This is a genomic window from Streptomyces sp. NPDC031418, from assembly GCF_055581605.1.
In genome coordinates, this window is the sequence record NZ_JBVIJC010000003.1 from 1 (window position 1) to 57,538 (window position 57,538).

The window sequence follows — 57,538 nt, forward strand, 5'->3', positions numbered from 1 at the left end:
GCCGAGGGCGATGTGGTGCGGGTGACCGGTCTGGTGGAGAAGCCGGACCCGGCGGACGCGCCGTCGCACTACGCGGTCATCGGCCGCTATGTCCTCGACCCGAGCGTCTTCGGCATCCTGCGCACCACCGAGCCCGGCCGCGGCGGCGAGATCCAGCTCACCGACGCCCTCGAACGGCTCGCCCAGGACGAGAAGCTCGGCGGCCCGGTGCACGGCGTCGTCTTCAAGGGCCGCCGCTACGACACCGGCGACCGCGGCGACTACCTGCGCGCCATCGTCCGGCTCGCGTGCGAACGCGAGGACCTGGGCCCGGGCTTCCGGAGCTGGCTGCGTGAGTACGTCGGCCAGGAGCTCACCGGCGACGGCGACAACTGACATTCGGACACGCGAAAGGGCGGGCCGGAGGTTCTTCCTCCGGCCCGCCCTTTCGTCGTGCCTGCGCCGAGAACGGCTCGCCGCTGTCTAGAACGGCTCGAAGTCGTCGAACTCCTGGCTGGCCTCGTCCCGTTCGGCCTGCTTGTCCCGGCGGCGCTGGGTCGCGGGCCGCGGGGCGTCGAAGCGGTGGTCCTCGCCACGGCGGCCCAGCATCTCCGCACCGGCCATGACGGTCGGCTCCCAGTCGAAGACGACCGCGTTGTGCTCGGGGCCGATGGCGACCCCGTCGCCGGAGCGGGCGCCCGCCTTCATCAGCGCCTCTTCCACGCCGAGACGGTTGAGCCGGTCGGCGAGGTAGCCGACGGCCTCGTCGTTGTTGAAGTCGGTCTGCCGCACCCAGCGCTCCGGCTTCTCGCCCCGCACCCGGAACAGCGGCTCGCCGCCGACCTCCTCGCGGGTGACGGTGAAGCCGGCGTCGTCCACGGCCTTGGGCCGGATGACGATCCGGGTCGCCTCCTCCTTGGGCTTGGCGGCCCGTGCCTGGGCGACCAGCTCACCGAGGGCGAAGGACAGCTCGCGCAGCCCGATGTGGGCGACGGCCGAGACCTCGAAGACGCGGTAGCCGCGGGCCTCCAGGTCGGGGCGGACCATCTCGGCGAGGTCCTTGCCGTCGGGCACGTCCACCTTGTTCAGGACGACGATCCGGGGCCGGTTGTCCAGGCCGCCGTACTCCCGCAGCTCGGCCTCGATGATGTCGAGGTCGGAGACGGGGTCGCGGTCGGACTCCAGGGTCGCGGTGTCCAGCACATGCACCAGCACACTGCACCGCTCCACGTGCCGCAGGAACTCCAGGCCGAGGCCCTTGCCCTGGCTGGCGCCCGGGATCAGACCCGGCACATCGGCGATGGTGTAGACGGTCGAGCCGGCGGTGACGACACCGAGGTTCGGCACCAGGGTGGTGAAGGGGTAGTCGGCGATCTTCGGCTTGGCCGCGCTCAGCACCGAGATCAGCGAGGACTTGCCCGCGCTCGGATAGCCGACCAGCGCCACGTCGGCGACCGTCTTCAGCTCCAGGACGATGTCCTGGACGTCGCCCGGGACACCGAGCAGCGCGAAGCCGGGCGCCTTGCGGCGGGCCGAGGCCAGCGCCGCGTTGCCGAGGCCGCCCCGGCCGCCCTGCGCGGCGATGTACGACGTCCCGTGCCCGACCAGGTCGGCGAGGACATTGCCCGCCTTGTCCAGGACGACGGTGCCGTCCGGCACCGGCAGGATCAGGTCCTGGCCGTCCTTGCCGGAGCGGTTGCCGCCCTCACCGGGCTTGCCGTTGGTGGCCTTGCGGTGCGGGGAGTGGTGGTACTCGAGCAGCGTGGTCACGGACTGGTCGACGGTGAGGATGACATCCCCACCGCGGCCGCCGTTACCGCCGTCCGGGCCGCCGAGCGGCTTGAACTTCTCGCGGTGGACGGAGGCACAGCCGTGGCCTCCGTTACCCGCGGCGACGTGCAGCTCGACGCGGTCCACGAAGGTGGTCATGGTGCAGTGCCTCCAGAAATGTTCGGGTGTTTCTCTCTTAACACGCGAAAGGCGGACCCGCCTTCCCGACCGGGAAGTGAGGTCCGCCTCGCGAATCGAAACGTTCGGGCTACGCCTTGGTTCAGGCGACCGGAACGATGTTCACGACCTTGCGGCCACGGTGGGTACCGAACTCCACCGCACCGGCCTGGAGGGCGAACAGCGTGTCGTCGCCGCCACGGCCGACACCGGCGCCGGGGTGGAAGTGGGTACCGCGCTGGCGGACCAGGATCTCACCCGCGTTGACGACCTGACCGCCGAAGCGCTTCACGCCGAGCCGCTGGGCGTTGGAGTCGCGACCGTTCCGGGTGGACGATGCGCCCTTCTTGTGTGCCATTTCTCCTCAGTCCCTTACTTCGCAGCCGTGGGGATCGACGTGACCTTGATCGCCGTGTACTGCTGGCGGTGACCCTGCCGACGGCGGTAGCCGGTCTTGTTCTTGTAGCGCAGAATGTCGATCTTCTGCCCCTTGTGGTGGTCCACGACCTCGGCCTGGACCTTGATGCCGGCCAGCACCCACGGGTCGCTGGTCACAGCGTCGCCGTCGACAACGAGCAGGGTCGAGAGCTCGACCGTGTCGCCAACCTTGGCAGTGGAAATCTTGTCAACCTCGACGATGTCGCCGACAGCAACCTTGTGCTGGCGACCGCCGCTGCGCACGATGGCGTACACGCGGATCTCACTTTCGCTCGTAGAAACGGCACCCCCGCAGGCCAGCCGCCCGGGAAGACCACGGGCGACCTCTCCCGGCCCACCAGGTGTCCGGGAGGAAAAGGTTTACGGGGATGTAGGCATGTGCAAAGGACACGCCGACGGTCTAGGTTACGGGGCCCGACCATGAGGGTCAAACCGGGCCCCGCTCAGCCGGAGACCGCGGCCGCGTACTCCGCGTACGCCGTCCTGATCCGCTCCGGCGTGAGGGCGAGGTGCTCCAGGATCGTGTAGCGGCCGGGGCGGGTCTCCGGCGCGAACTCCACCGCCCGGGCGAACTCCTCGTCGCTGAAGCCCAGCTCCGCCGCCGTCACCGGCAGCCCGTGCCGGCGCAGGGTCTCGGCCATCAGCAGGCTGCCCTCCTCGTCGCCGCGCAGCCGCATGGCGAAGGCGGCCGCGAGGCCGACCTGCTCGCCGTGGCTCGCCGCCCGCCCGGGGTGGAGCAGATCCAGCGCGTGGCCGATCTCGTGGCAGGCGCCGGAGGAGGGGCGGGTGTGTCCGGCGATGGACATGGCGATGCCGGACAGCACGAGCCCCTCGGCCAGCACGGTCAGGAACGCGTCGTCGCCGCAGCCGCCCGGGTGCCGCAGCACGGCCTCGCCGGCCTGCCGGGCCATGGCGGCGGCCAGACCGTCGATCTTCTCGCCGTTGACCTGGTGGGACAGCTCCCAGTCCGCGACCGCGGAGATGTTGGACACGGCGTCGCCGATGCCGGAGCGCACGAACCGCAGCGGCGCCTCGCGGACCACGTCCAGGTCGATGAGGAGGGCGACGGGGGTCGGCACGCCGTAGGAGCCGCGGCCCGCGTCGTTGTCCAGGATGGACACGGGCGAGCAGATCCCGTCGTGGGCGAGGTTGGTGGCGACGGCGACCAGCGGCAGGCCCACCCGGGCCGCCGCGAACTTGGCGCAGTCGATGACCTTCCCGCCGCCCAGCGCGACCACCGCGTCGTAGTGGCCGGACTTCAGCTCGCCGGCCAGCCGGACCGCGTCGTCCAGGGTGCCGCCGCCCACCTCGTACCAGCTGGCGCCGGGCAGCGAGGGCGAGACCCGCTCGCGCAGCCGGGCGCCGGAGCCGTTGCTGACGGCGACCGCCAGCCGGCCGGACTGGGCGATCCGCTCGTCGGCGAGGACCGCCCCCAGGTCGGCCAGGGCACCCGGGCGGATGTCCACGACGACCGGCGAGGGGGTCAGCCGGGTCAGGAGCGGCATGCGATCTCCCGGCCGCGGGCGAGATCGTCGTGGTTGTCGATCTCCACCCAGTCGACGTCGCCGATCGGCGCGACGTCGATCCGGAAGCCGCGATGGACCAGCTCCTGGTAGCCGTGCTCGTAGAACTGCTGCGGGTCGGTCTCCCAGACCGTCTTGAGCGCGTCGGCCAGCTCGGCGGCGGCGTCGCCCTCGATGAGGGTGACGCCGATGTACTCGCCGGTCGCCTCGGCCGGGTCCATCAGCTTGGTGATCTTCGTCATCCCCTTGGCCGGGTCGACGACGACCTTCATCTCCTCGTCGGCCAGGGACTTCACCGTGTCCAGCGCGAGGATGATCTTCCTGCCCTCACCGCGGGCGGCCAGCAGCGTCTTCTCGACCGAGACCGGGTGCACGGTGTCGCCGTTGGCGAGGATCACGCCGTCCTTCAGGGCGTCCCGGCCGCACCACAGGGAGTAGGCGTTGTTCCACTCCTCGGCCTTGTCGTTGTCGATGAGGGTGAGCTTCAGGCCGTACTTCGCCTCCAGGGCCGCCTTGCGCTCGTACACGGCCTCCTTGCGGTAGCCGACGATGACCGCGACCTCGGTCAGACCGACCTCGGCGAAGTTGGCCAGGGTCAGGTCCAGGACCGTGGGCTCACCCTCGATGCCCGCGGGCCCCACCGGCACCAACGCCTTGGGCAGGGTGTCGGTGTAGGGGCGCAGACGCCGTCCGGCGCCGGCTGCCAGCACGAGGCCTATCATCGCGGTCTTTCTCCTTCGTTTCGCGCTTCCGCCGGTGTCCGACGGTGGATCGGGCCCCCCGGAAAAAACCGTGTGGCCCCGCCCTGACGACGGGGCCACACGGGATGGGACGAGTCGGGCGTCAGCCCTCGTCGGTGGTGGAGACGGTGGCGGTCTTCTTCGCCGTCGTCTTCGCGGCGGCGGTGGTGGCCGACTTGGCCGCCTTCTTCACCGTCGTCTTCTTCGCGGCCGTCTTCTTGGCCGCGGTCTTCTTGGCGGCCGTCTTCTTCGCCGCGGCCTTCTTCGCCGGTGCCTTCTTGGCCGCCTTGCGGGCGGTCTTCTTGGCCGGCGCGACCTCCTCGACGCCGGGCGCCTCGGCCTCCGCCGGGGCAGCCTCGGCCTCCGGGGCGGCCTCCGCCGCGGCCGACGGGACGACCACGACGGCCGCCTCCTCGGGCGCGGTCGGCGCGGTGGCCTTGCGCACCGCACGGCGGCGCGGACGGGCCGGCGCGGCGGCCTCGGCGGTCTCGGCGGGCTGCGCGGGCGCTTCCTCGGCAGCGGCCGGAGCCTCCTCCACCGGAGCCTTGGGCGCCGCAGCCTCGGCCGCGGGAGCCTCGGCGATGGTCACCACGGCGGCCTCGGCACCCGCGGGGGAACCGGCCGGCGCGGACACCTTCCGGGTCGCCCGACGGCGCGTACGGCCCTTCGGCGCGGCCTCCTCGGCGGCAGGAGCCTCGGCAACCTCGGCCTGCGGCTCCGCCGGAACCACCTGGTCCTCGGCGGCCACCGGCTCGGCCAGGGCCTCGGCGGCGGTCTCCGGCCGTACCGGACGCGCGGCCGCCTCCTCGGCGGTGACGTCCTGCGCGGTCGGCACCGCGGCGGCGGCCTCCTCGGCCTCGGCGGCCCGGGCGGCCCGCTCGGCGCGGTCGGCCCGCGGGGCCTTCTCCGCCCTCGGCGCACCCGCCGGAGCGGACGCCCGGCGGCTCGCCCGGCGCCGCGTACGGCCACGGCCGGCCGCCGCCTCCGCCTCGGCGACGCTGTTGTACAGCTCCTCGTCCGGCGCGAAGTCGGGGGCGGGCAGCGAGACCGGCTCGGCGATCTCGGCGGCCACCTCGGCGGCGGACTCGGCCTCCGGCTCGACGGCCTCACCGGTCTCCACGGCCACCGCAGCGGTCTCGTGCACATGCACGTGCTCCGGCTGCTCCGGCGCCTCGCCACGGCCACCGCGCTTCTTGCGCTTGCCGCCGCCGTTGGCGCTCGGCTGCTCCATGTGCACGATGACACCGCGGCCGTTGCAGTGGACGCAGGTCTCGGAGAAGGACTCCAGCAGACCCTGGCCGACCCGCTTGCGCGTCATCTGCACCAGGCCCAGCGAGGTCACCTCGGCCACCTGGTGCTTCGTACGGTCGCGGCCCAGGCACTCCAGCAGGCGGCGCAGCACCAGGTCGCGGTTGGACTCCAGGACCATGTCGATGAAGTCGATGACGACGATGCCGCCGAGGTCGCGCAGCCGCAGCTGGCGCACGATCTCCTCGGCCGCCTCCAGGTTGTTCCTGGTCACGGTCTCTTCGAGGTTGCCGCCCTGACCGGTGAACTTGCCGGTGTTGACGTCGATGACGACCATCGCCTCGGTCTTGTCGATCACCAGCGAACCGCCGCTGGGCAGCCAGACCTTGCGGTCCAGGGCCTTGGCCAGCTGCTCGTCGATCCGGTAGGTGGCGAAGACGTCGACCTCGGAGGTCCACTTCGACAGCCGGCCGGCCAGGTCGGGCGCGACGTGCGCGACATAGCCGTGGATGGTCTGCCAGGCCTCGTCACCGCTGACGATGACCTTGGAGAAGTCCTCGTTGAAGATGTCGCGCACGACCCGGACGGTCATGTCCGGCTCGCCGTACAGCAGCGTCGGAGCGTTGCCGCTCTTGGCCTTCTTCTGGATCTCCTCCCACTGCGCCTGGAGCCGCTCGACGTCGCGGCGCAGCTCGTCCTCGCTCGCGCCCTCGGCGGCGGTGCGCACGATGACGCCCGCGTCCTCGGGGACGATCTTCTTGAGGATGGACTTCAGCCGGGCCCGCTCGGTGTCGGGCAGCTTGCGGCTGATGCCGGTCATGGAGCCCTCGGGCACGTACACGAGGTAGCGGCCCGGCAGGGAGACCTGGCTGGTCAGACGGGCGCCCTTGTGGCCGATGGGGTCCTTGGTCACCTGCACGAGGACCGACTGGCCGGACTTCAGAGCGGCCTCGATGCGGCGCGGGCCGTTGGCCATGCCGAGCGCCTCGAAGTTGACCTCGCCGGCGTACAGGACGGCGTTGCGGCCCTTGCCGATGTCGATGAAGGCGGCCTCCATCGACGGCAGCACGTTCTGGACCTTGCCCAGGTACACGTTGCCGACGTACGAGGTCGACTGCTCCTTGTTGACGTAGTGCTCGACGAGCACCCCGTCCTCCAGGACGCCGATCTGGGTGCGGTCGCCGTACTGGCGTACCACCATCACCCGCTCGACGGCCTCGCGGCGGGCCAGGAACTCGGCCTCGGTGATGATCGGAACGCGTCGGCGGCCCTGCTCACGGCCTTCGCGGCGGCGCTGCTTCTTGGCCTCCAGACGGGTCGAGCCCTTGATGGACTGCACCTCGTCGGACGGCTCGGCGGGCTTGCGCGGCTCGCGGACCTTGACGACCGTACGCTCCGGGTCGCCCTCACCGGGCTCGGTGTCGACGGAGGTGTCACCGGCCCGGCGACGGCGCCGACGGCGACGACGGCTGCTGGCGCTGCCGGACCCGGCCTCGCCGAGGGCCTCCTCGGCGTCCTCTTCCTCCTGCTCGGCGGTGTCCTCGGCGTCCTGCTCGGCCTGCTCGACGGCGAGTTCCTCGGCCTCCGCGCCCTCGCCCTCGGCGAGGTCACCGCGGCGGCGGCGACGGCCGCCCCGGCGGCGCCGGCGGCGGGACCCGGACTCCTCGAAGCCCTCGGCCTCCTCGGAGTCCTCGCCGTCGGCCAGGTCCTCGGCCTCGGCCGGCTCCTCGGCGGACTCCTCCGCCTGCACCGGCTCCTCGGCCGGGGCGGCCTGCGTCTCCTCGGCCTGGGCGGCGCCCCGGCGGCGACGGCGACGGCGCGAGCCGGCCTCCAGGCGTTCCTCCACGCGCTGCTCCGAGTACTCCTCGGTCTCCTCGGGCTCCTCCACCTCGGCGGCCTCCGCGGCGGCCTCGACGGCGGCCCGCTCCGGGGTCTGGAACCGGGGCTCGGCGAACACCGGCGCCCGGAACACGGCGACGGCGGGGCGGGCGGGCCGGCGCGGGCCCTCGCCCTCGTCGGCCGCGGACGCGGACTTGGCGGGCTCGGAGAAGCCGAACGCGGGGCGTACGGCCCGGCGGCGGGCGCGGCGCGGGGCGGCGGCCTCGGCGGCGGGCTGCGCGGGCTCGGCGGCCGGGGCCGGCCGGGTGGCCGTGGCGGGCTCGGTGGTGGGCGTGGTGACGGGGACCTCCGGGGTCTGCGTGCCGGCCTCGGCGACGGGCTTCTCCTCCTCGGCCTCGGCCTCGGCGGCGGGAGCGCCCTCGGGCGCGGACACGCGTCGGGTGGCCCGGCGCCGGGTACGGCGCGGAGCGGCCTCCTCGGCAGCGGCGGCGACGGCGGGAGCCGCGGGCTCCTCGACCGGCTCCTGCGCGGCGGCAGCGGCGGCCGGGGCCTCCTCGGCGGCGGGCTCGGCGGCCTTCGGCGCACCGGCGGGGGCGGAGGCACGGCGGCTGGCGCGGCGACGCGGCCGGGCGGCAGGCGCGGCCTCCTCCTCGACGGCGGCAGCCTCCTGCTCAGCCACCTCGGGCTCAGCAGCGGCAGCAGCCGGCACGACGGTCTCGGCGGCCTCCTCGGCAGCCACCGGCGCACCGGCGGGAGCGGAGGCACGACGCGCGGCCCGACGACGCGGCCGGGCGGCAGGCGCGGCCTCCTCCTCGACAGCGGCAGCCTCCTGCTCAGCCACCTCGGGCTCAGCAGCGGCAGCGGTCGGGGCGGTGACGGTGCGGGTGGCGCGGCGCCGGGTGCGGCGCGGTGCGGCGTCCTCGCCCACGACGACCTCGCCGCCCTCGGCGACGGCGGCGGGCTGCGTCGCCTCGGCGGACGCGGCCGGTACGACCGTCTCGGCGGCGGCCTCCGCGGCCACCGGCGCACCGGCGGGCGCCGACGCACGGCGCGTGGCCCGGCGACGCGGCGGGGCGGCGGGCGCGGCCTCGGCGGCAGGGGCTGCCGCGGCGGTCTCGTCGGCCTCGGCGATCTCCTCGGTGTCCGCGGCCGGTATGGCCGGGAGGGTGACCTCCGGGGCGGCCGCCTCGGCCGCGCCGGCGGGCGGGCCCGCCGGGCGGGAGGCGGCACGGCGACGCCTGCGCGGCGGCAGGGTGTCGCTCGGAGTGTTCAGTTCGGAACCCTCAGTGGGTTCGGTCGGCTCGAGCATGCGGGCGTTTCTCCCGTCAGGCTCCCGGGCGCCGCGCCTGGTCCGGCGTCGGCCGGTGAAGGCCGTCCGCCGTTGACGTCCGCGGCCCGCGCGATGCGCGATGGCCGCCGTCCGGGGCGCGGGCGCCGCACGGGAGCACTCTGTGTCCTGTCTCGCCGGTTCCGTACGCCTTGTCGGTACGGCCTGGCGAAAGTCTTCTGGTCGGTGCGCTGCCCGACCCAGGTGGCTCCCGAGTACCAGGGCGGCGCTACGACATCCGTCCCTACGCGGAACCTTCCGGCATCGGCGCCGTCGCGGCGGCGGGCTGGGCCGTCAGGGCCCCGGCTGCCTCGCGGTCGGGCGCGAGCGGGTCGGTCACCGTGCCGGTCTCTTCATCGAGCAGCCCCTGCGCCAGCCTGGTCACCGCTGCGGGGACCGGCGGCGCCAGGTCGGCCACGGCGCGGAGACCGGACAGGACGTCGTCGGGTCGTACGGCAGGCGTCACGTGCCGAACAACCAGCCGCAGTATCGCACAGGGCTGGTCGGTCGGCCTATCAGCCGGTGAACCGTGCGTTTCTGTTGCTTCCAGGCTCACCACGGCCGGGCGGGCGTCGAAGGTGCGCAGACCGTTCTTGGTACGGCGCTGGACCTCGACGGTCTCGGCCTTGGTGAAGGCCTCGACCGCGTGCCGGGCGCCGGCCGGGTCGACGCCGTCCAGCCGCAGCTCCCAGACGGAGGCGGTCAGCCGGTCGGCGAGGCCCGAGGTGTGCGCCTCGACCGCCTCGATCACGTCGAGCCCGGCGGGCATCGACTCGTCGAGGAGGACGCGCAGCGTCTCCGGGTCACGCGTCTCGGTGAGCGCGATCTCCAGGTACTCCGCCTCACTGCCCGTGCCGGTGGGTGCGGCATTGGCGTAGGACACCTTCGGGTGCGGCGTGAACCCGGCCGAGTACGCCATGGGCACCTCGGCGCGACGCAGCGCCCGCTCGAAGGCGCGCTGGAAGTCTCGGTGGCTGGTGAACCTCAGGCGGCCGCGCTTGGTGTAGCGCAGTCGGATGCGCTGCACCGCGGGTGCGGGCGGCGGGCCTTCGGGCTGTCGCTTGCCCAGGGGAACTTCTCCTTGTGTCCGCGGTCCGTGCGCCACCCCCGCGTGCGCGGGGAGCACGTCGGGGCCGGCGCCTGCCCGGTGTCGCCCGGGTCAGTCCCGCGTCGGCGGGGACATGTCGCTCCCGGCCCTTTGCTCTAGAGTACGCGCTCCGCCGCCGCGGAGTTCCCGCCGGTCCACCGCGGCCGCCGGGCGGGGCTCGCCGAACAGGGTCCGCCGCGCGCCCCGGCGCTGCTCACCGCTTGCGTGCCGTGTTCCGTGCCCCGGTCTCACTCCACCTCGACGCCGTGGTCGCCCAGCAGCTCCGCCAGCCCCGCCCGGTAGCCCTTGCCGCCGAGCACGAAGTCCCAGTCGCCGCCCGCCCGGCGCCGGAAGGAGCCGAGCACCAGCGCCGTCTCCCCGGCGCGGCCGTCGGACACCTCCAGCCGGCCCAGCTCGGTCAGGGCCGGGTCCAGCAGCCGGATGCAGGCGTCGGTGAAGCCGGACAGATCGGCCGACGGGTTGGTCTCGGGGTCCACGGCGGCCACCAAGACCAGCCGGTCGGCCGCCGCGGGCAGCGCGTCGAACGCCACGTGCAGCGCCGCCCGGTCCGGCGCCGTCGCCGGCACCGCACGGACCGAACCGTCGGGGGTCCGCGGGTTGTTGTAGAAGACGAAGTGGTCGTCGCCGAGGACCCGGTTGCCGCGGCAGACGAGCGCGCAGACGTCCAGGGCGACGGCGCCGGACCAGGTCATGCCGAGCACGTTGTGGTCCGCGGCGGCCCCGGGGCGCTCCTCGCGCGAAGCCGGCCGCCGGTGTCCCCGCTCCCCCAGCCGGCCGCGCAGCCCGTGCCGGTGCAGCAGGTCGACGAGTTCGCCGCCGGAGACCAGCTCCAGCGGCTTGCCCCGGGCGAAGGTGTACGAGCCCGGGCCGAACCCCGAGGTGGTGACCAGCACCCCCTTGTTGGCGCCGACGTCCTGGACCGTGCCGTACAGATCGCGCACCGCCGTCGGCGGCACCGTGTTGCGGTACCGCTTCACCTGGACCACGATCTTGCCGCCCCGGATCGGCGTGGGGTCCGTGGCGTCGACGTCCACTCCGCCGTCGTTCGAGCGCTGGGTGGTGACCGCCCGCATGCCCATGGCCCGGAACAGCTCGGCGACCAGCTCCTCGAACTCGATCGGGTCCATGGCGTACAGGTCCGGCTCGCCGTCGGGCGCGGGACCGGTGCTGCCGGGGCCGGGGCCGGGCTCGCCGACCTCGTCGGGCCTGCGGTGCGGGCGGACCGGGGTGAGCTGGTCGGGCCGGGCCGCGAGCTGCCCGTGCAGGGCGTCGGTGAAGCAGCTGAGCGGGTCGACCTGGGCGAGGTGCAGTCCCGTGAAGCCGTCCCGGGGAGCCAGGACGGTCGCCAGGACGATACGGGCCGGGCGGCCGGTGGCCGGATCGGGTGCGTCCACGAAGCCGTTCAGGGCGATCGACCGAAGGACGCCGTGCTCGTCCGCCGCATACAGCTGGTGCAGGACCAGCAGCAGGGACTGGGCCAGCACCTCGCGGTAGAGCGCACGGCGCTGGGTGACGGGCCGGGCCGTCTCCTTCTCCAGGTCCTGGCCGGCTATGTAGCGCACGGACTTGGCCGCCGGGACCACGGCATATCCGGGCAGCTCCCAGTCCACGACCAGCTGTCCTGCCCCCGGGTCGAAGGCCAGCGCGGCCTGCCGGGGAAAGCCCTCGGGCCAGGGCGGCGCGGCGTGCAGGGCGGCCGTGAAATACCCGGCCACCGCACGGGCGTCGCCCCGGGCCGCCCCCTCGGTCAGCTCGCGGACGGAGGCGTTGTGCCGCCGGGTCTCCGCCAGCTGCTCCGCCACCCGCCGCTCGTGCTCCTGCTGTACGGCCGCGAGCTGCCGTTGCCGCTGTGCCTCGGTGGCCTGGGCGGCCTGCCAGTCGCGTTCGAAGCGGGCCCGCGCCTCGGCCTCCGCCTGGGCCCGCCGGCCGGCGGTCCAGCCGCCCTGCGCCCGGTACTGCTCCGGGTCCGGCATCCGCACCGGCCGGGCGAGCGGCCCCGGGTCGAAGGGCGGGACCTCCTCGGGCCGCAGCAGGGAGGAGGCCCGGAAGGCGGGTGCCCGGCACCCCGACACGAGCAGCTCCCGCAGAGCGGCGACCTGCTGTTCCAGCTCCTCGGTACGCCGTCGCGCCTGGCTCTGCCGGTACTCCCGGTATCCCTGCGCCACCTGCCGCTGATACGCCCCCGCCTGTCGGCTCATCCGCTTCAGGCCCTCCCCCGAACACCGCCGGCACCTTCTGGCCGCACCCCCACGACCAGCCATGAAATCCGACTTTATCCGCGACGCGGCCGCCCGGTGGCGACGCCCGGGCCATGGCCGTCCGCTCAGCCCGCGTCCGGCATGGCCCGCGCCGTTGCCGCCGCGCGGTCGGCCCGGGACAGCAGGGCGGCCCGGCGGCGGGGCCACCACACGAGGTCGGCGAGGAGGAGCGCGACCACCAGCCAGGAGGCGATCATCTCGCCGGGGGTGCTGCGCAGGGTGTCGTACACGGCGAGGACGACCGCGAGCACGGTGACGAGGAGAACGATCCGGTGGCCCAGCCGGTCGTTCTCGGCGCTCCGGCGCAGGGCACCGGCGTACGCGACGACCGCGGGCGCCAGCCGGGGGTCCGCGACGGCCTCGCCGCTCCGGGTGGCGCTCACCACGGCCGCGCGGTCGGCGCGGCTCATGCCCTTGGCCTCGGGCCAGATCCTGGCCATGCGGCGTGCCGCGCGGATGCCGTAGAACAGGCTCAGCACCACGAAGGCCGCCGCGGCGCCCAGCCACGCCTGCGCCTCGAGGAGCACGAAGGCCGCGGAGAAGGCGCCGACGGCGAGGCCGGCGCCCACACCCCGGGCCACCGGCCCCCGCTGCCACAGCCAGCCGGGAACAAGAATCACCCGTTCACGGTGGCCGCCGGCCCTCCGGAAAGCAACGACCGCCCCGGCACGTTGGCGTGGCGGGGCGGTCAGCTCAGGCGCGTCAGTGCGTGTGACCGCTCGAAGCGGGCGCCGGACCTGCGTTCTTGACCGTCAGAGGAAGCAGCTTCTTGCCGGTCGGGCCGATCTGGATGTGGGTGTCCATCTGGGGGCAGACGCCGCAGTCGAAGCAGGGCGTCCAGCGGCAGTCCTCGACCTCGGTCTCGTCGAGGGCGTCCTGCCAGTCCTCCCAGAGCCAGTCCTTGTCCAGGCCGGAGTCGAGGTGGTCCCAGGGCAGGACCTCCTCGTAGCCGCGCTCGCGGGTGGTGTACCAGTCGACGTCCACGCCGAAGGGGGCGAGCGCCTTGTCGGCGCAGCTCATCCAGCGGTCGTAGGAGAAGTGCTCGCGCCAGCCGTCGAAGCGGCCGCCGTCGTCGTAGACCGCGCGGATGACGGCGCCGATCCGGCGGTCGCCACGGGACAGCAGCCCCTCCACGATGCCCGGCTTGCCGTCGTGGTAGCGGAAGCCGATCGAACGGCCGTACTTCTTGTCGCCGCGGATCTTGTCGCGGAGCTTCTCCAGGCGCGCGTCCGTCTCCTCGGCGGAGAGCTGCGGCGCCCACTGGAAGGGGGTGTGCGGCTTCGGGACGAACCCGCCGATCGAGACCGTGCAGCGGATGTCGTTGGACCGCGACACCTCGCGGCCCTTCTGGATGACGCGGGTCGCCATGTCGGCGATCTGGAGGACGTCCTCGTCGGTCTCCGTGGGCAGGCCGCACATGAAGTACAGCTTCACCTGGCGCCAGCCGTTGCCGTAGGCGGTGGCCACGGTCCGGATCAGGTCCTCTTCCGAGACCATCTTGTTGATGACCTTGCGGATGCGTTCCGAGCCGCCTTCGGGGGCGAAGGTCAGACCGGAGCGGCGGCCGTTGCGGGTCAGCTCGTTGGCCAGGTCGATGTTGAAGGCGTCGACGCGGGTGGAGGGCAGCGAGAGGCCGATCTTGTCTTCCTCGTAGCGGTCCGCCAGCCCCTTGGCGATGTCACCGATCTCCGAGTGGTCCGCGGAGGAGAGGGAGAGCAGGCCGACCTCCTCGAAGCCGGTCGCCTTCAGACCCTTCTCGACCATCTCGCCGATACCGGTGATCGAGCGCTCGCGCACCGGGCGGGTGATCATGCCGGCCTGGCAGAAGCGGCAGCCGCGGGTGCAGCCGCGGAAGATCTCCACCGACATGCGCTCGTGCACCGTCTCGGCCAGCGGCACCAGCGGCTGCTTGGGGTACGGCCACTCGTCCAGGTCCATGACCGTGTGCTTGGAGACGCGCCACGGGACACCGGAGCGGTTGGGAACCACGCGGGCGATACGGCCGTCGGGGAGGTACTCGACGTCGTAGAACGCCGGGATGTACACCCCGCCGGTCTTCGCCAGCCGCAGCAGGACCTCCTCGCGGCCGCCGGGGCGGCCCTCCGCCTTCCACTCCCGGATGATCCGGGTCATGTCCAGCACGGCCTGCTCGCCGTCGCCGATGACCGCCGCGTCGATGAAGTCGGCGATCGGCTCCGGGTTGAACGCGGCATGTCCGCCGGCCAGCACGATCGGGTCGTCGATCGTGCGGTCCTTGGACTCCAGGGGGATGCCGGCCAGGTCCAGGGCGGTGAGCATGTTCGTGTAGCCCAGCTCCGTGGAGAAGCTGAGGCCGAACACGTCGAAGGCCTTCACCGGGCGGTGGCTGTCGACGGTGAACTGCGGGACACCGTGTTCCCGCATCAGCGCCTCCAGGTCCGGCCAGACGCTGTAGGTGCGCTCGGCCAGGACCCCCTGCTGCTCGTTGAGGACCTCGTAGAGAATCATGACGCCCTGGTTGGGCAGGCCGACCTCGTATGCGTCCGGGTACATGAGTGCCCAGCGGACATCGCAGGACTCCCACGGCTTGACCGTGGAGTTGAGCTCTCCGCCGACGTACTGGATCGGCTTCTGCACGTGCGGGAGCAGAGCTTCGAGCTGCGGGAACACCGACTCGGCGGCTTCGGCAGGCATCTCGCGAACCTTCGTGAGCTGACAGGGGGGACCATCAAGCCTAACCCGCCCGGCGGCTCCCCCCGTACGCTCGGTCCGCCGCCCCCGCGCCGATCTCCTCCCACCGCCGGGGCAGCTCGGCCTCCGCGGCCGCCGCCCGGGCCTCCTCCCTGCCGTACAGCACCCCGTAGGTGAACGGGTTCTCCCCCGCCGCGTGCGCCACCGCGGCCAGCTCCAGCAGGGTCCTGCGGGCCATGACGCTGTCCTGGTGGTCGCCGAGGAGCGTGGTGAGCGACTTCATGGACCGGGTGAGGGCGCGGGCGGGGGCGCCGAGTGCCGCGGTGGCCGCCTCGGCCGCGTACCGGGTGCGCTTGGCCTTCTTGCGGGCCTCGTGCAGGGCGAGGTCGCGGTCCTGGCCGGGCGGCAGCTCCAGAGCCTCTTTGACCAGCGCGGTCAGCTTCCCCAGATCCTTGTGTACGGCCTTCCCGAGCACCTTCTCCGGTTTCCGGCCGGCGTCCTTGCGCAGCGGAGGGTCGGCGAGGAGCGCGTCCAGGGTGTCCAGCAGGGTGAGGTAGCGGCGGGAGTCGAGGACGCCGGTCAGATGCGCGTGGGCGCCGCGTCGCCGGGCCTCGGCCCAGCCGGTGAGGCGTGCCCGGACGGGGCCGACGGCCAGGGCGGGCGGGAGCGCGTCCAGGGCGGTGGTCAGCCGCTCGGCCAGCACCTCCTGGTCGCGGTCGACGCCCAGCTCGCCCGCGAGCCACTTCAGCTCGGTGCCGAGCGGGTCGGTGACCGTGCGGTCGAGGACCGTGCGGAAGCTGCGCAGGGTGCTGCGGGCCCGGCGGGTGGCGACCCGCATCCGGTGCACGGCGTCCGGGATGTCCCGGCGCACCGCCGGGTCGAGCGCCACCAGTGCGTCCCGCTGGGCGCGGAGGTAGGCGAGGACATGGTCGCCGGCGGTCACCGGGTCCGGGCGGGGGCCCGGCCCGGCGGTGGTGGAGGTCTGCTCCAGCGCCCGCGCCAGCTTCGAGGCCGACCTCGACGGCCGGACGCCCGCCTTGCGCAGCCGCTTCTCCACCGTGTCGAGAAAGGCGGGATCACCGCCGTCGGCCAGCTCGACCTCGATCTCGGTCCACTGGGCGGCGCCCCGCGCCCCGGTGAGCCGTTCGGCGGTCACCGTGTCCACGCTCGCCTCGGCCAGCAGGCCGCCGTCGGCGTCGACCAGGTGGCGCACATCGCGGGCGGAGCGCAACCGGACCAGCGGGACCAGCTCGGCGTCCCGGACCCGGGAGCGGACCAGGGCGGCCAGCTCCTCGGGGACGGTGTCGGACAGCGGCGCCCGCAGCTCGTCACGGACGCCGGGAGCCACCGGGAACTTCAGATGCCAGCCGGCGTCCCCGCCCCCGGTACGACGGCGCAGGGTGAGGGAGTCGGCGGCCAGGCGCTCGTCGATCGTGTCGTAGTACACGGCGTCCAGCTCGACCAGGCCCTTGTCGAGGACGGCCGCCACCCCGCCCGCCCCGGTCAGATCGGGCAGCCCGCTGTCGTCGGATTCGTACTTGCGCTCGATCTCGCGTTTCGTATCCGCCATGGATCGAATCTAGTGGCCCCCGGACGGGTGCGGCAGAGGTCGTTCCGGATGAAGGGCGGAAACCTGCCGCCCTTCACCCGGTGCACCCGCTCAGGCCGACAGCGGCCGCTGCACCTTGATCGACTGGAGCAGGCCGATCGCTATCCACACGGCGAACATCGATGATCCGCCGTACGACACGAACGGCAGCGGCAGACCGGTGACCGGCATGATGCCGAGGGTCATGCCGATGTTCTCGAAGGACTGGAAGGCGAACCAGGCGACGATCCCGGCCGCCACCGTGGTGCCGTACAGCTCGGTGGAGTCGCGGGCGATCCGGCAGGCGCGCCACAGGATCACGCCGATCAGGAAGATGATGAAGCCGGCGCCGAGGAAGCCCAGCTCCTCCCCCGCGACCGTGAAGACGAAGTCCGTCTGCTGCTCGGGCACGAACTGGCCGGTGGTCTGCGAGCCGTGGAAGAGCCCGGCCCCGGTCAGACCGCCCGAGCCGATCGCGATCCGGGCCTGGTTGGTGTTGTAGCCGACGCCCGAGGGGTCCAGGTCCGGGTTGGCGAAGGCCGCGAAGCGGTTGATCTGGTACTCGTCCAGGATGTGCAGCTGCCAGATGGCGATGCAGCCGATCACCCCCGTCAGGAGCAGTCCGAAGACCCAGCGGTTGGAGGAACCCGAGGCGAGCAGCACGCCCAGGATGATCGCCACCATCGCGAGCACCGAGCCGAGGTCGGGCATGAGCAGCAGGATCAGACACGGGACGGCCGCCAGCCCCAGGGCCTGCGCCACGGTCCGGTGGTCCGGGTACGGCTTGTCTCCCGCGTCCACCCGGGTGGCCAGCAGCATCGCCATGCCCAGGATGATCGCGATCTTGAGGAACTCGGCCGGCTGGATGGAGAAGCCGCCGATCACGATCCAGTTGCGCTGGCCGTTGATCGTGGCGCCCAGCGGGGTGAGGACCACCAGGGCCAGCAGCACGGACAGGCCGTAGAGGACCGGCACGGCGTTGCGCAGGGCGCGGTGGCCCAGCCAGATCGTGACGATCATCAGGGCCAGTCCGATGCCGAGGTTCATCAGATGGCGGACCAGGAAGAAGTAGGGGTCGCCCTGGTTGATCTCGGTGCGGTTGCGGGTGGCCGAGTAGACCAGCAGCGAGCCCAGCAGGGACAGCCCGAGGGCGGCCAGCATGATCGGCCAGTCGAGCCGCCGGGCCAGGGAGTCGCGGGCGAAGATCCTGGTCCAGCCGGCCCGCTCGGGGCCGTACCCGGAGACGGAGAAGGTGTTCGCGCCGGTCATGAGGGCATCCTCCGGCTGCCCCGCCCGCGGTTCCCGCGGGGCCTTCTGCGGGTGTTGCGGTTGCCCGTGGTGGGCGAGGGGCTGGTGGCGGGCTGCTGGTCGCTGTTGTTGCTGGGGTTGTCCTGCTGGGAGGCCTCGGCGTCCTTGCCCGGGTCGCCGGTGACCTTCGGGGCGGCGATGGTGCCGTCGGGGCGGACCTTCGGCAGGCCCTTCTGCGGCTGAGGCAGCAGCGCCTTCTTCTTGTCGATGGAGCCGTCGCCCTGGACGCCGTAGAGCGCGCTGTAGATGTTGCGCACGGCCTCACCGGCGGAACCGGAACCGGTACCGGCCTGGGAGATCGTCATGATCACCGAGTAGTCCTTGGAGTACGTGGCCAGCCAGCCCGTGGTCTGCTTGCCGTAGACCTCCGCGGTACCCGTCTTGCCGTGCAGCGGGATCTTGTCCTGCGGCCAGCCGTTGAACTTCCAGGCGGCGGTACCGCGGGTGATGACGCCCGCGAAGGCGTCGTCCATGCCCTTGAGGGTGGCCTGGCTGACCGGCAGCCTGCCGTTGACCTTCGGCTTGATCGGGGTGACGGTCTTGCCGTCGGCGCTGATGACGGCCTTGCCGATGGTCGGCCGGTACATGGTGCCACCGTTGGCGACGGCGCCGTAGATCACGGCCTCCTGGATCGGCGTGACGAGGGTGTCGCCCTGGCCGATGGAGTAGTTGATCTCGTCACCCTCGCGCATCTTGTTGCCCTCGAGGCAGTTCTCGTAGGCGATCTTCTCGACGTAGCTGCCGTCCTTCTTGCCGGACTTGCACCAGGCGTCCTTGTTGGCCTTCCAGTAGTTCAGCTTCCACTGGCGGTCGGGGACCCGGCCGGTGACCTCGTTGGGCAGGTCGATGCCGGTCTCCTTGCCGAGGCCGAACTGGTGGGCCGTCCTGAAGAAGTAGTCCTTCGGCTGGCCCTTCTTGGGGTTGATCCCGCCGTCCCGCTTCCACTCCTTGTCGGCCAGGCCGTAGAAGACGGTGTCGCAGGAGACCTCCAGGGCGCGGCCGAGGGAGATGTCGCCGAAGTTCTCGCCCTCGAAGTTCTTGAAGACCTGGCCGCCGACGGAGTACGAGCTGGTGCACGGGTAGCCGCCGTCGAAGGGGTAGCCGGCGTTGACCGCGGCGGCCGTGGAGACCACCTTGAAGGTCGAGCCGGGTGCGGCCTGACCCTGTATGGCCCGGTTCAGCAGCGGGTAGTCGGAGTCCTTGCCGGTGAGGGCCTTGTAGTCCTTGGCGGAGATGCCGCCCACCCAGACGTTCGGGTCGTAGGTCGGCGCGGAGGCCATCGCGACGATCCGGCCGGTCTTGGCCTCCATCACCACCACGGCGCCCGAGTCGGCCTTGTAGTTCTCGCCGGTGATCTTGTCGAACTGTTCGCGGGCGGCCTTCATCGCCTTGTCCAGCTCGTACTCCGCGACGCGCTGCACCCGGGAGTCGATGCTGGTGACGAGGTTGGAACCGGCCTCGGCGGCGTCCGACTTGGCCTTGCCGATGACCCGGCCGAGGTTGTCCACCTCGTAGCGGGTGACGCCGGCCTTGCCGCGCAGCTCCTTGTCGTACTCCCGCTCCAGGCCGGAGCGGCCCACCATGTCGGAGCGCAGATACGGCGAGTCGGTGTTCTTCGCCTTCTGGATCTCGTCGTCGGTGACCGGCGAGAGGTAGCCGAGGACCTGGGCGCTGTTGGCCTTGCCGGGGGCCGGGTAGCGGCGCACGGCCTCGGGCTCGGCGGTGATGCCGGGGAAGTCCTCGGAGCGCTCACGGATCTGCAAGGCCTGCTTGGGGGTGGCCTTGTCGGTGATCGGGATCGGCTGGTACGGGGAGCCGTTCCAGCAGGGCTGGGGGGTCTTGGCGTCGCACAGCCGGACCTTCTGCCTGACCTCCTCGGGCTTCATGCCGAGCACGCCGGCCAGCTTGGCCAGCACCGCCTTGCCGCCGTCCCGCTGCTTGAGCAGGTCGGTGCGGGAGGCGGAGACGACCAGCCGGGTCTCGTTGTCCGCGAGGGGCACGCCCCGGGCGTCCAGGATGTCGCCGCGCACGGCGGGCTGGACGACCTGCTGGACGTGGTTGCCGGAGGCCTCCTTCTGGTACTCCGCGCCCTCCCGGATCTGGAGGTACCACAGGCGGCCGCCGAGCGTGCCGAGGAGGGACAGGACGAGGATCTGGATCACGACGAGCCGGGTCTGGACCCGTGGGGTCCGACCGGTCTCGGGAATGTTGGTCACTGCGGCTGTCTCCCCCTCTCAGTGCGCCCGGGCGACTGCGTGTACGAATGATGAACGACCGGCCGATGCGCCCGCGTTCCGCGAAAGCTGACCCGTTCGGGTGAACTCGCCCCTGTTCACAGCCGCTTGACCCCCTTGATCCGGCCGACCCGGGCCGAGCGGGTGCGCGCCTTGGCCTTCAGCGCGCCGAGGCCGCCGCGCTGGCTGCCGATGCGCAGGCCGGTGCCGGAGGACAGGAAGCCGGAGGAGATGTCGCTCGCCTTCGCGGTGGACGCGGACTCGGCCAGCGGGTCGTTGTCGCTGCGGCGGGCCAGCCACATCACCCCGGGCACCACGAACGGCGCCAGCAGCAGGTCGTACAGGGCGGCCGAGAACAGCAGGCCGGGCAGCCCGACATGGCGGGCGGCGGTGTCGCCGACCAGCGCGCCCACCCCGGCGTACAGCAGGGTGGAGCCGATCGCGGCGGCGACCACCACGGCCATCGGGCCGGTCGCCGACTTCAGCCGGCCGCTCTCCGGCTTGATGAGCCCGGCGAAGTAGCCGGTCACGCAGAGCACCAGGGCGTAGCGGCCGGCCGCGTGGTCGGCGGGCGGGGCCAGGTCGGCGAGCAGACCGGCGCCGAAGCCGACGAGGGCACCGCCGACATGGCCGTACACCATCGCCAGGCCGAGGACGGTGAGCAGCAGCAGGTCGGGCACGGCGCCCGGCAGATGCAGCCGGGCCAGCACGCTCACCTGGATCACCAGGGCCACGACGACCAGCGCGGAGGAGAGCAGGATCCGGTTGACACGCATGGGGATTCAGCTCCTACTGCTGCTGGTTGGCGTCGGCCGATGGAGTGACGGTGACGGTGACGGTCGGCGTCGGGACCGGCTTGGGCTTGGCCGGCAGCACCTCGTCCCGCGGGTCCTTCTTGGGCGCCTGCACGACCACACCGACGATGTCGAGCTTGGTGAAGCCGACGTACGGGGTGACGTAGACGGTGCGGGTGAGGCCGCCGTTGGAGGGGTCGACCCGGGAGACCACGCCGACCGGCACGCCCGGCACGAACGGCTTGTCGCCCTGCGAGCCGAAGGTGACCAGCCGGTCGCCCTTCTTGACCTCCGCCTTGGCGTCGAGCAGCTGCACCCGCAGCGGGCGGTCGCCCTGGCCGGAGGCGAAGCCGAGTTCGTCGCTGTTCTCCATCCGGGTGCCCACGGTGAAGTCGGGGTCGTTGGCGAGCAGCACGGTGGCGGTGTCCGGGCCGACGGTGGTGACCCGGCCGACCAGGCCGTCGCCGTTGAGGACCGTCATGTCCCGCCGGATGCCGTCGTTGGCGCCGGCGTCGATGGTGATGGTCCAGGAGAAGCCCTGCGCCGACCCTATGGCGATGACCTGGGCGCCCTTGATGCCGTACTGGCCCTCGCCGGCGATCTTGAGCATCTTGTCCAGCTGGTTCAGCCGGCTGCGGTTGCGGTCGTCGCTGCCGAGTTTCGCCTTGAGAGCCGCGTTCTCCTTCTCCAGTGCGGCCAGCCGGGTGTGCCGGCGGCCGGAGTCACGGATGGCGGATACGGCATTGCCCACCGGGTCGACCGCCGAGGACATTCCGTTCTCCACCGGGCCGAACACCGCGGCCGCGGCCTGCCGGGCACCCTCGACCGGTGAGTTCCGGCCTCCCCGGATGTCCACCGTGATCAGCGCGAACGCGATGGCGACCAACAGGACCAGGAGCAGCCGGCTCTCTTTCGTGTCCCTCACGTGCGGCGGCCGTGCCCTTCCTCGATAGGAATTCGGGAGCCCTCCCGGACGCTTGCGAAAAAAACGCAAACCCAGGGGGCCCATTCGGGAGCTTATGCCTCTATATCAACGATCCGCCGCACGAGAGGAGAACGTCTCGTACGGCGGAATCGAAGAGTTGCGTCATCTGCGCGGGGCGGCGTCCAACACCTGCTGGAGCGCCTCGAACTCCTCGACGCACTTGCCGGAGCCGAGCGCGACGCTGTCCAGCGGGTCCTCGGCGATGTGGATCGGCATCCCGGTCTCCCGGCGCAGCCGCTCGTCGAGTCCGCGCAGCAGGGCTCCGCCGCCGGTCAGAACGATTCCTCGGTCCATGATGTCGCCGGACAGCTCCGGCGGGCACTTGTCGAGGGTCGTCTTGACCGCGTCCACGATCGCGTTGACCGGCTCCTCGATCGCCTTGCGGACCTCGGCGGCCGAGATCACCACGGTCTTCGGCAGCCCGGAGACCAGGTCGCGGCCGCGGACCTCGGTGTGCTCGTCGGCGTCCAGCTCGTACGCCGAACCGATCGTGATCTTGATCTGCTCGGCCGTCCGCTCACCCAGCAGAAGGCTGTACTCCTTCTTGATGTACTGGATGATCGCGTTGTCCAGCTCGTCACCGGCGACCCGGATGGACTGGGCGGTGACGATGCCGCCGAGCGAGATGACCGCGACCTCCGTGGTGCCGCCGCCGATGTCCACCACCATGTTGCCGGTGGCCTCGTGGACCGGCAGACCGGAGCCGATGGCGGCGGCCATGGGCTCCTCGATGATGTGCACCTGGCGCGCGCCGGCCTGGGTGGACGCCTCGATCACGGCGCGGCGCTCGACGCCCGTGATGCCCGAGGGCACACAGACGACGACCCGCGGCCGGGCGAGATACCGCCGCTTGTGGATCTTCAGGATGAAGTAGCGGAGCATCCGCTCGGTGATCTCGAAGTCGGCGATCACGCCGTCCTTCAGCGGGCGGACGGCCACGATGTTGCCGGGCGTCCGGCCGATCATCTTCTTGGCTTCGGCACCGACCGCGAGGATGCCACCGGTGTTCGTGTTGATCGCGACCACGGACGGCTCGTTCAGCACGATCCCGCGACCCCTGACGTACACCAGCGTGTTGGCGGTCCCGAGGTCGACAGCCATGTCACGGCCGATGAACGACATTGAGTTCCCCATCCGGATTCATCTGGCCTTCCCGAGCTTTGAGGGCATGTCAGGACGGCGAGGCGGGTGCTGTGACGTGAAGGCTTCCATCGTAAACGCGCCTCCACGAACACTGCGCGAGGGTCCTGGCCATTGTCACCAGATGGCGGCTCACCTCGCTTCTGGAGACGGGCGTTCGGGGGCGCTCGTTCCCTCAAATGCCCGGACTATGCCAGAAAGGTCCGGGCTCGGGTGGCAGAAAGGTCCGGGACCGCGCCCGGACCTTTCCCTGCACTGCCGTCGACCGGCTCAGGCGCGGCCGGGGAAGAAGATCTTCACCTCGCGCTCGGCGGACTCCTCGGAGTCGGAAGCGTGGATCAGGTTCTCGCGGACGATCACACCGAAGTCCCCGCGGATCGAACCGGGCGCGGCGGCGATCGGGTCGGTCGGGCCGGCCAGCTGGCGGACGCCCTCGATGACCCGCTCGCCCTCGACGATCAGGGCGACGACCGGACCGGAGGACATGAACGCGACCAGCGGCTCGTAGAAGGGCTTGCCCTTGTGCTCGCCGTAGTGCTGCTCCAGCGTGTCCTGGTCCAGGGTGCGCAGCTCCAGCGCGGTGATCTGCCAGCCGGCCTTGCGCTCGATACGGCTGATGATCTCGCCGGTCAGGCCGCGACGGACGGCGTCGGGCTTGAGCAGGACGAGGGTGCGCTGGCTCACGGGGGGACTCCTTCTGACTGACGTGTGCGGTGGCACGAGGTTACAGGGCGTGTCGGGGCTCCGGTCACGCAGCGTCAGGTGTAGAGGAGGCGGCCTCCGCCTGCGCAGCGAAGCGGGCCTTCGCTTCGTCCACCTTTCTGCCGTAGTGCACCGAGGCCCACCACAGCGCCCCGAACACCACGCCCATGAAGTACATGGTCGGCACGTAGACACCGGAGGCGACCAGGGCGATCTGGAGGGCCCAGCCGAGGGCCACCCCGCCGCGCCGGGTGACCATGCCGCACAGCAGCAGGCACAGCAGCATGGCGATCCCGCTGACCAGCCATACCGTGGTGACGGACAGGCTGTCGTCCTTCATGGCGACGAGCCCGGCGAAACCGATGATGAAGAACTCGCCGATGAGAGTGGATGAGCACAGCGTACGCACGTCGGATCCCTCAGCCCTTCCCGAGCAGCAGCCGGGTCTCGCCGACCGTGATGACGGAACCGGTGACCAGCACACCGCCGCCCGCGAACTCGCCCTCCTCCTCGGCCAGCGTGATCGCGGCCTCCAGGGCGTCCGGCAGCCGCGGCTCGACCTGCACCCGCTCCTCGCCGAACACCTCGACGGCGATCGCGGCCAGCTCGTCCGCGTCCATGGCGCGGTGGCTGGAGTTCTGGGTGACGACGATCTCCGCGAAGATCGGCTCGAAGGCCTCCAGCAGCCCGCGCACGTTCTTGTCGCCGCTGGCGCCGACCACGCCGATCAGCCGGGTGAAGTCGAAGGCCTCCTGCACCGCCTCCGCGGTCACCCGCGCGCCCGCCGGGTTGTGCGCCGCGTCCAGGACGACGGTGGGTGAGCGCCGTACGACCTCCAGCCGGCCCGGGGAGGACACGGCCGCGAAGGCCTTGCGCACGGTGTCGGTGTCGAGCGGCTCCGGGCGCTGTGCGCCGACGCCGAAGAACGCCTCGACGGCGGCGAGCGCGACGGCCGCGTTGTGCGCCTGGTGGGCGCCGTGCAGCGGGAGGTACACCTCGGGGTACTCGCCGCCGAGGCCGCGCAGCGTCACCAGCTGCCCGCCGACGGCGACCTGCCGGGCCACCACGCCGAACTCCAGGCCCTCGCGGGCCACGGTGGCGTTGACCTCGACGGCCTTCTTCAGCAGCACCTGCGCCGCGTCCACCGGCTGCTGGGCCAGGATGACGGTCGCGTCCTGCTTGATGATGCCGCCCTTCTCGGCGGCGATCTCACCGGTGGTCCCGCCGAGGCGGTCGGTGTGGTCCAGGTCGATGGGGGTGATCACCGCGACGTCCGCGTCGATCACGTTGGTGGCGTCCCAGGAGCCGCCCATGCCGACCTCGACGACCGCCACGTCCACCGGGGCGTCGGCGAAGGCGGCGTACGCCATGCCGGTGAGCACCTCGAAGAAGGACAGCCGGAACTCCTGCCGGCCGTCCACCATCTCCACGTACGGCTTGATGTCCTGGTACGTCTCGATGAAGCGCTCGGCGGAGACCGGGGCGCCGTCCAGGCTGATCCGCTCGGTGATCGACTGCACGTGCGGGCTGGTGTAGCGGCCGGTGCGCAGCTCGAAGGCGCCGAGCAGGGCCTCGATCATGCGGGCGGTGGAGGTCTTGCCGTTGGTCCCCGTGATGTGGATGGAGGGGTACGACCGCTGCGGCTCGCCCAGCACGTCCATCAGCGCGGCGATCCGGCCGACCGAGGGCTCCAGCTTGGTCTCGCCCCAGCGGGTGGCCAGCTCCGTCTCGACCTCGCGCAGGGCCTTGTCGACCTCCGGGTCCTCGGGTCGCGTGGGGACGTCGGCCTGCGGCGGGCCGCCCTGGGTGCGCAGGGTGCGGCTGCCGGCCTCGATCACCGCGAGATCGGGGTCACGGGTGGTCTCGGCGTCGATGAGGTCGTCGAAGCGGTCGAGGGGGTCGGGCTGGTCGTCGGTGCCGGGGTTTTCGCTCACGGGGCCAGTCTACGAGCGGGGGGTGACAGAGAGGGACGAAGGCCCCCGGCGCCTGCGCGGCACCGGGGGCCTTCGTGGCCGTACGGACCGCTACGCCTGGGGCAGCCGGTCCAGCTGGGACTGGATGCGGGCGATGTCCTCGTCGGCCTTGGCCAGCCGCGTGCGGATCTTGTCCACCACGTTCTCCGGCGCCTTCGCCAGGAAGGCCTCGTTGCCGAGCTTGGCCGTGGCCTGCGCCTTCTCCTTCTCCGCGGCGGCCAGGTCCTTGGCCAGCCGCTTGCGCTCCGCCGCCACGTCGATCGTGCCGGAGAGGTCCAGCGCGACCTCGGCGCCGGCGACCGGCAGGGTGGCCGTGGCGGTGAAGGAGTCGCCCTCCGGCTGGAGGCGGAGCAGGCTGCGGATGGCCGCCTCGTGCGGGGCGAGCGCCGTGCCGTCGAGGGTCAGCCGGGCCGGGACCCGCTGGCCGGGCTGGAGGCCCTGGTCGGCGCGGAAGCGGCGGACCTCGGTGATGACCGACTGGAGGGACTCGATCTCCCGCTCGGCGTCGGCGTCACGGAAGCCGCTGTCCTTGGGCCAGTCGGCGATGACGACCGACTCGCCGCCGGTGAGGGTCGTCCACAGGGTCTCGGTGACGAACGGGACCACCGGGTGCAGCAGCTTGAGGGTGACGTCCAGGACCTCGCCCAGGACCCGCTTGCTGACCTCGGCCGGCTCGCCGCCCGCCTGGAAGACGGTCTTGGACAGCTCGACGTACCAGTCGAAGACCTCGTCCCACGCGAAGTGGAAGAGGGCGTCCGACAGCTTGGCGAACTGGAAGTCGTCGTAGTAGGCGTCGACCTCGGCGACGACCGAGTTCAGGCGGGAGAGGATCCAGCGGTCGGTCGCCGACATCTTCGACGCGTCCGGCAGCGGGCCCTCCACCGTCGCGCCGTTCATCAGCGCGAAGCGGGTGGCGTTCCAGATCTTGTTGGCGAAGTTGCGGGAGCCCTGGACCCAGTCCTCGCCGATCGGGACGTCGACACCGGGGTTCGCGCCGCGGGCCAGGGTGAACCTGAGCGCGTCGCTGCCGTACTTGTCCATCCAGTCCAGCGGGTTGACCGCGTTGCCGAAGGACTTCGACATCTTCTTGCCGAACTGGTCGCGGACCATGCCGTGCAGGGCGATGGTGTGGAACGGCGGGGTGCCGTCCATCGCGTACAGGCCGAACATCATCATCCGGGCGACCCAGAAGAAGAGGATGTCGTAGCCGGTGACCAGGACGGAGTTCGGGTAGAACTTCGCGAGCGACTCGGTCCGTTCGGGCCAGCCGAGCGTGGAGAACGGCCACAGGCCGGAGGAGAACCAGGTGTCGAGGACGTCGGTGTCCTGGTGCCAGCCCTCGCCGGTGGGCGCCTCGTCGTCGGGACCGACGCAGACGACCTCGCCGTTCGGGCCGTACCAGACCGGGATCCGGTGGCCCCACCACAGCTGGCGCGAGATGCACCAGTCGTGGAGGTTGTCGACCCAGTCGAAGTACCGCTTCTCCATCTCCTGCGGATGGATCTTGACCTTGCCCTCGCGGACGGCGTCGCCGGCGGCCTTCGCCAGCGGGCCGACCTTGACCCACCACTGCATCGACAGGCGCGGCTCGATGGTGGTCTTGCAGCGCGAGCAGTGGCCGACGGAGTGGACGTACGGCCGCTTCTCGGCGACGATCCGGCCCTCGGCGCGCAGCGCGGCGACGATCGCCGAGCGGGCCTCCAGACGGTCCATGCCCTGGAAGGGGCCGTGGACGGTGATGACGGCGTGCTCGTCCATCACGGTGAGGGACGGCAGCTCGTGCCGCTGGCCGATCTCGAAGTCGTTCGGGTCGTGGGCCGGGGTGACCTTGACCGCGCCGGTGCCGAACTCGGGGTCGACGTGGGTGTCGGCGACGACCGGGATGGAGCGGTCGGTCAGCGGGAGCCTGATGAGCTTGCCGACGAGGTGCTTGTACCGCTCGTCGTCCGGGTGGACGGCGACGGCGGTGTCGCCGAGCATCGTCTCGGCACGGGTGGTGGCGACGACGATGGAGTCCTCCCCGTCGCCGTAGCGCATGGAGACGAGCTCGCCGTCGTCGTCCTGGTACTCGACCTCGATGTCCGAGATGGCGGTCAGACAGCGCGGGCACCAGTTGATGATGCGCTCGGCGCGGTAGATCAGCTCGTCGTCGTACAGGCGCTTGAAGATGGTCTGGACGGCCTGGGACAGGCCCTCGTCCATGGTGAACCGCTCACGCGACCAGGCGACGCCGTCGCCCAGGCGCCTCATCTGCCCGCTGATCTGCCCGCCGGACTCGGCCTTCCACTGCCAGACACGCTCGACGAAGGCCTCACGGCCGAGGTCGTGCCGGGACTTGCCCTCCTTGCCCAGCTCGCGCTCGACGACGTTCTGCGTGGCGATACCGGCGTGGTCCATGCCGGGCTGCCACAGCGTCTCGTAGCCCTGCATGCGCTTGCGGCGGGTCAGGGCGTCGATGAGCGTGTGCTCGAAGGCGTGGCCCAGGTGCAGGCTGCCCGTGACGTTCGGCGGCGGGATGACGACGGTGTACGGCGGCTTGTCACTCTTGGCGTCCGCCTCGAAGTAACCCCGCTCTACCCAGCGCTCGTACAGCGGCCCCTCTACATCGGCCGGCGCGTACTGGGTCGGCAGTTCGGAGTCGGGCGCGGGTGGCTGCTGCTGAGCGTTCTCGGTCACGGGGGTCAGTTTAGAGGCCCCGTTGCGCTGTGCTGAAACCCGATTCCCGGCACGCAGAGCCCCTTGTCCAGACTCGCGGCTGACCAGAAACAGACTCCCGAGCTGCGCACACGTGTTTGATTGTCGTACTCACGTCACAAAGGCGTCGTCTAGGGGAGATTCATGAAGAGCCAGCGGATGGCAATGGCAGGAGGGCTGGCGGCGGCCGGTCTCATGGTCGCGACGCTCACCGCTCATCCCGCCGCAGCTGCATGGCAGGGCTGTTCAGTGCCCTGGCGGAAGGGGATCAACGTCCCGTACCTCGCCGCCACGGGAGGCGGCGACCAGACGTACACCGGGAAGAACTCCCTGGACGACGTCAGCCTCTACGTCAAGGACACGGCGGCGGACGGGCTCCACGTAGCGATCAGGCTGGTGACCAGGAGGTCGGACGGCAGCGACCACTACTGGAGCTGGCACCACCTCTACTCAGGCGGAGGCACAAGCCAGACCTGGAACACCAAGGCATCCGACACGGCCGGGATACGCAAGGTGTTCCGCGAGGTCGGCGTGTTCAAGGGGACAACGATGCTCTCCGCGTGTGCCACTCCGGGTGAAGCCAACCCTCAGTGGTAGCCCTCGCCCACTGCTCGTCGTCTGTCTGCTGATCCCCCCGGCTCCGGCATTCCGCCGAGCCGTGCCCGGCCGCATCGTTTGCATCTTTGGTAACGATGCGGCCCCCGGTGCCGTGCGTCCGACGCGTCTGAGCCAGGATGTCGGGAACACATAAGCATCTGGAGGGGAACCCAGGAATGAGCAACAACCAGCCGGGCCCGTACGGCGGGCCGCCCCAGCAGCCGGGTCCGTACGGCCAGCAGGGGCAGCCTGGTCCGTACGGCCAGCCGGGCCCGTACGGCCAGCAGCCGCAGGCTCCGCAGCCCGGCTACGGCTACCCCCAGCAGGCTCCGCCGGCCGCTCCCCAGCCCGGTTACGGCTATCCGCAGCAGGGTGTGCCGCCGCAGCCGAACCCGTACGGCCAGCAGCCGGGCGGATACCCGCAGCAGCCCTACGGCGGCATGCCGCAGGCTCCGCAGCCGGAGGGCGGCAAGAAGAAGACGGGCCTGATCATCGGCGCGGTGGCCGTGGTGGCGGCCGTGGCGGTGGGGGCGTACTTCGTGCTCGGCGGCGGGGGTGGCGGGGCTTCCGTCGCGGACGACGGTGCGCACAAGCTGATCACGCCGGCGACGGTGCTGTCCGAGTACAAGAAGAAGGACGGCCAGTCGGACACGATGACGTCCAAGGACCTCAAGGACGCGGAGAAGTGGGGGGTCCACAACCCCAAGGACGTCGACGCGGGGTACCAGTCGGGCGATGACAGCAATCCGCTGAGCATGAAGATGATCAAGTTCGGTGGCGTGTACGGCACGATCGACGACCCCGCGAAGACCGTCGACGCGATGTTCGCCTACATGAAGACCCAGAGCCTGAAGGACGACAGCAGCGACGGCCAGTACAGCCTGGTGGGCGAACCGAAGCAGTACAACCCCGCCTCGCTCAAGGACGCGGTCCTCAAGTGCCAGCAGGTGAAGGGCAAGAACACGGACAGCTCGTCCGGGGGCGGGCCCAAGGAGATGACCTTCGACATCTGCATCTGGGGCGACCACAGCACCCTCGGCATGGTCATGCCGATGGACGTCGCCACCCTGATGGCAGGCCGGTCCCCCGACCAGGCGCAGGACGCCGAGCTGGCGGCGAAGTTCCGCAACGAGGTCCGCGTCAAGGCCTGAGCACGCGGAGCGCTTGAAACGGCGACGGGCAGGCACCCCTTGCAGGGTGTCTGCCCGTCGTTCGTGTGGAGGGTCAGGCCGACTTCTGCTCGCCCGAGCCCCGGCCGCGGGAGTCGCGGGGGATCAGGGTCGGGTTGACGTTGGAGAGGACCACGTCGGCTGTGATGACGACTCGGGCGACGTCCTTGCGGGACGGGACCTCGTACATCACGCCCTGGAGGACCTCTTCCATGATGGCGCGCAGGCCGCGGGCGCCGGTCTGGCGGAGGATGGCCTGGTCGGCGATGGCCTCCAGGGCCTCGCGCTCGAAGTCCAGCTCCACCCCATCGAGTTCGAAGAGACGCTGGTACTGCTTGACGAGCGCGTTGCGGGGCTCGACCAGGATCTGGAGGAGCGCCTCGCGGTCCAGGTTGTGCACCGAGGTGATCACCGGGAGCCGGCCGATGAACTCGGGGATCATGCCGAACTTGACCAGGTCCTCCGGCATGACGTCCTCGAAGACGTCCTTGGCCTCCAGCTCGCGCTTGGAGAGGATCGTGGCCCCGAAGCCGATGCCCTTCGCGCCGGCCCGCGCCTCGATGATCTTCTCCAGGCCCGCGAAGGCACCGCCCACGATGAACAGGACGTTCGTCGTGTCGATCTGGATGAACTCCTGGTGCGGGTGCTTACGGCCGCCCTGGGGCGGGACCGAGGCCGTGGTGCCCTCGAGGATCTTCAGCAGGGCCTGCTGGACGCCCTCGCCCGAGACGTCCCGGGTGATCGACGGGTTCTCGCTCTTGCGGGCCACCTTGTCGATCTCGTCGATGTAGATGATCCCGGTCTCGGCCTTCTTGACGTCGTAGTCGGCCGCCTGGATCAGCTTCAGGAGGATGTTCTCGACGTCCTCGCCCACATAGCCCGCCTCCGTGAGCGCGGTCGCGTCGGCGATCGCGAACGGGACGTTCAGCATGCGGGCCAGGGTCTGGGCGAGAAGCGTCTTGCCGGAGCCCGTGGGGCCCAGCAGGAGGATGTTGGACTTCGCCAGCTCGATGGCGTCCTCACGGCCGCCGGGGCCGCCGTTCTCCCCCGCCTGGACGCGCTTGTAGTGGTTGTACACCGCGACCGAGAGAGCCTTCTTGGCGGCTTCCTGGCCGACCACGTAGCCCTCGAGGAACTCGTAGATCTCGCGGGGCTTCGGGAGCTCCTCCCAGCGCACCTCGCTCGTCTCGGCGAGCTCCTCCTCGATGATCTCGTTGCAGAGATCGATGCACTCGTCGCAGATGTACACACCGGGCCCTGCGATGAGCTTCTTGACCTGCTTCTGGCTCTTGCCGCAGAACGAGCACTTGAGCAGATCGCCGCCGTCACCGATGCGTGCCACGGTGTGCTTCCCCTTCGCCTGGGAGACGCCGGGACACTTTCGAGTCCAGCGGCTCCTGGTGCTGCCTTATGTCGACGGTACCTTGCCGGGCCCCGTGTTCGGGCCCCCCTTGGCAGGGTTCACTTTGACGTGAACCGCGCCAAAGGGGGCTCAGAGTGCGCCGTTCCGCGTCAGCGGACCGAGGCGTTGTTCAGCTTGCGGGTGGAGATGATCTGGTCGACGAGGCCGTACTCCAGAGCCTCCTCGGCCGTGAGGATCTTGTCGCGCTCGATGTCCTCACGGATCTGCTCGATCGGCCGGTTGGAGTGCTTGGCCAGCATGTTCTCCAGCTGCTCACGCATCCGGGTGAACTCGTTGGCGATGATCTCCAGGTCGGAGAGCTGACCGCGGCCGGTGGAGCCGGCGGGCTGGTGGATCAGCACCCGGGAGTTCGGCAGCGCCATGCGCTTGCCCGGGGTGCCGGCGGCGAGCAGGATGGCCGCGGCGGAGGCCGCCTGGCCCATGCAGACCGTCTGGATGTCGGGCTTCACGAACTGCATCGTGTCGTAGATCGCCGTCAGGGCGGTCATGTCGCCACCGGGGCTGTTGATGTAGATCGAGATGTCCCGGTCCGGGTCCATCGACTCCAGGCACAGCAGCTGCGCCATGACGTCGTTGGCGGAGGCGTCGTCGATCTGGACGCCCAGGAAGATCACGCGCTCCTCGAAGAGCTTCGCGTACGGGTCGTACTCGCGGATGCCCTGGGAGGTGCGCTCGACGAAGCGCGGAATGACGTAGCGGCTGTCGGGGCGGGGCCCTTCGTACATGCCGCTGGCGGCGCCGGAGAAGTTGTTCATGGGGTTCACCGTCCTGGTGGGCGTTCGGGGGCTGGTGTCTCGGCGGTGCGTGGCGTGGCCGGGCCGGTCAGGCGCCGGTGCCGCCGCCTCCCGGAACACCCGAGGCATGCATCATGATCTCGTCAATGAGACCGTACTCCTTGGCCTCTTCCGGCGTGAACCAGCGGTCGCGGTCGGCGTCGCGGAGGATCGTCTCGACCGACTGCCCGGAGTGGAGCGCGGTCAGCTCCGTCATGGTCTTCTTGGTCCGCAGCAGGTACTGGGCCTGGATCTTGATGTCCGAGACCGTACCGCCCAGGCCCGCGGAGCCCTGGTGCATCATGATGTCCGTGTGCGGCAGGGCGAAGCGCTTGCCGGCGGTGCCGCCGGTGAGCAGGAACTGGCCCATCGAGGCCGCCATGCCCATGCCGATCGTGACCACGTCGTTCGGGATGTACTGCATGGTGTCGTAGATCGCCATGCCGGCCGTCACCGAGCCGCCGGGGCTGTTGATGTAGAGGTAGATGTCCTTGTCGGGCTCGGCCGCGAGGAGCAGCAGCTGCGCGGTGATCTTGTTGGCGATGTCGTCGTCAACCTGCTGGCCGAGGAAGATGATCCGCTCGTTGAGCAGCCGGTTGTAGACCTGGTCGCCGAGGCCACCACCGATGGAAGGCTCGCCGGCGGCGGAGGGCATCAGATTCGTCACGTATCCACCTGCTCGTCTTACGACGGCGCCGGGCCGTCTCATTGTTCTGCCTTTCATGGACCCTAACGCGAGGGTCCCTTCGGGGAATCCCGGAGATGACAGTGTTCGCCGGGGGCGTAGCGGCTCCGCCGGGGGCCGGGAGCCTGCTCGCGGTGGGGCGTGCGGTGCGTGGGCGGCTGCGGGGAGTCCGTGGTCGCTCGCGCAGTTCCCCGCGCCCCTTCGGGTCGGCCGCCACCCCGCATACGACAAACGGGCCCCGGGGATGGTCCCCAGGGCCCGTCGTACACGCCTCAGCGGCGCCGTGGGGCCGCTCAGCCCTCGGTGTTCTCCTCGGAGGTCTCCGACGCCTCGGCGGCCTCGGTCTCCTCCTCCTCGTCGTCCAGGTTGACGATCTCGCCGTTGGTGTCCTTCACCGTGGCGGCCTCGACCACGACGGCCAGGGCCTTGCCGCGGGCGACCTCGCCGACCAGGAGCGGCACCTGGCCACCCTCGACGACGGCCTGGGCGAACTGGTCGGGGGACATGCCGGAGGAGGCCGCACGCCGCATGAGGTGCTCGGTGAGCTCCTCCTGGTTGACGTTCAGCTGCTCCTTCTTGACCAGCTCGTCCAGGACGAACTGGGTCTTGATGCCCTTGACCGCGGCCTCGCGGGTCTCGGTCTCGAACTCCTCGGCGGTCTTGCCCTGGATCTCCAGGTACTTGTCGAGGGTGAGGCCCATCTGGCCGAGCTGGTGGTGCTCCAGGTTGTGCTTGCGGGTGTTGACCTCGTCCTCGAGCAGCTTCTCGGGGACCGGGACCTCGACCAGCTCGAGGAGCTTCTCCAGGACGCGCTCCTGGGCCTGGGTGGCCTGGTCGAACTGCTTCATGTTCGCCAGGCGCTTGCGGCTGTCGGCCTTGAGCTCGTCCAGGGTGTCGAACTCGGAGGCGAGCTGCGCGAACTCGTCGTCCAGCTCGGGCAGTTCACGCTTGGCGACCTGGGTGACCTTGACGGTGACCTCGGCCTCCTTGCCCGCGGCGGAGCCGCCCTTCAGCTCGGAGGTGAAGGTGGCCTCCTCACCGGCGGACAGGCCCTTGACGGCGTCGTCGATGCCGTCCAGCAGCTCACCGGAGCCGATGGTGTAGGAGACGCCGTTGGCGATGCCGTCCTCCAGCACCTCGCCGTCGACCTTGGCCTCCAGGTCGATGGTGACGACGTCGCCGTCCTCGGCGGCGCGCTCGACCGGGGAGGTCGAGGCGAAGCGCTCGCGCAGCTGCTCGACCGACTTCTCGACGTCCTCGTCGGTGACCTCGATGGCGTCGACCTCGACCTCGATACCGGAGTAGTCCGGGATCTCGAGGGCCGGGCGGACGTCGACCTCGGCGGTGAAGTTCAGCGTCTCGCCGTCCTTCAGCTCGGTGATGTCGACGTCGGGCTGGCCCAGCGGGCTCAGCTCGGCCTCGTTGACCGCCTCGGTGTAGAACTTGGGCAGCGCGTCGTTGACGGCCTCCTCCAGCACCGCACCGCGGCCGAACCGCTGGTCGATGACGCGGGCCGGGATCTTGCCCTTACGGAAGCCCTTCACCGTGACCTGCTGGTTGATCTTCTTGTACGCCGCGTCGAGGCTGTCCTTGAGCTCCTCGAAGGGCACCTCGACAGTGAGCCGAACCCGGGTCGGGTTCAGGGTCTCCACGGCGCTCTTCACGGTTCGGTCTCCTTGTGGCTGACTGCTTGGGTTCTGCCGGAGCCAGACAGGTCCGGCGGATTCGCCGCCCGGAGGAGTACGTAGGCCGTTGGGGGCCGGGTCACACGGGCGCGCAGCTTGCATAGTAACCGCAGCCGGTCAGCGCCCCAAAAGGCGATCTTCACAGGGCGTTTTCACAACGCCTTCCGGTGGTCGGGGTGGCGGGATTTGAACCCACGGCCTTCCGCTCCCAAAGCGGACGCGCTACCAAGCTGCGCCACACCCCGTCTGGTGCGACACGTAGGGTACATGGCCCGGCCGGATCCGTCGGCCGTAATCGCAGGGAGCGGCGGGCCCGGTGCGCCGCGTACCGAACACGTTGGCCTCGACGGCGGACGACCCGCTACGATGCGTGCAGTGCCGCGGTCACCGACCTGCGGCGCGCGCTTGCGGGCGTAGCTCAATGGTAGAGCCCTAGTCTTCCAAACTAGCTACGCGGGTTCGATTCCCGTCGCCCGCTCTGTACGGCTCAGGGCCAGGTCGCAGGAGTGTTCCTCGGCCTGGCCCTGTTCGCTTGCTACAGGCCTGTGGCGGTTCGAGCGTCCAGGTCCGAGAAGAAGCGGTCCACGATCGCACTGTCGGCTTCGAGAGCCTCGCCGACCACCCGGCCGGCCAGCTCCGTGGCCAACGACACGACGTCTCCCCGCAGCTCCGTCTCCGCGATGACGCGGTCGGCCGCAAGCCGCGCCTGGGCCTCCTCGATCATCGCCGCGCGTTCCCGCAGGCCCTCGGCGCGCATCTCGGCGATCAGACGCGTGCCCTCTTCCAGAGCCTCCTGGCGCAGGCGGGCCGCCTGGTGCCGGGCCCCGGCCAGTTCCTCGCGATACCTGGCGAGGACTTCACCGGCTTCCACCGTCAGCTGTTCGGCCCGTTCCCTCTGGCCGTCGATGGCGACCGTCCGTTCGCCGAGGACCTTGTTGACGCGCGGCAGGAGGACCTTGGCCATGCAGGCGAAGATCACAGCGAAGCACACGACGCCGACCACCGTCGGCGCGAGCCCAGGTATCAGAATGCCCATGTCAAGACCATAGGGGGGTAAAGGCCGGGGCCACAGAGCGCGCCGGGTAAGAGTCCCTTCAGAGTTTGCGTGTGTCCACGGTGTAGACCGAGCGGACGCCGTAGGGGACGTACAGGGCGTCGCCGTGGGGCAGGGGGGTGGAGCCGGAGTAGACGAAGATCGGGTCGGTGCGGTCGTCGCGGCCGGGGATGTTGTGGAGTTCCCTGCCGGTGCGGCGGTCGAGGGCGGCGAGGCGGCCGCCCGGGGAGACGACGAAGACACGGGTGGCCGTGACGGCCGGGGGGCCGGGGCGTTCCACGGAGGAGTGGATGCGCCAGCGGGTGATCCCGGTGGTGGGGTCGACGGCGCGGACCTCGCCGCTGTTGAGGGTGAAGTACAGGGTGCCGCCGGCCAGGGTGGGGGTGGCGTCGGCGGGCACGGTGCTGGTCAGCGGGACGATGTGCGGGGCGTGGCGGGTGAGGTCGAGCAGGGTGAGGCGGCGGTAGGGGGAGGCCGTGTTGGCCTCCGGGTCGTCGGGGACGCCCGGGGCCTGGAGGAGGACCAGACGGTCGGCGCCCGCCTGGCCGGCCAGGGTCAGGCCGCCCTCCAGGGAGGTGGCCCAGCGGGGGTCGCCGGTGGCCGGGTCGAGCTGGGAGACGGTGGTGCGCCGGCCCTTGGAGCCGACGCAGAGCAGGTATCCGCGGCCCCGCGCGGCCTGGATCTCGCAGTTGCTGTCGGCGGACATGCTGTGCTGCGCGGGCATGGAGTGTTTCCAGCGGGGCTTGCCGGTGGCGGGGTCCAGCAGGGAGTAGCTCCTGCCGTCGGCGCCCACGACGAGCGGTCCGTCGGCCGTCATCGCGACGGTGCCGTCCCCCAGGGAGGGCTCGATGTCGCCGACGGGCCTGCTCCAGTGGACCTTGCCGGTGCGGGCGTCGACGGCCTGGAGGGCGTAGGAGGGGTCCTGGGCGCCCTTGGGCGAGCTGTCGGCCGTCGTGTAGACGTCGTGGCCGCGGGTGCCCAGCAGGCCGGCGGCGGGGAGCGTGCCGCCGCCGCTGTTCGGGTCGGGGTGGTCGGCGGCGACGCGGGTCCACTCGACCTTGCCGGTGGCGAGGGAGAAGCGGACGGCCTTCAGTCCGTCGCCGGCGCAGATCAGGCCGCCGTCGAGCGCCGCACAGGACGGGAAGGCCGCACCGGCGCTGGTCTGCTTGTCGGTCTCGTGGGCCTGCCAGGGCCGCCACCCCGGGGGCAGGTCGGCCCGGGCGCCCGCGGTCGCGTCCCCGGCCAGCCGCAGCGCGACCAGGGAGCCGGCCGCGGCGAGCACCAGCGCGGCCGCGGCGGAGACCAGCCAGACGGTGCGGCGCCGCCTGCGGGGGCGGGGCGGCTCGGCGTGCCGGGTGCCGGCGCCCGGTCCGGGGTCGGGCAGGCTGCCCTCGCGGAGCAGGTGCAGGAGTTCGCCGGGGGTCGGCCGGTCCTTGGGGTGCTTGGCCAGGCAGAGGCGGACGAAGGGGAGCAGGTCGGCGGGGACGCCGGTCAGGTCGGGGGTGCCCTCGACGACCTTCGTGGCCGTCTCCCAGGGGCTCGGGCTGTCGAAGGGGCCGCGGCGGGTCGCGGCGTGCACCAGGACCGCGCCCAGCGAGAAGATGTCGGTCGCCGGGCCGACCTCGTGCGGCGAGGTGAACTGCTCGGGAGACATGAAGGGCGGGGTGCCCATCACGCGTCCGGTCTGGGTGAGGGCGTCCGCGGCGGCGGACTCGGCGGCGCGGGAGATGCCGAAGTCGATGACCCGGGGGCCGTCCTCGGCGAGCATCACGTTGGCCGGTTTCAGGTCCCGGTGGACCACTCCGGCGCGGTGGATGTCGCGCAGCGCCTCGGCGAGCCCGGCGGCCAGCTCGCGCAGCCGGTCCGGGGGCAGCGGGCCGTGCCGGCGGACATGGGTGCCGAGGTCCTCGCCCGGGATGTAGAGGGTGGCCATCCAGGGGCGGGGCGCGTCGGCGTCGGCGTCCACCACGGGGGCCGTGAAGGCGCCGCTGACCTGGCGGGCCGCGGCGACCTCGCGTCGGAACCGGGTGCGGAACTCGTCGTCGTCGGCGTACTGGCCGTGGACGAGCTTCAGGGCGAGCCGGCGGCCGGAGGCGGACCGGGCGAGGTAGACCACGCCCATGCCGCCGCTGCCGAGGCGGTCCTCGATCCGGTAGCCGCCGACCTCCGCCGGGTCCGAGTCGCGCAGTGCCATCCCCGTACGTCCCCTGTGTGCTCGTGCTGCCCCGCTTCCGCGGCTCGCGGCCGGGTCAGAACCTGATCGAGTCGATGGACGCGGCTATCGAGTTCAGGAACCGGTTGATGGATGGTGCCATGCCGGTCGAGGCGAGGAAGAACCCGAAGAGGATCGCGACGATGGCCGGGCCGGGCTTGATGTTCCCCCCTCTGATCAGCACCACCAGGATGATCGCCAACAGCAGCACCACAGACAGTGAAATGGCCACAACTGATCACACCCTCGGTCGGTCCGCTCTGCCGGCCCAGGGGTACGGCCCGCACCCCCGCCAGAACCATCGTGCCACCAACCCGGCCGCCGTATGCGGCCCGTGACAGAACGTCGGCGGGAGGCTCGTGGGCGGAGATCGTTTGGCACAGCAATTCGGCAACATGTTCCCGGATAACTCCTGGGGAAATCAGGAGAGTTCGTTGCACTATCCACACAGGTAATTCGAATGACCGCCACAGGGCGGCGATATGCCCCCTTTAGTCGGGATGAATCGGTACATCATGGGCGAGCTGCGGCTATCTCGAGGCGATAACCGGTAATGACCGGGGGCGTTTTACGAAATCCAGAGACGGGGCTAGGGTGCTTTAGATGTTCGACGCCGACTCGTCCCCCGGCCAGTCCCGTACGCCTGCCCGCCAGACGACAACGGACAGACCCGGCAGACAGCGTGACGCCTTCTTCGACAACGCCAAGTACCTGGCGATCCTGCTCGTCGCCATCGGGCACTCCTGGGAACCGCTGAAGGCCGACAGCCGCATCCTGCAAGGCGTCTACGCGGTCGTGTACAGCTTCCACATGCCGGCGTTCGTCCTCATCTCCGGCTACTTCTCGCGCAGTTTCGACATGCGCCCGGACCGGCTGAAGCGGCTGGTCACCGGGGTCGTCGTGCCGTACGTCGTGTTCGAGACGGCGTACCCGCTGTTCAAGAACGCGGTCGCGGGCGGCCACGAGGACATCAGCCTCCAGGACCCCTGGTGGGCCACCTGGTTCCTGTGCGCGCTGTTCATCTGGCGGCTGACCACACCGCTGTGGAAGCTGGTCCGCCATCCGCTGCCGCTGGCCCTCGGCATCGCGATGCTGGCGAGCCTCACGCCGAGCATCGGCGACGACCTCGACCTCCAGCGGGTCTTCCAGTTCCTGCCGTACTTCGTGCTCGGGCTGTGCCTGAAGCCGGAGCACTTCCGGCTGGTGCGGCGCCGCTCGGTGCGGATCGCCGCGGTGCCGGTGGTCGCGGGGGCGCTGCTGTTCGGCTGGTGGGCGGTGCCGCGCATGAACCACGCCTGGCTCTACCACCGCGAGTCGGCGCAGGAGCTGGGTGCCCCGTGGTGGTGCGGCCCGGTGATGACGCTCGCGATGATGGGCTGCGCGCTGGTGCTGACGTCCTGCTTCTTCGCCTGGGTGCCGGGCCGGACGATGTGGTTCACCACGCTCGGCGCGGGCACGCTGTACGGCTATCTGCTGCACGGCTTCGTGGTGAAGTTCGCGGACTACCGCGGCTGGTACGACCACGCCTGGCTGCACCGGCCGCTCGGCCAGATCCTGGTGACGGTGCTCGCGGCCACGGTCATCACCCTGCTGTGCACCCGGCCCGTGCGGCGGGTCTTCCGGTGCGTGGTGGAGCCGAGGATGGAGTGGGCGTTCCGGCAGGACGCCGCCCGGCTGGCCCGGGAGCGGCAGAGCACGGACCGCGCCCCGGAGACGGCCGCAGCGGCCTGACCCCGGCCGTGTCAGTGGGGCTGTGGCAGGCCGAGGAGGCGGTGCATGCGGGCGTACTTGCCGGTCAGCCGGTCGCGGGTCGGTGCGGGCAGTGCCGCCAGCCGGCCGGGGTCGGCGTTGTGCGCGAGGTCGGCCTGCTTCACCAGCAGCGCGCCCGGGGTCGCGAGGATGCGGCGCGCGTACGCCTCCGGCTCCTCCCCCGGCCGTTTGGTGAGGGCGTCCACGATGGCCTTGGTGCGCGGGGTGAGGGCGGCCGCCGCCAGCCACGCGCGGCTGAGGGCGTCGTCCTCCACGGCGTCGTGCAGCCAGGCCGCGGCGATCTGCTCGGCGTCCCCGCCGCGGGCGCGCACGCCCTCGGCGACGGCCGCGAGATGCTCGGCGTACGGCCGTCCCGCCTTGTCGGTCTGGCCCGCGTGGGCGCTGCGCGCGAGGGCCGCCACCTCGTCCAGGGTGAGCGGCGGCCGCGCGCCCGTGTCTCCGGCTGTCATGGCCCCAGTGTCCCAGGGCCTCAGTGGGCCGCCGCCGTGGTGTCCCGGCAGATGAGCAGCAGGGCCCGGTCGTCGTTGACGTCCTTCGCGACGGCCTCGATGAGGTGCCAGGCCGCGCCGTGGAAGCCGCCGGCGACATAGCGGTCGGCCTCGCCGGTGAGCCGGTCGATGCCCTCCACGATGTCCCGGTCGGACGTCTCGACCAGGCCGTCCGTGAACAGCATCAGCACGTCACCGGGGCGCAGCGAGCCCTTCACGGGGTCGAACTGGGCGCCGTCGTACACACCGAGGAGCGGCCCTTCGGTGTCCTTCTCCTCCCAGCGTCCGCTGCCGGCGCTCAGGTGCAGCCCCGGCGGATGGCCGGCCGAGTACAGCTCGTAGTCGCCGGAGTCGAGGTCCAGCACCAGGTGGATGGAGGTGGCGAAGCCCTCCTCCCAGTCCTGGCGGAGCAGATAGCCGTTGGCGGCGGGGAGGAAGTCGTGCGGCGGCAGGGAGCCGAGGAGGCCGCCGAAGGCGCCGGACAGCAGCAGGGCGCGGGAGCCCGCGTCCATGCCCTTGCCGGAGACGTCCGTGAGGACGACCTCCAGGGTGCGGCCGCCGTTCGTGCGGGCCGCGACCACGAAGTCGCCGGAGAAGGACTGCCCGCCGGCCGGCCGCAGCGCCATCTCGCAGTGCCAGCCCTGCGGCAGCTTCGGCAGCTCGCTCTGCACGCGGATCCGCTCGCGCAGGTCGAACAGCATGGTGCCGCCGCGCCGCCAGGGCACCCCGACCCGGCTGCGGAACTGGGCCGTGAGCAGCCCGAAGAAACCGCAGGCGGCCACCACCAGGACCACGCCCGGGGTGACCCGGCTCGGCCCTTCCGTGTAGGGGCCGAGCCGCACCGACTCCACGATCAGCGCGGTGGCCGCCGCCGCGTACAGGCCGAGCAGGCTCGCCGGGCGCAGCAGCAGCCCGCCGGCGACGATCGGCAGCACCAGGGTGGCCGGGGAGCACCACACCGAGTCGGCCAGCGTCAGCGCGGCGAGGACGGGCACGGTGAGCAGCAGTCCGGCGAAGGCGATCCAGTCCGAGCCGTCGCCGCGGAAGTAGTCGACGGCGCTTCTGCGCAGGGCGATGCGGGCCCGGTGCCACTGCATCTTCCACCGGGCCGTGAACGTCTCGGCCTTTCCTCGCCGCTCTCGTCGTGCTGCCATTAGTTCGGGACCCTATCCATCGGACCGGTCGCTTGGCACGGGAGGTCCCACTTGTCCCCCCGTGCGAGGCCTGCCGCGCGGTTCGCCCTCACAGTGAACGGCACGCCCGCCCATCGCGCGCCCACCGAGCGGAAATTCGCTGGCTCGTCCGGAAACACCCTGATAGTCATGGTTCATGGGGACTGACGGGACAACCGAGTTGAAGGTGTTGCGGCCCGAGGACTGGGACACGTGGTACGACGGCCTGGTGCGGGCCTTCGGCGGGGTCTCCTCGCCCGAGGAGCGCGAACTGGACCGCTCGCTCACCGAGTTCGGCCGTTCGCTGGCCGCCTGGGACGGGGATGCGATCGTCGGCTCGGCCGGGGCGTTCAGTTTCCGGCTGACCGTGCCGGGCGGGGGCTCGGTGCCGGCGGCCGGCGTCACCATGGTGAGCGTGGCGGCCACCCACCGGCGGCGCGGGGTGCTGACCTCGATGATGCGCCGGCAGCTGGCGGAGGTGCGGGAGCGGGGCGAGCCGCTGGCGGTGCTGACCGCCTCCGAGCCCGCGATCTACGGCCGCTTCGGGTACGGCGCGGCGACCTTCAAGATGGCCGCCGAGATCGACACGGGCCGGGTCGCGCTGTCCGTGCCGGAGGGCACCGACGCGGTGCGGCTGCGGTACGCCGGGCCCGCCGACGCCCTCGACGCCTGCGAGGAGGTGTACACGGCGCTGGTGCCGGGCCGCCCCGGCATGCTGGCGCGGCAGCCCGGCTGGGCGCGGGCCCGGGTGAACGACCCGGAGAGCGAGCGCGACGGGGCGTCGGCGCTCCAGTGCGTGGTCGCCGAGGAGGGTGGCCGGGTCACCGGGTACGCCCGGTTCCGCACCCGGCTCGGCTGGGGGACGAGCGGGCACGACGGCACGGTCGAGCTGGCAGATCTGGCCGCGCTGGACCCGGCGACCGGCGCGGCGCTGTGGCGGTTCCTGTTCGGCATCGACCTGATGACCACGCTCGTCGTGCACTCGCGGCCGGTCGACGACGCCTGGCAGTACCTGGTGTCCGACATCCGCCGCTGCCGCCCGCGGGTGCGGGACGACGGGTACCTCCGGCTGGTCGAGGTCGGTACGGCGCTCGCGGCGCGCGGTTACCAGGCGCCGCTGGATGTGGTCCTGGCGGTCGAGGACGAGTTCTGTCCCTGGAACGCGGGGCGCTGGCGGCTGTCCGCGGACGAGAAGGGGGCGACCTGCGAGCGGACCACGGACACTCCCGATCTCGCCCTCACGGTACGGGAGTTGGCGTCCGCCTATCTCGGCGGGGTGAGCCTGCTGTCGCTGGCCGCGGCGGGGCGGGTGCGGGAGCTGCGGGCCGGGGCACTGGCCGAGGCGTCGGTGGCGTTCGGCTCCCCGGTCGCACCGTGGCTGCCGCACGGGTTCTAGGGCCTCTCTTTCGGATCTTGCCGGCGTCGAAAGAAAGGCTCTGGCGGGCGCTCACCTCTGCTGGCAGGTGGGGCACCAGAAGAGGTTGCGGGCGGCGAGGTCGGCGGTGCGGACGGGGGTGGCGCAGATGTGGCAGGGCAGGCCGGCACGGCGGTAGACGTACACCTCGCCGCCGTGGTCGTCCACGCGGGGCGGGCGGCCCATGGCCTCGGGCGTGTGCTCGGGCCGGACGGTGTCGATGCGGTTGTTCCGGACGCCCTCGCGCATCAGCGCGACGAGGTCGGCCCAGAGGGCGTCCCACTCGGCCGGGGTGATGTCCCGGCCCGCCCGGTAGGGGTCGATGCCGTGCCGGAAGAGCACCTCGGCGCGGTAGACGTTGCCCACCCCGGCGACGGTCTTCTGGTCCATGAGCAGCGCGGCGACGGCCGTACGGCTGCGGGAGATCCTGCGGTGGGCCGCGCCCGGGTCGGCGTCCGCGCGGAGCGGGTCCGGGCCGAGGCGGTCGTGCACGGCACGCTTCTCGGCGTCGGTGATCAGGGCGCAGGTGGTGGGGCCGCGGAGGTCGACGTACCCGGTCTCGTTGGCCAGCCGGAGCCGGACCGTGTCGGTGGGCGGGGGCGCCGGGGCGTCGCCGAAGCCGACCTTGCCGAAGAGGCCGAGGTGGATATGGACCCAGTCGGTGTCGCGGAAGCGCAGGAAGAGGTGCTTGCCGTGGGCTTCGGTGGCGGTGAGGACCGCGCCGTCGAGCAGGGCGGCGGCGTCGGAGAACTTGCCCTGCGGGCTGCTGACGCGGGCGGGCCGTCCCGAGAAGCGCTCGGCGTAGTCCTGGGCCAGCCGGTGGATGGTGTGCCCTTCCGGCACGGCGGGGGTGTCCTTTCCTGCCTGCTGCCGGCCCGCGCACCCGGGCCGGGTGCGCGGGCCGGTGCCGGTTACTGCTGGGGGTGGTGGGCCGGGATCGGGGGGAGGTCGCCGGTCGTCTCGTAGTCCGACAGCATGTCGATACGGCGGATGTGGCGCTCGTCACCGGAGAAGGGGGTGTTGAGGAACACCTCGACGAACTTCGTCGCCTCCTCCTCGCTGTGCATGCGCGCACCCACCGCCACGACGTTGGCGTTGTTGTGCTGGCGGCCGAGCGCGGCCGTCTCCTCGCTCCAGGCGAGCGCCGCGCGGACGCCCTTCACCTTGTTGGCGGCGATCTGCTCGCCGTTGCCCGAGCCGCCGATCACGACGCCGAGCGAGTCGGGGTCCGCGGCCGTACGCTCCGCCGCCCGGAGGCAGAAGGGCGGGTAGTCGTCCTGGGCGTCGTAGATGTGCGGCCCGCAGTCGACGGGCTCGTGACCCGCCGCCTTGAGCCAGTCGACGAGGTGGTTCTTGAGTTCGTAGCCCGCATGGTCGGAGCCGAGATACACGCGCATGCCCTTGAGTGTGACACGAGCGTTTCGGGGCAGCAGCCTCGGGTGGCGGTGCGGGCACCCGCTGTCACACGCCGGGGAAGCCTGCCGAAATACGCCGGAAAAATGTGAGCCGAACCATAGAACCTCAAGGGAACCTCAAGTAACGATACGGATTCAGAGGTTCCCGAATTCGTTCGCCTCGGATTCACTGGACCGACTCGTACACCGCTCATGCGAGAACCCCGTACTCCCGCCCCACCAAGGCACCCCCGCTCGTACGGGATCCGCTCCACCGGCGCAAAGGAACTCCGTCCATGACCCCTGGTTCCGGACTTCAAGCAGGCCTCAAGAACCGCCATCTGTCGATGATCGCCATCGGTGGTGTGATCGGTGCCGGACTCTTCGTCGGCTCCAGTTCGGGCATCGCCACGGCCGGCCCCGGAATTCTGCTGTCCTACGCCCTCGTCGGCACCCTGGTCGTCCTCGTGATGCGGATGCTCGGCGAGATGTCCGCGGCCAACCCGACCTCCGGCTCCTTCTCCGCGCACGCCGACCGTGCGCTCGGCCGCTGGGCCGGCTTCTCCATCGGCTGGCTGTACTGGTTCTTCTGGGTCGTCGTGCTCGCCGTCGAGGCGACCGCCGGCGCCAAGATCCTGGAGGGCTGGATACCCGCCGTACCGCAGTGGGGATGGGCGCTCATCGTGATGACCGTCCTGACGGCCACGAACCTGGTCTCCGTCGGCTCCTACGGCGAGTTCGAGTTCTGGTTCGCCGGTATCAAGGTCGTCGCGATCGGCGCGTTCATCGTCGTCGGTCTGCTCGCCGTGTTCGGCGTGCTGCCGGGTGTGCACTCCGACAAGGCAAGCTTCTCCAACCTGACCTCGCACGGCGGCTTCCTGCCGCACGGTCCGGGCGCGATCCTCACCGGTGTCCTGCTGGTCGTCTTCTCCTTCATGGGCAGCGAGATCGCGACCCTGGCGGCCGGCGAGTCGGAGGACCCGCAGGCGGCGGTCACCAAGTCGACCAACAGCATCATCTGGCGTATCGGCGTCTTCTACCTGGGTTCGATCCTGGTCGTGGTCTCGCTGCTGCCGTGGGACGACGCCTCCATCGCGAAGAACGGCTCGTACGTCGCCGCGCTGGACTCCCTCGGTATCGCGCACGCCGGTCAGATCATGAACTTCATCGTGCTGACCTCGGTGCTGTCCTGCCTCAACTCGGGCCTGTACACGGCCTCCCGTATGGCCTTCTCGCTGGGCCAGCGCGGTGACGCGCCGAAGGCGTTCGCCCGGACCACCTCCCGCGGTGTGCCGATGGCGGCGATCCTGGCCTCGGTCGTCTTCGGCTTCGTCGCGGTCTTCTTCAACTACGCCTACCCGAAGACGATCTTCCTCTTCCTGGTCAACTCCTCCGGCGCGGTCGCCCTCTTCGTCTGGCTGGTGATCTGCTTCTCGCAGCTGCGGATGCGCAAGATCATCCAGCGTGAGGCGCCGGAGAAGCTCGTCGTGAAGATGTGGCTGTACCCGTACCTGACCTGGGCGACGGCCGGTCTGATCGTGTTCGTGCTCGGTTACATGCTGACCGACACCAAGGGGGAGAGCAGCGGCCGTACCACCGTGCTGCTGTCCCTCGGCGTGGCCGCGATCGTGCTGGTGATCGCCCTGGTCAAGGAGCAGATCGCCAAGGGCCGGCGGGCCGAGGCGGTCGAGGCCCGGACGGACAAGGTGTCCGTGGGCTGATCCACCCCGCACATACGGCGACGGCCGCACGCTCCGACGGATTCCGTCGGACCGTGCGGCCGTCGCCGTGTACCGGGGGGTCAGCCCCGCTTGCCGGCCAGCTTCCAGGCGGCGGGCAGCGCGCCCATCGCCAGCGCCGCCTTGAGGGCGTCGCCGAGCAGGTACGGGGTGAGGCCGAGCGCGACGGCGCGGGACAGCGGCAGACCGGCGGCGACGGCCAGGTAGGGCACGCCGACGGCGTAGATGACGGCCTCGCCGAGGATCATCGCGCCCGCCATGCGCCACGGGGAGCGGTCGGCGCCGCGCCGGGCCAGGGCGCCGACGAGCGCCGAGGCGAGCAGCATGCCGACGATGTAGCCGAAGGTGACCGAGGACGCGCCGGCGGAGCCGCCCGCGAACCACGGCAGCCCGGCGACCCCGGCGAGCGTGTACACGGCGAGGGAGAGGAAGCCGCGGCGGGCGCCGAGCGCGGTGCCGACGAGCAGCGCGGCGAAGGTCTGCCCGGTCACCGGCACCGGGGAACCCGGGACCGGGACGGCCAGCTGGGCGGCGAGGCCGGTGAGCACGGCGCCGCCGAGGACGAGGGCCGCGTCGCGGACCCGGGAGGCGGGAAGCAGGTCGGCGAGGACTGCGCCGGGGCGCGCGAGGGCGGTGGCGGTGCTCATGGGGACTCCGCGGGGTGGTGTGGACATGTCGGGACTCCGTGACGCTATCCCAGCGCCCACCCGGCGATCACCGTCGGCGCTCGACAAAGGGGCGATCATCGCGTTCGTACGCTTCACACAAAACGTGCTGCTTACACCTGCACCGGCGTGACAACGGTCACTGAGGCAGAGCCGTTCCGCTCACTTCTCGGCCGGGCAGAAGGACTGTGGGGTTCCGCCAAAGCGCCGCCGCGCGAGCCGGCCCGGCGATCGCGTGACCGGGCCCTCACCCTGGGTACGGCGGCTGTCCGGATAGTGGGCAAGCTCTTCGCCTATACGGACAGGGGCCCGAGACTGTGGGCTCCTTTACCAGCCCATTGCCCCTCTGCATCGGGAGAGCCGCGCCCATGCCCAGCAGCACGACCACGGAGACACCGCCCCAGGAACAGGGTGCCTCCCTCTCGCATGGCCTCAAGCAGCGCCATCTGTCGATGATCGCCCTCGGCGGGGTCATCGGCGCGGGACTGTTCGTCGGTTCCGGTGCGGGCATCGCCGCCGCCGGTCCGTCGATCGTGATCGCCTACGCCCTCTCCGGCCTCCTGGTGATGCTGGTGATGCGGATGCTCGGTGAGATGTCCGCCGCGTACCCGTCGTCGGGCTCCTTCTCCGCGCACGCCGAGCGGGCCATCGGCCCCTGGGCCGGCTTCGCCGCCGGCTGGTCCTTCTGGGTGCTGCTGTGCACGGCCGTCGGCCTGGAGGGCATCGGCGCCGCGAAGATCGTCCAGGGCTGGGTGCCGGGCACCCCGCAGTGGATGTGGGTGGCCCTGTTCATGGCGGTGTTCTGCGGGTCGAACCTGGCCGCCGTGAAGAACTTCGGCGAGTTCGAGTTCTGGTTCGCCGCGCTGAAGGTCGGCGCGATCAGCCTCTTCCTGATCCTGGGCGCGCTGGCCATCGCGGGCGTGCTGCCCGGCACGGACTCCCCCGGCACCTCGCATCTGACCCACTTCCTCCCGCACGGCAGCGACGGCCTGATCATCGGCCTGCTCGCGTCCGTCTTCTCCTACGGAGGCATGGAGACGGTCACCATCGCCGCGGCGGAGTCGGAGAACCCGGTCAAGGGCGTGGCGTCCGCCGTCCGCACGGCCATGTGGCGCATCGCCCTGTTCTACATCGGCTCGATGGCGGTCGTCGTCACCCTGGTCCCGTGGAACTCCGCGGACGTGGTGACCAAGGGCCCGTACGTCGCCACGCTCGACCACCTCGGCATCCCCGGCGCGGGCCAGCTGATGAAGGTGGTCGTCTTCGCCGCCCTGCTGTCCGCGATGAACGCCAACATCTACGGCTCCTCGCGCATCGCCTTCTCGCTGGTCGAGCGCGGTCAGGGCCCGAAGGCGCTGGCGAAGCTGTCCGGCGGGGTGCCGCGGATCGCGGTCCTCACCTCCTGCGTCCTCGGCTTCGTCTGCGTGCTGCTCAGCTACTGGAGCCCCAACGGCGCCTTCAAGTGGCTGCTGAACATGATCGGCGCGGTCATCCTGGTGGTCTGGATGTTCATCGCCGTCTCCCAGCTGCTGCTGCGCCGCCGGATCGAGCGGGAGGCCCCGGAGAAGCTGGTGGTCCGCATGTGGGCGTTCCCGTGGCTGACCTGGGTGGCGCTGGCGGGCATGGTCGCGATCTTCGTGCTGATGGCCCGGGAGCCGGACACCCGGATCCAGCTGTACTCCACGGGCGGGATGACCCTGGCCCTGGCCGCCGTCGGCTACCTCCGGCAGCGGGCGCGCGCCAAGGGCTGAGCCCCCGCCGCACCGAGCAGGCCCCCGCGTCGAAGGACACGCGGGGGCCTTTCTGTTGGCCGGAGCTTGTTGTTGATAGCGTGCTCTTGCAACTTATTTGCAATAAGCTTCCCGAGGGGGTCACCCATGCCCGTCTACACGCTGCCCGACCTGCCGTACGACTACTCCGCGCTCGCCCCCGTGATCAGCCCCGAGATCATCGAGCTGCACCACGACAAGCACCACGCGGCCTACGTCAAGGGCGCCAACGACACCCTGGAGCAGCTCGCCGAGGCGCGGGACAAGGAGTCCTGGGGGGCGATCAACGGCCTGGAGAAGAACCTGGCCTTCCATCTGTCCGGCCACATCCTGCACAGCATCTACTGGCAGAACATGACCGGCCCGAAGGAGGGCGGCGGCGAGCCGCTGGCCGCCGACGGGGTGGGCGAGCTGGCGGAGGCGGTCAAGGAGTCCTTCGGCTCCTTCGCCGCGTTCAAGGCCCAGCTGTCCAAGGCGGCGGCCACCACCCAGGGCTCCGGCTGGGGCGTCCTCGCGTACGAGCCGCTGAGCGGGCGGCTCATCGTGGAGCAGGTCTACGACCACCAGGGCAACGTCGGCCAGGGCGCCACCCCGATCCTGGTCTTCGACGCCTGGGAGCACGCCTTCTATCTCCAGTACCGCAACCAGAAGGTCGACTTCATCGAGGCCATGTGGCAGGTGGTCAACTGGCAGGACGTGGCGAAGCGCTACGCCGCCGCCAAGGAGCGCGGCAACGCCCTGCTGCTCGCGCCCTGAGAAACGCCGCCCTGCCTCGTGATCGTCTTCTCACCCTTCACGTCGGCACGGCGGAGCAAAAAGGGGGAACCCCCGCGAGGACGTGACTCGCGGGGGTTCCCCTCTGTGCGCGCTGCCCTACAGGTTGCTGAAGTCCGGGCCCTTGGTCCGGGTCCGCTTCAGCTCGTAGAACCCCGGCACCGAGGCCACCGCCAGGGTGCCGTCCCACAGCCGGGCCGCCTCCTCGCCCTTGGGCGCGGGGGTGACGACCGGGCCGAAGAAGGCGAGCTGCTCGCCGTCCGGGCCGGGCACCGCGATGACCGGGGTGCCGACGTCCTGGCCGACCTTCTCGATGCCCTCCTTGTGGGAGGCGCGCAGCTCGGCCTCGTACTCGAAGTCCTGCTGCTCGGCGTAGTCGATCAGCTCGGCGGGCAGGCCGACGTCCGCGAGGGCGCCGGCGATGGCCTCCAGGGTGGGGCCCTCGCCGTTGTTGTGGATGCGGGTGCCGAGCGCGGTGTACAGCGGGCCGAGCACGTCCTCGCCGTGCCGCTGCCAGGCGGCGGTGACCACCCGCACCGGCTGCCAGGCCTTGGTGGCGAGCATCTCCCGGTACTGCTCGGGCAGCTCGTCGAGCTTGTCCTCGTTGAGGACGGCGAGGCTCATGATGTGCCAGCGGACCTCGATGTCGCGGACCTTCTCCACCTCCAGCACCCAGCGGGAGGTCATCCAGGCCCACGGGCACAACGGGTCGAACCAGAAGTCGACGGGGGTCTTCTCCGACATGTCTCTCCTCGCGAGGCGGCGGTTCACCGGTGAACATCCTGGGCAACGCCCCCGCTCGCCCCGCACATTCCCTGCTGTGCGGCGTCAGGGGCTCGTGGCAGGATCGGTGCTGTTCACCATTCGAGACGCCCCGAGGGAGTACCGCCCGTGCCCGGTGAGAACCTGTCCCGCGACGAGGCCCGGGAGCGGGCCGCCCTGCTGTCCGTCGACGGGTACGACGTTTCCCTGGATCTCAGGTCCGCCGTGGGCGAGGGGGACGGGGAGCCGCGCACCTTCCGCTCGGTGACCACCATCCGGTTCCGCTGCAACGAGCCGGGGGCGACCAGCTTCGCCGATCTCATCGCGCCGAGCGTGACCGCCGTCTCGCTCAACGGCCGGGACCTGGACCCGAGCGAGGTCTTCGACGGCGCGCGGATCGCGCTGGAGGGCCTGGCCGCGGAGAACGAGCTGGTGGTGGACGCCCGGTGCGCCTACTCCCGCACCGGTGAGGGCATGCACCGCTTCGTCGACCCGGAGGACGGCGAGGTCTACCTCTACACGCAGTACGAGCCGGCCGACGCCCGCCGGGTCTTCGCCAACTTCGAGCAGCCCGACCTGAAGGCGCCGTACCGGTTCGAGGTGCGGGCGCCGGAGGGCTGGACGGTGTGGAGCAACGGCGCCGGCGAACGGGTGGACGGGGTCTGGCGGTTCGCGGAGACCAAGCCGATCTCGACGTACATCACCTGCGTGGTGGCGGGGCCGTACCACTACGTGACGGACTCCTACACCCGCACCCTCGAGGACGGCACGAAGCTGGAGATCCCGCTCGGCGCGATGTGCCGCAAGGGGCTGGCGCCCTACTTCGACGCGGACGACGTCTTCCTGATCACCAAGCAGGGCCTGGACTTCTTCCACGAGCACTTCGACTACCCGTACCCGTTCGGCAAGTACGACCAGGCCTTCGTGCCGGAGTACAACCTGGGCGCGATGGAGAACCCGGGTCTGGTGACCTTCCGCGAGGAGTACATCTTCCGCGGGAAGGTGACGCAGGCGTCGTACGAGGCCCGGGCCAACGTCATCCTGCACGAGATGGCGCACATGTGGTTCGGCGACCTGGTCACCATGGTGTGGTGGGACGACCTGTGGCTGAAGGAGTCCTTCGCGGACTTCATGGGCACCTTCGGATGCGTCGGCGCGACCCGCTTCAAGGACGCCTGGACCACCTTCGCCAACCGGCGCAAGGCCTGGGCCTACCGCGCGGACCAGCTGCCCTCCACCCACCCGATCACCGCGGACATCCGCGACCTCCAGGACGCCAAGCTGAACTTCGACGGCATCACCTACGCCAAGGGCGCCTCGGTGCTCAAGCAGTTGGTGGCGTACGTCGGGCAGGACGCGTTCCTGGAGGGCGCCCGCCGCTACTTCAAGCGCAACGCGTACGGCAACACGCGCCTCGGCGACCTGCTGTCGGTGCTCGGCGAGACCAGCGGACGGGACATGTCGGCCTGGGCCCGCTCCTGGCTCCAGACGGCCGGGGTGAACGCGCTGATCCCGCAGGTGCTGCTGGACCCCGAGGGCAGGGTGGCCGAGCTGGCGGTGGTGCAGGAGGCCCCGGAGGCGTACCCGGAGGAGCGCCCGCACCGGGTGGCGGTGGGCCTGTACCGCCGTACGCCCGAGGGGGCGCTGGAGCGGTACGCGCGCGCGGAGACGGACGTGGAGGGGCCGCGTTCGGTGGTCGCGGAGCTGGCCGGTGCGGCGGCGCCGGACCTGGTGCTGGTCAACGACGACGACCTGACGTACTGCAAGATCCGCTTCGACGAGACCTCGCTGGACACGCTCCGCTCCGGCCTGGGCGCGCTGACCGACCCGCTGGCCCGCGCGCTGTGCTGGTCGGCGCTGTGGAACCTGACCCGGGACGCGCTGCTCCCGGCCCGGGAGTTCATCGGGCTGGTGCTGCGGTTCGCGGGCCGCGAGTCGGACATCGGCGTGCTCCAGATGCTGCACGCCTGGGCGAACACCGCGCTGACGCACTACGCGACGCCGGGCTGGCGGGCGACCGGTGAGGCGCGGCTGGCCGAGGGTGCGCTGCGGGAGCTGCGGGCGGCCGAGCCGGGCAGCGAGCACCAGCTGGCCTGGGCGCGGTTCTTCGCCTCGGTGGCCTTCGCGGAGCCGGACCTGGCGCTGCTGAAGGACCTGCTGGACGGCACGACCACGGTCGACGGCCTGGTGGTGGACCAGGAGCTGCGCTGGGCGTTCCTCCAGCCGCTGGCGGCGCACGGCGCGGCCGACGAGTCGGTGCTGGCGGCCGAACTGGCCCGGGACGACACGGCGTCCGGCAAGCGCCACCAGGTCCGCTGCCTGGCCGCCCGCCCCTCGGCGGCGGTCAAGGCGCAGGCGTGGGCCCAGGTGGTGGAGTCGGACAGCCTCTCCAACGCGCTGGTGGAGGCGACGATCGCGGGCTTCGACCAGCCCTCGCAGCGGGAGCTGACGGCGCCGTACGCGGAGAAGTACTTCGCGGCGATCGACCGGATCTGGCGGGAGCGGTCCATCCAGATCGGCATGGACGTGGTCCGCGGGCTGTTCCCGGCGTACCAGGACCGCCCGGAGACCCTCGACGCGGCGGACGCCTGGCTGGACGCCCACCAGGACGCGGCCCCGGCGCTGCGCCGGCTGGTCCTGGAGGCCCGCGACGACCTGGCCCGTGCGCTGCGCGCCCAGGCCTGCGACGCGACGGCGGCCGTCGGGGACTGATCCTGCGCTCCTCCACGGCGACCGGAACCCGCCAGCTTTGACCCGAGCTTTGGCCTGAGCTTTGGCGGCCGGTCACCGTTACGGAATTCGTTCCATCGCACCCGTAACCCCTGGTCCACCCCATGCGGACCAGGGGTTTTCGGCGCCTGATCGGCATCCGAACACCTGACCTTTAGTCCCGCCTTGTCCGCATTCATCGACGACCGTGTAACAGCGGTTAAAGAGCGGACCGGGTGCGGGAATCCCGAGGCCATGACGCACAACACCCCGCTCTCCCCCCGCCCGCTCCGCCACCTCTCCGAGGTCCACCGCCGCATCCTGACGACGGCCCAGCTCCGCTCCCACGGCGTCACCACGGCCGAGCTGAACGAGCAGTGCCGCGCCGACGGCCCCTGGCAGCTGCTGCTCCCCAACGTGGTCCTGCTCCACCCCGGCCCGCCGACGAGCGAGGAGCGGCTGCACGGGGCCCTGCTGTACGCGGCCCGCGAGTCCGTGCCGGGCGTCCCGGCCCAGCCCACGGCCGAGGACCCGCACCGCGCGCTCTACCCGGAGGCGATGCTCACCGGCCTGGCGGCCCTCACCCTGCACGGCTTCTCCGCCACCCCGCCCGTGTCCTCCCTGGACCACGTCGACGTCCTGGTGCCCCGGCTGCGCCGGCTGCGCTCCACCGGCTACGTCCGGGTCATCCGCACCCCGGCCCTGCCCGCGCCCCGCGCCGCGGCGGGCCTGCCGGTGGCGCCGGTGCCGCGCGCGCTGGCGGACGCGGTCATGGAGCTGACGGACGCGGACGCGGTGCGCCGGCTGCTCACCGAGGCGGTGCGCGGCGGGCACTGCGAACCGGCCGCCGTCGTCCGCGAGTTGACCCAGGCGAAGCTGCTGAGCCGCCCCCATGTGGTGGACGCGGTGGACTCCCTGCTGGCGGAGGGCCGTTCGATCGCCGAGGACCGGCTGTACCGGATGGTCCGCGAGTACGGCCTGCCCGACCCGGTCTGGAACGTCGACCTGCGCCTGCCCGGCGGACCGCACCTGGGCGGCCTGGACGCCTACTGGCCGGACCAGGCGGTCGCCGTCGAACTCGACACCCGGGCACCGCGCCAGGACGAGGACGCCCTGTGGTCGGAGTACGCCCGCAAGCGTGAACACCTGGAACGCCTGGGCATCACGGTCGTGTACATCACCCCGAAGAAGCTCAGGGACGGGATGGAACAGCAGGCGGCGGTCGTGCGCACCGCCCTGATGGCCGCCGCGGACCGCGACCCGGCCGCGTATGTCGTGGTGCTGCCCCGGTAGTGACGACGAGGCCGAGCACCAGGAGGGGAGAGGAGGGGCCACCGGGCTGCACCGGTGGCCCCTCCTCGTACGCCCGCCGCGCCCCCGGGAGCCCCGGCGGCGGGCAACCGCGGCTCCGCCGGGCGGGTGACGGCCGCCCGGGTGAAGTCCGGGCGGCGGCCACCGCCCCGCGCCGCCCCGCCGCACACCGCCGGGGGCGCACCGCTCCGGGCGCGGCACGGCCGCCGCGGTCCGGCAAGCCGGGAGCGCTGAACGGAGGAGCGGGGCGGGCGGCCGCCCCCGGGCCGCGATACACCCGACTCATGCGACAGTCCCGGACAGTGGCGTGCGCCTCCTCCCTCCTGCTCGCCACCGCCTACGTTCTCGCCGGCCCCGCGACCGCCCGTGCGGCGGCTCCCCCGGCGATCACCGGCTATGTGGCCCTCGGCGACTCCTACTCCTCCGGTGTCGGCGCCGGCGACTACCTGGCCGAGGGCGCCGGCTGCAAGCGCAGCAGCCGGGCCTACCCGGCCCTGTGGGCGCAGACCCACCGGACGGCGTCGTTCGCCTTCCTCGCCTGCAACGGCGCCCGGACCAAGGACGTCCTGAGCGGCCAGATCGGCGCGCTCGGCCCGCGCACCCGGCTGGTCACCCTCACCGTCGGCGGCAGTGACGCCGGGTTCGCCGCCGCGATGGCGGCCTGCGCGCTGGGCGGCACCACCCCCTGCATGTTCGCGCTGGCCGGCGCCCGCAGCACGGTCGACGGGCCGCTCGCTGCCGACCTCGACCGGCTCTACTCGGCGATCCGGTACCGGGCCCCCGCCGCCCGGGTCGTGGTGCTCGGCTATCCGCACCTGTACCGGCTGCACGGCACCTGCCGGATCGGTCTGCCGGACAGCGTGCGCGCCGCGGTCAACGACGCCGTCGACCACCTCGACGAGATGATCGCCAAGCGCGCCGCCGACCACGGCTTCGCCTTCGCCGACGTCCGGGCCGCCTTCGCCGGGCACGAGATCTGCTCCCCGCACCCCTGGCTGCGCAGCGTCGACCTGATGGCCCTGACCGAGTCGTACCACCCGACGGCACCGGGCCAGTCGCTCGGCTACCTCCCGGTCCTGAACCGGAACTACTGAGACTGCCGGGCCGGAACTACTGGACCGGGAGCACCGAGCCGGAGCCGCCGACGTGCGCGGCGTACACCCCGTCGAGCAGGGCCGCGTACGCCGCGATCATCCTCGTACGGCTGAACCGCTCCCGGCTCCGCTCCAGCGCCGCGCCGAGTTCCGCCCGGCCCGCGACCGCCGCCTCCCAGGCGAGCGCGATCGCGCCCGGGTCGGGCGGGGTGACGAGGCCGTGCCCGGTGACGATCGAGGCGCTGTCGCCGACGTCCGTGGTCACCGGAACCGCGCCGCACATCATGCCCTCGATCAGGCACAGCGGGGCCGCCTCGCCCGAGACCGAGGTCAGGGCGACGACGTCGGAACCGGCGTAGACGGCCTCCATGTCGTGCCGTACGCCGAGCAGGTGCACCCGGCCGGCCAGGCCGAGGTCCCCGGCGAAGGCGGCCTCGACGTCGGCCCGCAGCTGCGGGTTGGCGTCCGTCATCCCGGCCCCGCACATCACCACGTGCCCGCCGCCCTCCCGGGCCAGCCAGGTCCGGGCGGCGGCGAGGAACAGCGGGACGTTCTTCATCGCGGCGTACCGGGCCGCGAACACGACCACCGGGGCGGCCGGGGCGATCCCCAGGGAGGTCCGGAAGGCGAGCCGGGCCGCCGGGTCCGGGCGGAACCGGAGCAGGTCGACGCCGTTCGGGATGACGTGCAGCAGCTCGGCCGGGATGCCCGCGGCCTCGTACGCCGCCCGGGTCGACTCGGCGCAGCAGACGCCCGCCACCACGGTGCCGTCGGCGATGGCGGCCTTCAGCTCGTCCAGGGCGGGGCCCTGGTTCTGCGGGTCGGAGCGGTGCAGGCACACCACGACCGGGCGGCGCGGCAGCCCGGCCTGGTTGAGGAGGGCCAGCGGCTGCTCCTTGAGGGAGAGGATCACGTCCGCGCCGGCCGTCACCCGTGCCGTTTCGGCCAGCTCCGGCCCGCTGAAAGCATGCGCCGCCAGGTCGCCGTCCACCAGGCCCGCGCTGCGGCCCAGCGAGGTCACGCCGATCCCGTCGGCGGTCAGCGCCCGGTAGCAGTGGTCGTCCTCCATGCGCTGCCGGGTGGCCTCGCGGTGGACCTCTCCATGGATGCTGAGCACCCGGTGGGACTGGCCGCCCTCGGCCAGTCCCCGTACGACATCGGTGTGGACGATCCTGGCTCCCCCGGAGAAGAAACCCTCGTAGACCGACAGCACCCGCAGTCCGTGCCTCGTCCGCACACGACCACCCGCCTTGCACACAAATCGAGCCATCCCCGTGAAAAGCGGGTTAGCCGATATGAGGCGGTACGGATATTTCGTACGGATGAACGGCGCATCTCGTATCGAAGTCAGCTGGATGACTCCGGGGCGCGGCCGTGGTCTCTGCGGTCGTGGTCGTGGTGGATGTGAAGTTCCCCGTTCATGACCGAGAAGACCGTGCCGTGGTCCTTCGCCGTGTTGTTCTGGGTCGGCGCGCCGGCTCCTTCGGCGGCCTCGGACGGGGTGTCCTGGCGCATCTCGACCTTGTTGTCGTTCCCTGCGACGACCGGGCCGTGGGCATCGCCGCCGATCCGGACGGTGTTGCGGGCCATGGGGCCTCCTCGTGGTCGCTCACTGCTCGCGGGTCAGGAAGAGCGTTCCGCAGCTGAAGCACTGCACGCCCTCCTGGTAGCTGGATGTCATCGTGGTGGTGGCCTTGGCGCTGTCCTCACCCATGAGGGTGATCGTCGTGGTGGCCTCGCCGAGGAGCGATCCGCAGGAGCCGCCGGAAGTGTCGTAGATGGGCCGCTGGGCGGAGTAGGTCCCGCCGCTGCCGGTGAACGTGGTGGTGGACTGGGTGCCGCAGGCGTCCTGCCCACTGGACGTGTACGACCCGCTGCCCGCCTCCTTGAACTCGTACGTGGCGCCGTCGCTGCCCCGCCAGAACCCGGCCAGGCCGGTCGGGGTCTGTTCGGAGCCGCCGTCGTGCGAGGCCCGCGCCTGGTGGATCGCGGTTCCGGCGATGACCACGGCGACGATCACCGCGATCACCTTCATCAGCGCGGCGAGCCCGGCGGCGGAGGCCCCGGCCCCGGCGGACACCCCGGCCGCGCCCGCCGCGGCGGAGGCCCCCGCTCCCGCCGCACCGGTCCCGGCGGCAGCGGTCCCGGCCGCACCGGTCGCCGCCGAGGCGCTCGCGTGGGCCGCCGCGGCGGAGTGCGCCGCGGCACCGCCGGCCTTGGCGGCTCCCGCCTTCGCCGCGCCCGCCTTCGCCGCGCCCGCCTTGCCCGCGCCGGCCTTCGCCGCGGCCGCCTTGCCCGCGCCCGCCTGGTGCAGCCCGGTCTGCTGGGCCGCCGCATGGTGCGCGCCGGCCTGGTGCGTCCCCGCTCCCGGGCCCGCGGATGGG

47 protein-coding genes and 2 tRNA genes (1 of these 49 cut by a window edge) are annotated in these 57,538 nt (G+C 71.5%); 12 read left to right on the plus strand and 37 right to left on the minus strand.

Features of this window, described 5'->3' with window-relative positions; genetic code table 11:
* On the plus strand, positions 1-375 hold a 375-nt coding region (locus tag ACZ5CZ_RS04145; RefSeq protein ID WP_468938955.1), incomplete at its 5' end, for a sugar phosphate nucleotidyltransferase.
* 87 nt (positions 376-462) lie between these two features.
* Here the strand turns inward: ACZ5CZ_RS04145 and obgE are convergent.
* From obgE to ACZ5CZ_RS04245, 20 genes are all read right to left on the minus strand, one after another.
* On the minus strand, positions 463-1,908 hold the full coding sequence (gene obgE / locus ACZ5CZ_RS04150) for a GTPase ObgE (RefSeq protein WP_385848490.1): 1,446 nt from the start codon (positions 1,906-1,908) through the stop codon (positions 463-465).
* A 121-nt stretch (positions 1,909-2,029) separates the two neighbouring features.
* The gene (rpmA, locus tag ACZ5CZ_RS04155; RefSeq protein ID WP_023550764.1) at positions 2,030-2,284 is read right to left on the minus strand and encodes a 50S ribosomal protein L27; all 255 of its coding nucleotides are present in this window, start codon (positions 2,282-2,284) and stop codon (positions 2,030-2,032) included.
* A gap of 14 nt (positions 2,285-2,298) precedes the next feature.
* Positions 2,299-2,619, minus strand: coding sequence for a 50S ribosomal protein L21 (gene rplU, locus ACZ5CZ_RS04160; protein ID WP_009188585.1), 321 nt, complete (start codon positions 2,617-2,619; stop codon positions 2,299-2,301).
* Between the two features lie 188 nt (positions 2,620-2,807).
* A complete protein-coding gene (locus ACZ5CZ_RS04165; RefSeq protein ID WP_468938959.1) occupies positions 2,808-3,869 on the minus strand; it encodes an iron-containing alcohol dehydrogenase family protein in 1,062 nt (353 codons plus the stop codon).
* Complete coding sequence (locus ACZ5CZ_RS04170) at positions 3,857-4,609, minus strand: phosphocholine cytidylyltransferase family protein (protein WP_385848494.1); 753 nt, start codon at positions 4,607-4,609, stop codon at positions 3,857-3,859. Before ACZ5CZ_RS04170 ends, ACZ5CZ_RS04165 begins: the two co-directional genes overlap by 13 nt.
* Positions 4,610-4,730: 121 nt before the next feature.
* Entirely contained in the window at positions 4,731-9,023 is a 4,293-nt protein-coding gene (locus tag ACZ5CZ_RS04175; protein WP_468938962.1) for an Rne/Rng family ribonuclease, read from the minus strand.
* A gap of 262 nt (positions 9,024-9,285) precedes the next feature.
* Positions 9,286-10,068 (minus strand): TIGR03936 family radical SAM-associated protein, encoded by a 783-nt coding sequence (locus ACZ5CZ_RS04180; protein WP_385847862.1) that lies wholly within the window; start codon positions 10,066-10,068, stop codon positions 9,286-9,288.
* A 308-nt stretch (positions 10,069-10,376) separates the two neighbouring features.
* Positions 10,377-12,410 (minus strand): restriction endonuclease, encoded by a 2,034-nt coding sequence (locus ACZ5CZ_RS04185; RefSeq protein WP_468938964.1) that lies wholly within the window; start codon positions 12,408-12,410, stop codon positions 10,377-10,379.
* 62 nt (positions 12,411-12,472) lie between these two features.
* The gene (locus ACZ5CZ_RS04190; protein WP_468938968.1) at positions 12,473-13,027 is read right to left on the minus strand and encodes a hypothetical protein; all 555 of its coding nucleotides are present in this window, start codon (positions 13,025-13,027) and stop codon (positions 12,473-12,475) included.
* Positions 13,028-13,109: 82 nt separating this feature from the next.
* On the minus strand, positions 13,110-15,080 hold the full coding sequence (locus ACZ5CZ_RS04195; RefSeq protein ID WP_385847867.1) for a TIGR03960 family B12-binding radical SAM protein: 1,971 nt from the start codon (positions 15,078-15,080) through the stop codon (positions 13,110-13,112).
* A 40-nt stretch (positions 15,081-15,120) separates the two neighbouring features.
* Entirely contained in the window at positions 15,121-16,647 is a 1,527-nt protein-coding gene (locus tag ACZ5CZ_RS04200; RefSeq protein WP_468938972.1) for a CYTH and CHAD domain-containing protein, read from the minus strand.
* Between the two features lie 90 nt (positions 16,648-16,737).
* The gene (rodA, locus tag ACZ5CZ_RS04205) at positions 16,738-17,934 is read right to left on the minus strand and encodes a rod shape-determining protein RodA (protein ID WP_385847870.1); all 1,197 of its coding nucleotides are present in this window, start codon (positions 17,932-17,934) and stop codon (positions 16,738-16,740) included.
* On the minus strand, positions 17,931-20,189 hold the full coding sequence (gene mrdA, locus ACZ5CZ_RS04210; RefSeq protein WP_468938975.1) for a penicillin-binding protein 2: 2,259 nt from the start codon (positions 20,187-20,189) through the stop codon (positions 17,931-17,933). The genes rodA and mrdA overlap by 4 nt, the downstream gene beginning before the upstream one ends.
* Before the next feature lie 116 nt (positions 20,190-20,305).
* The gene (gene mreD / locus ACZ5CZ_RS04215; RefSeq protein ID WP_468938978.1) at positions 20,306-20,983 is read right to left on the minus strand and encodes a rod shape-determining protein MreD; all 678 of its coding nucleotides are present in this window, start codon (positions 20,981-20,983) and stop codon (positions 20,306-20,308) included.
* A 13-nt stretch (positions 20,984-20,996) separates the two neighbouring features.
* Entirely contained in the window at positions 20,997-21,926 is a 930-nt protein-coding gene (gene mreC, locus ACZ5CZ_RS04220; RefSeq protein ID WP_385847875.1) for a rod shape-determining protein MreC, read from the minus strand.
* A gap of 162 nt (positions 21,927-22,088) precedes the next feature.
* A complete protein-coding gene (locus tag ACZ5CZ_RS04225) occupies positions 22,089-23,108 on the minus strand; it encodes a rod shape-determining protein (RefSeq protein WP_385847876.1) in 1,020 nt (339 codons plus the stop codon).
* A gap of 288 nt (positions 23,109-23,396) precedes the next feature.
* Positions 23,397-23,810: a nucleoside-diphosphate kinase gene (gene ndk / locus ACZ5CZ_RS04230; RefSeq protein WP_385847877.1), complete on the minus strand. Its 414-nt coding sequence runs from the start codon at positions 23,808-23,810 to the stop codon at positions 23,397-23,399.
* Between the two features lie 64 nt (positions 23,811-23,874).
* Complete coding sequence (locus ACZ5CZ_RS04235; protein WP_385847879.1) at positions 23,875-24,237, minus strand: DUF4233 domain-containing protein; 363 nt, start codon at positions 24,235-24,237, stop codon at positions 23,875-23,877.
* Positions 24,238-24,247: 10 nt separating this feature from the next.
* A complete protein-coding gene (folC, locus tag ACZ5CZ_RS04240) occupies positions 24,248-25,762 on the minus strand; it encodes a bifunctional tetrahydrofolate synthase/dihydrofolate synthase (RefSeq protein WP_468938984.1) in 1,515 nt (504 codons plus the stop codon).
* A gap of 90 nt (positions 25,763-25,852) precedes the next feature.
* Entirely contained in the window at positions 25,853-28,477 is a 2,625-nt protein-coding gene (locus tag ACZ5CZ_RS04245; RefSeq protein ID WP_385847882.1) for a valine--tRNA ligase, read from the minus strand.
* Between the two features lie 162 nt (positions 28,478-28,639).
* Here ACZ5CZ_RS04245 and ACZ5CZ_RS04250 point away from each other — a divergent pair, with 162 nt between their 5' ends.
* Together ACZ5CZ_RS04250 and ACZ5CZ_RS04255 are read left to right on the plus strand one after the other, a co-directional pair.
* Positions 28,640-29,092 carry a hypothetical protein gene (locus ACZ5CZ_RS04250; protein WP_468938987.1) on the plus strand — a complete coding sequence of 151 codons (453 nt, stop codon included), beginning with the start codon at positions 28,640-28,642 and terminating at the stop codon, positions 29,090-29,092.
* 176 nt (positions 29,093-29,268) lie between these two features.
* A complete protein-coding gene (locus ACZ5CZ_RS04255) occupies positions 29,269-30,243 on the plus strand; it encodes a hypothetical protein (RefSeq protein WP_468938990.1) in 975 nt (324 codons plus the stop codon).
* Positions 30,244-30,316: 73 nt separating this feature from the next.
* Here the strand turns inward: ACZ5CZ_RS04255 and clpX are convergent, their stop codons facing one another.
* From clpX to ACZ5CZ_RS04280, 5 genes are all read right to left on the minus strand, one after another.
* Positions 30,317-31,603, minus strand: a complete 1,287-nt coding sequence (clpX, locus tag ACZ5CZ_RS04260; RefSeq protein WP_385847887.1) for an ATP-dependent Clp protease ATP-binding subunit ClpX — start codon at positions 31,601-31,603, stop codon at positions 30,317-30,319.
* Between the two features lie 170 nt (positions 31,604-31,773).
* Entirely contained in the window at positions 31,774-32,439 is a 666-nt protein-coding gene (locus ACZ5CZ_RS04265; protein ID WP_385847889.1) for an ATP-dependent Clp protease proteolytic subunit, read from the minus strand.
* 67 nt (positions 32,440-32,506) lie between these two features.
* Entirely contained in the window at positions 32,507-33,112 is a 606-nt protein-coding gene (locus tag ACZ5CZ_RS04270; RefSeq protein WP_385847933.1) for an ATP-dependent Clp protease proteolytic subunit, read from the minus strand.
* A 323-nt stretch (positions 33,113-33,435) separates the two neighbouring features.
* Positions 33,436-34,806, minus strand: a complete 1,371-nt coding sequence (tig, locus tag ACZ5CZ_RS04275; protein WP_385847890.1) for a trigger factor — start codon at positions 34,804-34,806, stop codon at positions 33,436-33,438.
* A gap of 189 nt (positions 34,807-34,995) precedes the next feature.
* A tRNA-Pro gene (locus ACZ5CZ_RS04280) sits at positions 34,996-35,072 on the minus strand.
* 162 nt (positions 35,073-35,234) lie between these two features.
* Here ACZ5CZ_RS04280 and ACZ5CZ_RS04285 point away from each other — a divergent pair.
* Positions 35,235-35,305: transfer RNA gene (locus tag ACZ5CZ_RS04285), tRNA-Gly, on the plus strand.
* 57 nt (positions 35,306-35,362) lie between these two features.
* Here ACZ5CZ_RS04285 and ACZ5CZ_RS04290 read toward each other — a convergent pair.
* The 3 genes from ACZ5CZ_RS04290 to ACZ5CZ_RS04300 are packed head-to-tail and all read right to left on the minus strand — an operon-like array spanning position 35,363 to position 38,325.
* Positions 35,363-35,863, minus strand: a complete 501-nt coding sequence (locus ACZ5CZ_RS04290; protein ID WP_385847915.1) for a F0F1 ATP synthase subunit B family protein — start codon at positions 35,861-35,863, stop codon at positions 35,363-35,365.
* Between the two features lie 58 nt (positions 35,864-35,921).
* On the minus strand, positions 35,922-38,075 hold the full coding sequence (locus tag ACZ5CZ_RS04295; RefSeq protein ID WP_468938995.1) for a protein kinase domain-containing protein: 2,154 nt from the start codon (positions 38,073-38,075) through the stop codon (positions 35,922-35,924).
* A 55-nt stretch (positions 38,076-38,130) separates the two neighbouring features.
* The gene (locus tag ACZ5CZ_RS04300) at positions 38,131-38,325 is read right to left on the minus strand and encodes a hypothetical protein (RefSeq protein WP_385847917.1); all 195 of its coding nucleotides are present in this window, start codon (positions 38,323-38,325) and stop codon (positions 38,131-38,133) included.
* Positions 38,326-38,696: 371 nt separating this feature from the next.
* Between ACZ5CZ_RS04300 and ACZ5CZ_RS04305 the strand changes: the two genes are divergently transcribed.
* The gene (locus tag ACZ5CZ_RS04305; RefSeq protein ID WP_468938998.1) at positions 38,697-39,824 is read left to right on the plus strand and encodes an acyltransferase family protein; all 1,128 of its coding nucleotides are present in this window, start codon (positions 38,697-38,699) and stop codon (positions 39,822-39,824) included.
* An 11-nt stretch (positions 39,825-39,835) separates the two neighbouring features.
* Here ACZ5CZ_RS04305 and ACZ5CZ_RS04310 read toward each other — a convergent pair whose 3' ends face one another.
* Positions 39,836-40,312: an HD domain-containing protein gene (locus ACZ5CZ_RS04310; protein WP_385847920.1), complete on the minus strand. Its 477-nt coding sequence runs from the start codon at positions 40,310-40,312 to the stop codon at positions 39,836-39,838.
* Positions 40,313-40,332: 20 nt separating this feature from the next.
* A complete protein-coding gene (locus ACZ5CZ_RS04315; RefSeq protein WP_385847921.1) occupies positions 40,333-41,505 on the minus strand; it encodes a PP2C family protein-serine/threonine phosphatase in 1,173 nt (390 codons plus the stop codon).
* Positions 41,506-41,680: 175 nt separating this feature from the next.
* Here ACZ5CZ_RS04315 and ACZ5CZ_RS04320 point away from each other — a divergent pair, with 175 nt between their 5' ends.
* Positions 41,681-42,919, plus strand: a complete 1,239-nt coding sequence (locus ACZ5CZ_RS04320) for a GNAT family N-acetyltransferase (protein WP_468939003.1) — start codon at positions 41,681-41,683, stop codon at positions 42,917-42,919.
* Between the two features lie 51 nt (positions 42,920-42,970).
* Here ACZ5CZ_RS04320 and ACZ5CZ_RS04325 read toward each other — a convergent pair whose 3' ends face one another.
* Positions 42,971-43,780, minus strand: coding sequence for an Fpg/Nei family DNA glycosylase (locus ACZ5CZ_RS04325; protein WP_468939005.1), 810 nt, complete (start codon positions 43,778-43,780; stop codon positions 42,971-42,973).
* A gap of 68 nt (positions 43,781-43,848) precedes the next feature.
* Positions 43,849-44,334, minus strand: a complete 486-nt coding sequence (locus ACZ5CZ_RS04330; RefSeq protein ID WP_385847925.1) for a ribose-5-phosphate isomerase — start codon at positions 44,332-44,334, stop codon at positions 43,849-43,851.
* A 293-nt stretch (positions 44,335-44,627) separates the two neighbouring features.
* On the opposite strand from ACZ5CZ_RS04330, the gene ACZ5CZ_RS04335 reads away from it, so the two are divergent.
* Positions 44,628-46,052 carry an amino acid permease gene (locus tag ACZ5CZ_RS04335; RefSeq protein WP_385847926.1) on the plus strand — a complete coding sequence of 475 codons (1,425 nt, stop codon included), beginning with the start codon at positions 44,628-44,630 and terminating at the stop codon, positions 46,050-46,052.
* A gap of 80 nt (positions 46,053-46,132) precedes the next feature.
* Here ACZ5CZ_RS04335 and ACZ5CZ_RS04340 read toward each other — a convergent pair whose 3' ends face one another.
* Positions 46,133-46,717: a biotin transporter BioY gene (locus ACZ5CZ_RS04340; protein ID WP_450787313.1), complete on the minus strand. Its 585-nt coding sequence runs from the start codon at positions 46,715-46,717 to the stop codon at positions 46,133-46,135.
* A 386-nt stretch (positions 46,718-47,103) separates the two neighbouring features.
* Between ACZ5CZ_RS04340 and ACZ5CZ_RS04345 the strand changes: the two genes are divergently transcribed.
* Both ACZ5CZ_RS04345 and ACZ5CZ_RS04350 read left to right on the plus strand, forming a co-directional pair.
* A complete protein-coding gene (locus ACZ5CZ_RS04345) occupies positions 47,104-48,486 on the plus strand; it encodes an amino acid permease (protein ID WP_385847928.1) in 1,383 nt (460 codons plus the stop codon).
* 126 nt (positions 48,487-48,612) lie between these two features.
* Positions 48,613-49,260, plus strand: coding sequence for a superoxide dismutase (locus ACZ5CZ_RS04350; protein ID WP_468939011.1), 648 nt, complete (start codon positions 48,613-48,615; stop codon positions 49,258-49,260).
* 117 nt (positions 49,261-49,377) lie between these two features.
* Here ACZ5CZ_RS04350 and ACZ5CZ_RS04355 read toward each other — a convergent pair whose 3' ends face one another.
* Entirely contained in the window at positions 49,378-50,022 is a 645-nt protein-coding gene (locus ACZ5CZ_RS04355; protein ID WP_468939014.1) for a mycothiol-dependent nitroreductase Rv2466c family protein, read from the minus strand.
* Between the two features lie 147 nt (positions 50,023-50,169).
* Here ACZ5CZ_RS04355 and pepN point away from each other — a divergent pair, with 147 nt between their 5' ends.
* The 3 genes from pepN to ACZ5CZ_RS04370 all read left to right on the plus strand — a co-directional run bounded on the left by pepN (position 50,170) and on the right by ACZ5CZ_RS04370 (position 55,154).
* Entirely contained in the window at positions 50,170-52,752 is a 2,583-nt protein-coding gene (gene pepN, locus ACZ5CZ_RS04360) for an aminopeptidase N (RefSeq protein ID WP_468939017.1), read from the plus strand.
* Between the two features lie 252 nt (positions 52,753-53,004).
* Positions 53,005-54,042, plus strand: coding sequence for a hypothetical protein (locus ACZ5CZ_RS04365; RefSeq protein WP_468939020.1), 1,038 nt, complete (start codon positions 53,005-53,007; stop codon positions 54,040-54,042).
* 302 nt (positions 54,043-54,344) lie between these two features.
* Positions 54,345-55,154, plus strand: coding sequence for an SGNH/GDSL hydrolase family protein (locus ACZ5CZ_RS04370; protein ID WP_385848116.1), 810 nt, complete (start codon positions 54,345-54,347; stop codon positions 55,152-55,154).
* Between the two features lie 16 nt (positions 55,155-55,170).
* Here the strand turns inward: ACZ5CZ_RS04370 and ACZ5CZ_RS04375 are convergent, their stop codons facing one another.
* The 3 genes from ACZ5CZ_RS04375 to ACZ5CZ_RS04385 form a co-directional block, all read right to left on the minus strand.
* On the minus strand, positions 55,171-56,391 hold the full coding sequence (locus ACZ5CZ_RS04375) for a glycosyltransferase (protein ID WP_468939024.1): 1,221 nt from the start codon (positions 56,389-56,391) through the stop codon (positions 55,171-55,173).
* Positions 56,392-56,501: 110 nt separating this feature from the next.
* Positions 56,502-56,744: a hypothetical protein gene (locus ACZ5CZ_RS04380; protein ID WP_468939027.1), complete on the minus strand. Its 243-nt coding sequence runs from the start codon at positions 56,742-56,744 to the stop codon at positions 56,502-56,504.
* 19 nt (positions 56,745-56,763) lie between these two features.
* Positions 56,764-57,538: the end of an ATP-binding protein gene (locus ACZ5CZ_RS04385; RefSeq protein ID WP_468939030.1), read on the minus strand. It continues 1,703 nt past the right edge of the window; only the last 775 of its 2,478 coding nucleotides appear in the window; the start codon falls outside the window, past its right edge — the gene reads right to left on this strand; it ends in the stop codon at positions 56,764-56,766.

Bases quoted from the DNA above. Each gene is read 5' to 3' on its own strand.
- ACZ5CZ_RS04335 (WP_385847926.1), top strand. From the start codon at position 44,628: ATGACCCCTGGTTCCGGACTTCAAGCAGGCCTCAAGAACCGCCATCTG.
- ACZ5CZ_RS04295 (WP_468938995.1), bottom strand. From the start codon at position 38,075: ATGGCACTGCGCGACTCGGACCCGGCGGAGGTCGGCGGCTACCGGATC.
- ACZ5CZ_RS04305 (WP_468938998.1), top strand. From the start codon at position 38,697: ATGTTCGACGCCGACTCGTCCCCCGGCCAGTCCCGTACGCCTGCCCGC.
- ACZ5CZ_RS04255 (WP_468938990.1), top strand. From the start codon at position 29,269: ATGAGCAACAACCAGCCGGGCCCGTACGGCGGGCCGCCCCAGCAGCCG.
- ACZ5CZ_RS04170 (WP_385848494.1), bottom strand. From the start codon at position 4,609: ATGATAGGCCTCGTGCTGGCAGCCGGCGCCGGACGGCGTCTGCGCCCC.
- ACZ5CZ_RS04310 (WP_385847920.1), bottom strand. From the start codon at position 40,312: ATGACAGCCGGAGACACGGGCGCGCGGCCGCCGCTCACCCTGGACGAG.
- ACZ5CZ_RS04345 (WP_385847928.1), top strand. From the start codon at position 47,104: ATGCCCAGCAGCACGACCACGGAGACACCGCCCCAGGAACAGGGTGCC.
- ACZ5CZ_RS04365 (WP_468939020.1), top strand. From the start codon at position 53,005: ATGACGCACAACACCCCGCTCTCCCCCCGCCCGCTCCGCCACCTCTCC.
- ACZ5CZ_RS04200 (WP_468938972.1), bottom strand. From the start codon at position 16,647: ATGGCGGATACGAAACGCGAGATCGAGCGCAAGTACGAATCCGACGAC.
- ACZ5CZ_RS04185 (WP_468938964.1), bottom strand. From the start codon at position 12,410: ATGGCTGGTCGTGGGGGTGCGGCCAGAAGGTGCCGGCGGTGTTCGGGG.
- ACZ5CZ_RS04340 (WP_450787313.1), bottom strand. From the start codon at position 46,717: ATGAGCACCGCCACCGCCCTCGCGCGCCCCGGCGCAGTCCTCGCCGAC.
- mreD (WP_468938978.1), bottom strand. From the start codon at position 20,983: ATGCGTGTCAACCGGATCCTGCTCTCCTCCGCGCTGGTCGTCGTGGCC.
- ACZ5CZ_RS04175 (WP_468938962.1), bottom strand. From the start codon at position 9,023: ATGCTCGAGCCGACCGAACCCACTGAGGGTTCCGAACTGAACACTCCG.
- ACZ5CZ_RS04195 (WP_385847867.1), bottom strand. From the start codon at position 15,080: ATGCCTGCCGAAGCCGCCGAGTCGGTGTTCCCGCAGCTCGAAGCTCTG.
- ACZ5CZ_RS04355 (WP_468939014.1), bottom strand. From the start codon at position 50,022: ATGTCGGAGAAGACCCCCGTCGACTTCTGGTTCGACCCGTTGTGCCCG.
- ACZ5CZ_RS04315 (WP_385847921.1), bottom strand. From the start codon at position 41,505: ATGGCAGCACGACGAGAGCGGCGAGGAAAGGCCGAGACGTTCACGGCC.
- ACZ5CZ_RS04270 (WP_385847933.1), bottom strand. From the start codon at position 33,112: ATGCCCTCCGCCGCCGGCGAGCCTTCCATCGGTGGTGGCCTCGGCGAC.
- ACZ5CZ_RS04250 (WP_468938987.1), top strand. From the start codon at position 28,640: ATGAAGAGCCAGCGGATGGCAATGGCAGGAGGGCTGGCGGCGGCCGGT.
- ACZ5CZ_RS04165 (WP_468938959.1), bottom strand. From the start codon at position 3,869: ATGCCGCTCCTGACCCGGCTGACCCCCTCGCCGGTCGTCGTGGACATC.
- ACZ5CZ_RS04290 (WP_385847915.1), bottom strand. From the start codon at position 35,863: ATGGGCATTCTGATACCTGGGCTCGCGCCGACGGTGGTCGGCGTCGTG.
- ACZ5CZ_RS04380 (WP_468939027.1), bottom strand. From the start codon at position 56,744: ATGGCCCGCAACACCGTCCGGATCGGCGGCGATGCCCACGGCCCGGTC.
- ACZ5CZ_RS04225 (WP_385847876.1), bottom strand. From the start codon at position 23,108: ATGTCGTTCATCGGCCGTGACATGGCTGTCGACCTCGGGACCGCCAAC.
- obgE (WP_385848490.1), bottom strand. From the start codon at position 1,908: ATGACCACCTTCGTGGACCGCGTCGAGCTGCACGTCGCCGCGGGTAAC.
- ACZ5CZ_RS04330 (WP_385847925.1), bottom strand. From the start codon at position 44,334: ATGCGCGTGTATCTCGGCTCCGACCATGCGGGCTACGAACTCAAGAAC.
- ACZ5CZ_RS04350 (WP_468939011.1), top strand. From the start codon at position 48,613: ATGCCCGTCTACACGCTGCCCGACCTGCCGTACGACTACTCCGCGCTC.
- ACZ5CZ_RS04265 (WP_385847889.1), bottom strand. From the start codon at position 32,439: ATGAACAACTTCTCCGGCGCCGCCAGCGGCATGTACGAAGGGCCCCGC.
- ACZ5CZ_RS04320 (WP_468939003.1), top strand. From the start codon at position 41,681: ATGGGGACTGACGGGACAACCGAGTTGAAGGTGTTGCGGCCCGAGGAC.
- ACZ5CZ_RS04370 (WP_385848116.1), top strand. From the start codon at position 54,345: ATGCGACAGTCCCGGACAGTGGCGTGCGCCTCCTCCCTCCTGCTCGCC.
- rpmA (WP_023550764.1), bottom strand. From the start codon at position 2,284: ATGGCACACAAGAAGGGCGCATCGTCCACCCGGAACGGTCGCGACTCC.
- rodA (WP_385847870.1), bottom strand. From the start codon at position 17,934: ATGACCGGCGCGAACACCTTCTCCGTCTCCGGGTACGGCCCCGAGCGG.